Genomic DNA, 56,845 nt, shown 5'->3' on the forward strand with positions numbered 1-56,845 from the left:
GGGTCGGGCGCTGGGCCCCCATGCCCTTGGAGGCGAAATAAAGGAGGAGGGGGCGGCCGCAGGCCGACGCCGGGGGACATTCGCCGGAAAGGGTCTGGGGGCCCAGCGCCCGACCCGCCGACGGCCGCGCCTGGAAAGCGCCAAGGTTCCATCCTGCTTACCCCGCAAATGGGCGAAGAACCAAAAAAAAACGCCCCTGTCTCCAGGGGCGTTTTCCAGTCGCGTCATGACTGCGTCGTGCGATTTACTGCTGTACGAAGCCGATCTTCTTCATCTGAGCGTTCTTCGCGGCGGCCAATACCTTGGCCATCACGTCGTACTCAGAGTCCGGGCTGGCGTCGATGCGCAGTTCCGGCTGGTTCGTCGGGTCCTTCTGGACCTCCTGTTCCATCCGCTGCTGCAACTCGCCGGTAGCCACCGGGCTGTTGTTCCACGAGACCTGGTTGCTGGCGTCGATCTTGAGTTCGATCGGCGGCGGCGGCTCGACCAGCTGCGGCGGTGGGTTGAGCACGCGCTGCGGCAGGTCCACGGCGATCGGGTACGTCATGATCGGCGCGGTGACGATGAAGATGATCAGCAGCACCAGCATCACGTCCACGAGGGGCGTGACGTTGATGTCGGCCATGGGCCCCTTGTTACCACCAGTACTGAACGCCATGGCTTACTGCCCCTTCTCTTTGGTGGCAACGAAGCCAACGTCGAGCATGCCCTGCTCCTGCGCAATCTTGGTCATCTCGTTGATGACACGCATCTTGGTGGTGCGGTCACCACGCAGATTGAGCGGGGGCTGCGGGGTCTGCTGGGCGGCGGTCGACAAGCGCGACTCGAGCGTCTGCTTGTTGATTTCCTCGTCGTTCCAGTAGATCGAGCCGTCTTCCTTGACTGCCAGGGTGATCGGGCCCGAACGCTTCTCAGCGTCTTCCGGGTTCTGCACCAGGTTGGCCTCCGGCAGATCCACCTTGACCTTGTGGGACATCAGGGGCGCCGTGATGATGAAGATGATCAGCAGCACCAGCATCACGTCCACGAGGGGCGTAACGTTGATGTCGGCCATGGGGCCGCCGCTGTTACCACTACTGAAAGCCATAACGGGCTCCGTCTAGATCGTGTTGACTACGTTCTCGCCAGGTAAAGCGCGTCGCAATTAGCGAACGCGCGAACCGGTGGCGAAGAAGTCGTGCAGGTCGTGAGCGAACGTATCGAACTTGCTGATCGTGGCGCTGTTGATCTTGCTGAAGAAGTTGAAGGCGAACACGGCCGGGATAGCCACGAACAGACCGATGGCGGTCATGATCAGTGCTTCACCCACCGGGCCTGCAACGGCGTCGATCGAGGCGGAACCGGTGGCACCGATCTTGATCAGCGCGCCGTAGATGCCCCACACGGTACCCAGCAGACCGACGAACGGAGCGGTTGCACCGACGGTGGCCAGCAGGGTCATGCCCGACTGCAGGTTGTTGCTTTCGCGGGTCACGGCCTGACGCAGGGCGCGGTCGACGAACTCCGAACGGCTCAGGTTCTCACCCAGGCCACCGGTTGCGCCGCCTTCGGCACGCTGGTGGTGGGCAGCTGCCTGGGCAGCGTCCAGCGCGATCTTCGAGAAGGGCTCGGAAGCCGGCTGCTCTTCCATCGCACGGATGGCGTCCTGGGCGTTCGGGGTATCCCAGAACAGGCTCACGACCTTGTCGGCAGCGCTCTTCAGGCGGGTAGCGCGGAAGATGTTGATGACGGTCCAGTACCAGGACATGGCCGACATGATGATCAGGGTCAGCAGCACGACCCAGGAGACGGCGAAGTCACCCGGCTGGGTGGTCATTTCGTGGATCAGATGCTCGAAGCCCATCTGCGAGAGGGCATTCGACGGGTTGCCCCCGGCAGCAGCGGCGATGAAGAGTTCCTGCAGCATGACGCTTACCTTTGTTGTGTGTGGTGATGAATGGTGTAGCTGTAAACGACCGATGGAGCGGTGGCCGGCGGGCCACCAGCGACCATCAGTTCAGCGCAAAGTTGACCGGGACGCGAACGCGACCTGCGACCTTCTTCCCGCCCGACTCCGCAGAACGGAAGCTCCACTTGCGAGCTGCGTCCATTGCGGCGCGGTCGAGGTCACGGTTACGGCTGGACCGTTCGACCGACACATTGGTGACGTTGCCATTGGCGTCGACATCAATGATCAGGATGACTTCACCCTGGATACCTGCACGGAATGCGGCCGGCGGGTAACGCGGGGGGTTCATGTTCTTCGAGGAGATATCGACACTTGCCTCGATCGTGCTCGGCGGCGCGGGCGGCGACGGCGGGCTCGGCGGGGTGACGATGTCGTTGGCGCGCGGTTCCGGCACGTCGACCACGGGAGCCTGCGGCGGTGGCGGCACCGGCGAGGGCTTGGGCGGCGACAGGTTCTTGACCGGCGGCGGCGGAGTGTCCGTCGGCGGCGGCGGCGGCGGCGGCGGTGGGGGCGGCGGCGGAGCGTCGACCAGGGTCACCATGATGTTGCGTTCTTTCTCCGCAGCGGCCTTGGGAGCCACGGCCGGGATCAGAAGCATCATGAAGGCGGCGAGATGCAGTGCGATTACAAAAGCGATACCCACGATTCGCGGCCAGCTTAAGCCGGTGTCATCGCGTTGTTCGTACCTGTGAACGACTAGTTGTTCCGTCATGCGCCAAGAGCTCATTAGTGGGGCCGGGATACCCGGGGACAGGTAGCCCATGATCAGCGGTGCATGACACCGCAGGAACCTCCAAGCTTATACCAATCCTGAGCGCCTGCGCATCACTGTGGCAGGCGTTCAGGCGTTATTCCTACTTACTTCAGGTTGATGATTTTCTTGGCATCGGCCTGATTCTTCACACCCTTGGCCAAGGCCTGCTGGGCAGCCTGCTTGGCTTCGGGGATGCGACCTTCGGCATGCAAAACGCGTGCCAGATTCAAGTAGGTTTCACCGTCCTTGGAGAGCGGAGCGGCCTTCTGCCACGCTTCGATCGCCTTCGGCACCTCGTCGGAATAGTAGTAGGACTGGGCCAGGGCCAGGTAAACCTGGTAATCCGGCTTCAGGATGCCCTTCTGCAACCCCTCGTTGATGACCGCGATGACGTCCTTTTCCTTGTTCTCGGTATTGGCGTAGATCGAGTACAGCTGCTTGTACTCGCGCTCTTCGGTGAGCTGGCCGGCTGCACGCAGCTTGTCCATCACCGCGGCGGCCTTGTCCATCTGATCGGCCTGCATGTACATGCTGGCCAGGTTCAGCTGGGCTTTCTTGTCGTTGGGGTTGCGCGCGACGATGCCTTCGGCCTGCTTGACCGCTTCACCGGTCTGGCCCGCTTCGGCCATGGCCGCCATCAGCAGCTGGTTCCAGCTGTCCTTGGGCTCGGTGGCACCGGCAATGGCCTGCTGCAGCAACGGGATGGCCTCGGCGTAGCGCTGGGTCTGGTACAGGGCCTGGCCCTTGATGACCAGCTCTTCGGGCTTGGCCGACTTGGTTTCGGCGAAGTACTTGTCCAGGGTGGCCAGACCGGCGGCGGTCTCGTCGTCCTGCAGCTGCAGCTGGGCCAGCATCAGCAGCGACTGGTAGTGGCCGTTGTTGTCCAGGCCATTGAACTGCAGCACCTGCTGCAGGTACTTCTTGGCCGCGACGTTGTCTTCGGTCTGGTAGGCCGCCTGCGAGGCCAGCTGCGCGGCCAGGGACTTGTCGTAGTCGTTGGCGGCACTGTTGGCCAGGATTTCATCGGCCAGCGTGCGGGTCTCGGGGAACTTCTGGTCGTTGTAGGTGTCAATCAGCTTCTGCAGCTTGCTGCCAAGCTTGGCCGAGGACTTGCCGTCCGGCTCCTGGCGGGTCGCCTGCGGATACAGCGGCTCGGCCTTGGTGGCCTTGTTCTTGCCACCGCGGCGCTCATTGTTGCGCTCAGCCGAACGCGACTGGGCAAACGCATCGGTGACCATGACGCCACCGATGGCGGTCGCGATGAGGACGGAAAGGACGGCGTGCTTTGAGTTGCTGAAAATCATCTTTCACCTCGATCGAACCGCCGCAGCGGCATCAAAACGGACTGTCAGAAAAATCTGAGCCGCCAAACGTATCAGAAACTCATGGCGTGAGAAATCGTTTCCGATGCTGCAATACAGCATCTTTCGGTCGCATCAGCCGCACTTCGGCCTGCGTCCTGCGGACTGGGCCTGCTGGTATACCCCACTCAGGGCCGGCGCGTCACGCTGCAGTTCGCGGATGCGGTTGGCCGGATCGGGGTGGGTGGACAGCCATTGGGGGGATCGCCCGCCACTGGCGGCCATCATGTTCTGCCACAGGTTGACCGCCTGGCCTGGATCGAAACCGGCCTCGGCCATCAGCCGCTGACCCACGACATCGGCCTCGCTTTCCTGGGTGCGTGACCCGGGCAGCAGGAAGGCCGTCTGCGCGGTCATGCCGCCCAGCTGGTTGACCGTGCCGGCGGCGCCATCGCCATAGGCGGCGCCGGCCAGCGCGCCAAGCACGGCCAGGCCGGTCTGCGCGCCCATCTGCCGCGTCAGGCGCTCTTCGTGGTGCCGCGAGATGACATGGCCGATCTCATGGCCGATCACGGAGGCCAGCTGGTCCTGGTTCTTGGCCACGGTGAAGATGCCGGTATTGACCCCCACCTTGCCGCCGGGCAGGGCAAACGCATTGGGTTCGGCGTCGACGAATACCGCAGTTTCCCACCGTACGCCCCGGTACTGTGGCGGCAGCTGCGCGACCAGCGCATTGACCACGCACTGCACGTAGCCATTCTGGCGACCGTCGCTGCTGACCTTTTCCTTCTGCTTGGTCTCGTTGAATGCCTGCGCACCCAACTGGTCCAGCTCGGCCTGCGACACGCCGCCCACCATTTGCCGGCGGCCGGTGGGTGAGGTGGTGGTCGCACATGCGCTGACCAGCAGCGCCAACGCGACCCCGAACAGCACTGGTTTCATCGAAGCTCCCCCGTGTTCATGTGCCCAGTGTGGAACTGCGCGCCGTAAATTTTCGTCAAGCGAAGCGGTGGATCAGTGAAGACCCAGAAACACCAGCGCCGCCAGGGCGATGGCGTTGTTCAAGCCGTGCGCCACGATCGGCGCCCACAGGGTGCCGGTGCGCTGGTACAGCCATGCAAAGGCCGCGCCCATGCCGCCGTACACCAGCCAGAGCTGCGCGATTTCCAGCGGGCCGTTGGCGCTGGTGCCGGGAATTTCATGCACCAGCGCGAAGGCCAGGCTGCTCAACAGCACGCCCAGCCAGATGCGGCCGGCCTTCCACAAGCGCCCGAACAGCACGCGACGGAACAGCAGTTCTTCGTAGGCGGGGGCGAGCACGATGGCGAACACGGCCAGGAACCACGGGAAACGGCTGAGCGCCTGTTCCATCAAGGCCAGGTTGGTGGGAACCGGTTCAACCCCGGCCTGCTTGGCCAGGTAGGCGATCAGGTTGCTGCCGATCACCACGCCGGTGGCCACCAGCAGGGTCCAGCCCCAGGTTGAGGGACGGCGTGCGGCCTGCATCGAGGCGTGCCGTTCGGCGGCGTCGGCACGACGTCGCAGGAAATACAGCAGAAGGGCGGCGCCGCCGGTGGCGATCAACGCCATCAGGATCTGCGCCAGGGCGCCGGGCTGGCCCAGTTGCTGGGACAGCGCGCCGGTATCGAGGGGAGTGCCGTCGCGTGCCGCCTGCGCACCCACCACGGCACCGCGATATAGGCCCCAGGCCAGTCCACTGATCAGGCTCAGCCCGAACAGCGCGACGACGGCGATGCCCAAGTCGATGAAGAAGCCGGCAACGGGGGAACCGCGCTTGCCGCCGGAGGCCGACGGCGAGGCAGGGGGCAACGGGGGCGTGGCGGTGGACGCCGGTGCGGTAGCAGACATCGGATTCCTGGCAGCAGAAGGCATTGGCCGGCCCGCCTGCAGTGCGCAGGCGGCCGGCCGTGCCCCGATTGTGTCAGATATCCAGGTTGGCGACCTTCAACGCGTTGTCTTCGATGAAGTCACGCCGCGGCTCCACCACATCGCCCATCAAGGTGCTGAAGATCTGGTCGGCCGCAACGGCGTCTTCGATCCGCACCTGCAGCAGGCGGCGGGTGTCCGGGTTGACCGTGGTGTCCCACAGCTGTTCCGGGTTCATTTCGCCCAGGCCCTTGAAGCGCTGGATCTGACGGCCCTTCTTGCCTTCCTCGAGCAGCCACTCGCGTGCCTGCGCGAAGCTCTCGATCTCGGCCGACTTGGCGCCGCGGCTGATCTTCGCACCGGCGCGGACCAGGCCGTGCAGCAGCAGCGAGGACTGGTGCAGGGCACGCAGTTCACCGGTTTCGAAGGCCGACAATGGCAGCACCTGGATCAACGCTTCGCCCATGTGGCGGCGCGTGACCAGCAGTGCGGCCGGACGCTCCTCGGTGGGTTCCTGCAGTTCCAGGCCGAAGCGCGGCGAGCCCAGGCTGCTGCGGTTGAGACGCGTCGCCAGCGCACCCAGGCCCTCATCGGCACCGGCCTTGCGCAGGTGTTCCAGATCCATCGGGGTGAAATCGATCAGGGCCTCGAGCACCTGGCGGTCGTACCGGTGGGCGTTGCGGCTGATCGCTTCCTGCGCCGAGGCGTAGGAGAGCAGCAGCTTTTCCAGGGCCACACCTTCGATGCCCGGTTCGCCATCGGCCGGAATCAGCGACGCGTTTTCCACCGCGCTGCTGGCCAGATAGGCATCCAGCGCCGGGTCGTCCTTCAGGTACAGCTCCTGCTTGCCCTGCTTGATCTTGTACAGCGGGGGCAGGCCGATGTAGATGTGGCCGCGCTCGATCAGCTCCGGCATCTGCCGGTAGAAGAAGGTCAACAGCAGCGTACGGATGTGCGCGCCGTCGACGTCGGCGTCGGTCATGATGATGATGCGGTGGTAGCGCAGTTTGTCCGGGTTGTACTCGTCCCGACCAATGCCGGTACCCAGCGCGGTGATCAGCGTACCGACCTGGTCCGAGGCCAGCATGCGATCGAAGCGGGCACGTTCCACGTTGAGGATCTTGCCGCGCAGGGGCAGCACCGCCTGGTTCTTGCGGTTGCGTCCCTGCTTGGCCGAGCCACCTGCCGAGTCACCCTCGACGATGAACAGTTCGGACAGCGCCGGGTCTTTTTCCTGGCAGTCAGCCAGCTTGCCGGGCAGGCCAGCGATATCCAGCGCGCCCTTGCGGCGGGTCAGATCGCGCGCCTTGCGCGCGGCTTCGCGGGCACGCGCAGCGTCGACGATCTTGCCGGCGATCGCCTTGGCTTCGTTCGGGTTTTCCTGCAGGAATTCTTCCAGGCGCTGGCCAAAGGCACTTTCCACGGCCGGGCGCACGTCCGAGCTGACCAGCTTTTCCTTGGTCTGGCTGGAGAAGCTCGGGTCCGGCACCTTGACCGACAGCACGGCGATCATGCCTTCGCGCATGTCATCGCCGGTCAGGTTGATCTTGGCCTGCTTGGCGATGCCGTTCTGCTCGATGTAGTTGTTGAGCACGCGGGTCAGCGCACCGCGGAAGCCGGCGAGGTGGGTACCACCGTCCTTCTGCGGAATGTTGTTGGTGAAGCAGTACATCGTTTCCTGGTAGGAATCGGTCCACTGCAGCGCCACGTCCACGGTGATGCCGTTGGACTCGCCGGTTACCGAGATCACGTTCGGGTGCAGCGGCGTCTTCAACTGCGCCAGATGCTCCACGAAGCTGCGGATGCCGCCTTCGTAATGGAAGTCGTCGCGGCGGCCATCGCCACGCTCGTCCGCCAGCACGATCTTGACGCCGGAATTGAGGAAGGACAGCTCACGCAGGCGACGGGCCAGGATGTCGTAGTGGAATTCCACGTTGTCGTGGAACGCCTTCAGCGATGGCCAGAAGCGCAGGGTGGTGCCGCGCTTGGTGCTGGCGGCCACCTGCTTCAACGGGTGCAGTGCCGCACCGTCGGCGTATTCCTGCTGGTAGTGGAAGCCGCCCTGGTAGATGTCCAGGACCAGCTTCTGCGACAGCGCGTTGACCACGCTGACGCCCACGCCGTGCAGGCCGCCGGACACCTTGTAGCTGTTGTCGTCGAACTTGCCGCCTGCGTGCAGCACGGTCATGACCACTTCGGCAGCAGACACGTCGCGGTCGAGCTTCTTGCTCATCTGCTCGTGCTTGCCGGTCGGGATACCGCGACCGTTGTCGGAGACGGAGACCGAGCCATCGGCGTGAATCATCACAGACACGTGGTCGGCGTGGCCGGCCAAGGCTTCATCGATGGAGTTGTCGACGACCTCGAACACCATGTGGTGCAGACCGGTGCCGTCATGGACGTCGCCGATGTACATACCAGGACGCTTGCGGACAGCTTCCAGCCCTTCCAGGGCGGTGATGCTGTTGGCGTCGTAGTTGCCGCTGTTTGCCGGGGTGTTCTGTTCTTCAGTCATTGCGCTTGCCGTAGGCTCCGCAGGTCGGGCCGCCGCTTGACGCGGGGCACCGTGGGTAAGGGGTTGCAACAGCAATTATACCAGTCGGGCGCATGCGCCCTCCCGACCACTATGGCACAGGCTGGACCTGCCCATGTTCCACGTGGAACCGGGTGATATCGGTGGCGTCGTGTAGCGCCGCGGGGGTCTCGGTGGCGGTGATGAATATCTGCGCGGGCCCGGACTTCAGGCGGTCCAGCACCCGGGCCTGGTGGTTGCGATCCAGCTCGGAAGACAGATCGTCCAGCGCGATCACCGGCCATTCGCCGCGCTGCTCGGCGTAGTCCTCGGCCTGTGCCAGCAGGCAGGTCAGCGCCGTGAGCTTGGCCTGGCCCCGGGACAAGGCGTCGCGGCCTGGAATGCTGGCAAAGCCCACGCTCCAGTCCGCGCGGTGCGGGCCGACGGAGGTGTAGCCGGCCATGCGGTCGCGTTCCCGCGCCAGCAACAGGGCATCGGACAGGGACACATCCTGTTTGCGCCAGCCTGGGCTCAGCGTCATCGACTGTATGCCCAGGTTGGGCGCCAGCACCTGGGCCAACGCGGTGGCCCGGTCCTGCAGCCGCTCCAGGTAGTGCTGGCGGCGCGTGGTCAGCGGCTCGCCGGCCTCGGCAAGCTCGTGGTCCCACGCATCCAGCGCATGGGCGTTGCCCCCTTGCTTCAGCAGGGCATTGCGCTGCTTCAACGCCCGCGAGTAGCGCCGCCACAGCGCAAGAAAGTCTGGTTCCACGTGGAACAAACCCCAATCGAGGAAGCGACGGCGCGGTTCGCCACCGCCGCTGACCAGGGCGTGGCTGCCGGGCTCGAAGGTCACCACGGCCAGCGCTGCGCAAAGGTTTCCCAGCTGCGCGACGTCTTCGCCATCGAGCCGGCCCTTCCATTCCTGCCCGCTGTGCCGCAGCCCGGCCTTGCGCCGCGTGGAACTTGACGCGCCTTCGCGGCATTCGTCCCACTCCACGAAGACTTCCAGCGCGTCCTGTCCTTCGCGCACCAGGCCGTCGCGCACCCGTCCGCGGAAACTGCGCCCGTACGCCATCACATGCAGGGCCTCCAGCACGCTGGTCTTGCCGGCACCGTTGTCACCGGTAATCAGGTTGATGCCCGGCTCGGGGGCCAGTTCCACGTGGTCAAAGCGGCGAACCTGGTGCAGGGACAAGCGGCGGATGTGCATGCAGTCGATCACGGCCGCACAGGGCGGCAGTCGGGTTGGGGTAATCGATCAGCTTACTGCATCGGGTGTGTTTCACGTGGGCCGCGGGGTGAACGCGCTTCCTGCGCGCCCGATCCACTGCGATGCACCAGCTCAGGGCACTTAGCCGCCCGCCACATGGCCGCGCAGCACCGTGAATTTCTTGAAATCTGGCGGCCGGGCAGGGCGGAAGCCCTGCAGATTTCAAGAAATTGGGTGGGTTTTTGCCCGGCACTTCTCGGGGTTCGATTCCTGCAGCGGGCGAATTCTTTGAAATCTGCTGCAGTGGACCCGGCATGCCTATTCAGATCTGGCCAAATACGGCGCGGCTGCATTTCGCTGTCCACAGAGGCTCTGTATGACTTATGCACAACTCATGTACGAGCTGTGGATAAAAGCAGGCCCAAAACCCGCCTTGAAAGATATCCACAGGATCACCCCCAGCCTCAGGGGGCCTTATGTAGGGGGTTTCAGGCCTAACATTCCCTTGTATTTCAATAGGATAAGGTACTTTTCAACCAAATCTGGCCCTACCACCACCACCTAGCTTTAGATTTATATACAGTTTTTAAAGCATAGAGCAGTGATCCAGGCACGCAAACGAGCCGTCGCCCTGGAACGCCAAACCAACACATGGCAGCAGTGGAACTTCAGCCCAACTCGGTGTATCTGCCGACGTCGAACGCTGCGGCGATCAACCCTGTCGCGAGTCGTTGATCAACGCATCGTCAGCAGCCGCCAACCAGGATCCAAACCGTAGCGCGTTAGCTCCAAACCGCAATGCTCCACGTGGAACAAAAAAAAGCCCGGCACTTGGCCGGGCTTCTTCAACACATCGGTTCCACGTGGAACCACGCGTCAGGTCACAGACGCAGCGGCATCACCACATGACGCGACTTCTCGCTGCTGGCCTCACGAACCAGGGCAGAGGAGTTCGAATCACGCAGCTGGATGACCACGTGCTCATCGCGCAGTGCAGACAACGCGTCCAGCAGATAGTTCACGTTGAAGCCGATGGCCAGGTCGCTCACCGTGGTGTCGGCTTCGATCTCTTCCTGGGCTTCTTCCTGCTCCGGGTTGTGCGCGCTGATCTTCAGGTTGCCCGGCGAGACTTCCACGCGGATGCCGCGGTACTTCTCGTTGGACAGGATCGCGGCGCGCTGCAACGAGGCACGCAGTGCTTCGCGGTCGACCTTCACTTCGCGGTCGGCACCGATCGGGATCACTGCCTCGTAATCCGGGAAGCGGCCGTCGATCAGCTTCGAGGTGAAGGTCACATCGTCGCGCTTGACCCGCACGTGGCTGCGGCCGACTTCCAGCTCGATCTCGCGATCGCCGCTTTCCAGCAGACGCTGCAGTTCGGTCACGCCCTTACGCGGCACGATGATCTGACGCTTGGCGCCGCTGGCTTTTTCCAGTTCGGTTTCGCACAGCGCCAGGCGGTGTCCGTCGGTGGCGACGGTCCGCAGGGCATCGCCGCGCAGATCGAACAGCAGGCCGTTGAGGTAATAGCGCACGTCCTGCTGGGCCATCGCGAACGCGGTGCGTTCGATCAGTTCCTTCAGGGTGGCTTCGCCGATGGCCACACGCTCGGTGGCTTCCACTTCGTCCACCGACGGGAAGTCGTTGGCCGGCAGGGTTGCCAGAGTGAAGCGGCTGCGGCCGGCCTGCACGGTGATCTTGTCACCGGTCTGCGAGACGGTGATCCGGCTGCCATCGGGCAGGGCGCGGATGATCTCGAACAGCTTGCGGGCGGGGATGGTGGTCTCGCCGTCCTGGGCATCTTCCACCGCGATCCGCGACACCATTTCCACTTCCAGGTCCGTACCGGTCAGCGACAGCTGCCCGTTCTGCACCTGGACCAGGAAATTTGCCAGAACCGGCAGGGTCTGGCGGCGTTCGACCACGTTGACGACTTGTGCCAACGGCTTGAGAAAGGCTTCGCGCTGCAGTGTGAAACGCATGTGGTTCCGTGCCCCTATGCTTTAAAAAAATATGGAATAAATCAAAAGCTTGGTGGTGATGGTAGGAACAGAATCGCTGGAAAACACAGCTAAGTCTTTGTAAACAAAGAGGTTTCAGACGATGAAACCCTCTGCACTACTAACCCTCGGGGGGAGGGTGAAGCTGTGGATAAATCACCCGGGAAATTTACCCGATTTCTTATCCACACCCTGTCCCCTGCTTGCTACCGGATTCTGCACCGTTTTATGCGATGACGCCTGTGCGGCGTGCATGCATCATTCGCTCAACTTCCGGATCAGCTTGTCCCAGTCTTCCCGCAACTTGCCGTCGGCTTCCATCAACGTCCGGATCTGACGGCAGGCATGCAGCACCGTGGTGTGGTCCCGGCCGGCAAAGGCATCGCCGATTTCCGGCAGGCTGTGCTCGGTCAGTTCCTTGGTCAGCGCCATGGCTACCTGGCGCGGACGGGCCAGCGACCGGGTCCGACGCTTGGACAGCAGATCCTTGATCTGCAGCCCGTAGTAGTCGGCCACGGTTTTCTGGATGTTGGGAATGCTGATCGCCTGCTGCTGGGCGCGCAGCAGGTCGCGCAGGGTTTCCTGCGCAAAATCAGTGGTGATCGCACGGCCGGTGAAGTTGGCGCGTGCGGCCAGGGTATTCAGCGCACCCTCGAGGTCGCGGACATTGGAGCGCATCTTCTTGGCAATCAGAAACGCCACATCGTCGGGAATCTCGGTGCCACGCTCACGTGCCTTGGCCAGCACGATCGCGGCCCGGGTCTCGAAGTCCGGCGGTTCGATGGCCACCGACAGGCCCCAGGCCAGGCGCGACTTGAGCCGTGCTTCCAGGCCCTCGACTTCGCGCGGGTACCGGTCGCAGGTCAGGATGATCTGCTGCTTGCCGTCGAACAGGGCGTTGAACGTGTGGAAGAACTCTTCCTGGGTTCGGTCCTTGCCGGCGAAGAACTGGATGTCATCGATCAGCAGCGCGTCCACCTGCTGGAACTGGCGCTTGAACTGATCCATGGTTTTTTCCTGCAACGCCCGGATCATCGCGCTGAAGAACTGTTCCGAGCGCAGGTACAGGACCTTGGCAGCCGGGTTGGCCTGGCGCATCGCATTGCCGGCCGCGAACATCAGGTGGGTCTTGCCCAGGCCGGTGCCGCCGTACAGCAGCAGCGGGTTGTGCGCCCGGTCACCCGGTTTCTGCGCCGCCTGGAACGCCGCGGCCAGGCCCAGCTGGTTGCTGCGGCCCTCCACGAAGTTGGCGAAGGTGTAGTGCGAATCCAGGTTGCCGGCGAACGGCACCAGCGGTTCGGCCGACACGGCCGGGGCGCCGAAGCCCGGATTCGGCGCAATCTGCGCCTCCACGGCCCGCGGACGCGAGCCGATTTCAAGAAAAACGTCGCCAAAACCGGCGAAGTGCGCCAGCAGTTCCTTGATGCGCGGCAGGTACAGCTCGCGCACCTGGTCGACAATGAAGGCGTTTGGCGCATAAAGCACCAGGCTGTCCACGCGCAGATCGGCCTGCAGTGGCTTCAACCAGGTGTGAACATCCTCGGGCGGGAACTCCGCTTCGAGGCGTTCGAGACAACGGGACCAGGCATCCATCGGCAATAATCGTCTGGGGCCAGCGTACAGGCGTAGGAAACCGCCGCACCGCAGGCCGGAAGGAGGGAAGAATGGATGGCGCAGACTACCACCGACGAGGGGGGCCGGGAATGGTTGTCCCAAAGTTATTCACAAAATGATCCACAGCTATTGCACAGCCCGATGAAATCCCGTAGTGCCAGACACTTGACGGCACCTTGGTCAGGTCTATAGAATTTCCGGTTCTTTCCGTCCCCTTCATATAGAGGCCCGCATGGCCACCAAGCGCACTTTCCAACCCAGCAACCTCAAGCGTAAGCGCGACCATGGCTTCCGTGCCCGTATGAAGACCGCTGACGGCCGCAAGATCCTGTCGCGTCGCCGCGCCAAGGGCCGTAAAGTCCTGAGCGCTTGATTGCAATGCCGCTTCCTGCGGCAGACGCAATCCTGACTGTGAGCAGTTCCGACCCGCGCAAGCGATTTCCTCGCTCTGCGCGGGTTCGTACGCGTGCCGAATATACAACGGTCTTCAACGGCGCCCGCCGTGTGTCCGATCCGCTGATGACCCTGCACTGGCTGAAGAGCGATACGCCAGCCAGGTTGGGTCTCGCCGTGTCGCGCAAAGTCGATCCCCGAGCCGTGGGTCGCAACCGAGTGAAGCGTGTGCTGCGCGATGCCACACGCCACCTACGGCCGTGGATGAGTGCCGGCGATTTTGTCGTCGTTGCCCGTAGCGCCGCCCGTACCGCCAGCAATGCAGACATCCGTCAGGCCTTTGAACGCCTGCTGCGCCGCCTTGGCGCATTGCCCATGCCGGGCGCGGACGGCACAATGCCGCCGCCCCTGGGCGTTGCACCCCTTTCCCAGTCCGAGCCGGCCTCACCTGCCGGCCCCGTCGAGCCTGCCCGCTGATGAACCAGACCCGCGTTTTCCTGATTTTTGCCTGGCTGATGGTGGCCGTGTTGCTGTGGATGGAGTGGGGCCGCGACAAGGCCGCGCCGGCCACCCCGACCGTGGCTGCCCAGACCCAGGCGACCGTGCCGGGGGCCGCCGGGTCGGTCCCGGGCGCGACGGTGCCGCAGGCCCCGGGCAGCGCCCCGGCCAACCAGCCGGCCGCCCCGGCCCAGGCCGGCGCCGCCCGCGTCACCGTCACCACCGACGTCCTGCGCCTGGTGCTGGACGGTGGCACGGTGCTGGACGCCGAACTGCTGCAGTTCCCGCAGACCAAGGCCGACGGCAGCCCGCCGGTGCGCCTGCTGACTGAAGAGAGCACGCACCCGTATCGCGCGGTGAGCGGCTGGACCAGTCAGGACAAGAGCATGCCGGTGCCGGAAGCCAATGGCTTCAAGCTGGTCGGCGACAGCCGCGACTTCGTGCTGGGCAAGGACCAGAAGGAACTGCAGATCCCGTTCGTGTGGAACGGTCCCAACGGTGTGACCATCCGCCGTACCTACACCCTGGGCCGCAACGAGTACGCGATCAAGGTGAAGGACGAAGTGGTCAACGGCAGCACCGCGCCGTGGAACGGCTACGTGTACCGCACCCTGGACCGCACCCCGACCATCCTGTCGCGCAGCATGACCAACCCGGACTCGTTCAGCTTCAACGGCGCGACCTGGTTCAGCCCGCAGGAAGGCTACGAGCGTCGCGCATTCAAGGATTACCTGGACGACGGCAACCTCAACCGCACCATCACCGGCGGTTGGCTGGCGATGCTGCAGCACCACTTCTTCACCGCGTGGATCCCGCAGCCGGACCAGGCCGCCAACTACGTGCTGTCCCAGCATGATGGTCGCGACCAGATCCAAGCCACCGGCCCGGCCTTCACCGTGGCCGCCGGCCAGCAGGCCAGCACCGAGGCACGCCTGTGGGTGGGCCCGAAGCTGGTGAACCTGCTTGCCAAGGAAGACGTGAAGGGCCTGGACCGCGTGGTCGACTACAGCCGCTTCTCGCTGATGGCCATCATCGGCCAGGGCCTGTTCTGGGTGTTGAACCAGGTCCACAAGGTGGTCAACAACTGGGGCTGGGCCATCGTTGGCCTGGTGGTGCTGCTGAAGCTGGTGCTGTATCCGCTGTCGGCGGTGCAGTACAAGAGCGGCGCCAAGATGCGTCGCTTCCAGCCGCGCATCGCGCAGCTCAAGGAACGCTATGGCGATGACCGCCAGAAGTTCCAGACCGCGATGATGGAGCTGTACAAGAAGGAAAAGATCAACCCGATGGGCGGCTGCCTGCCGATCCTGATCCAGATGCCGATCTTCTTCGCCCTGTACTGGGTGCTGGTGGAATCGGTGGAACTGCGCCAGGCGCCGTGGCTGGGCTGGATCCAGGATCTGACCGCACGCGACCCGTACTTCATCCTGCCGGTGATCAACGTGGCGGTGATGTGGGCCACGCAGAAGCTGACCCCGGCGCCGGGCATGGACCCGATGCAGGCCAAGATGATGCAGATGATGCCGCTGGTGTTCGGCGTCATGATGGCCTTCATGCCGTCCGGCCTGGTGCTGTACTGGGTGGTCAACGGTGGCCTGGGCCTGCTGCAGCAGTGGTGGATGACCAAGCGCCACGGCAGCGACCCGGTGCCGGCCACCACTGCGCCGATCAAGAAGAAATAAAACCGACCCCTGGTTGGTTGCCCTTGAAAAACCCGCCGCCCGGCGGGTTTTTCTTTGGCGGCGATACAATCCCCGCCACCGTTGCCGCGTTTCCCCGAGTCCCCCCATGCCCCCTGCGTCGTCGCTGTTCCGTCTGCCCGTGCCCGTGCTGCTGCTCACCCTGGCGATGGCCGGCTGTGGCCGGCAGGACGCGACCGACCCCCAGACGGCGGCCACCCCGGGCGCGCAGGCCGCCGCCGCCGCGGATCCGGCGGCCGCGCCGCTGTTGGCCGCGTTGCAGAAACAGCTCGACGGCCACCGCCGCATCATCGTGCTGCTGGCCGACGAGGCGCAGCAGTCGCCGGCCGATCGCGCCACCTCCAGCCGCATCGGCCAGCAGCTGTTCCACGATGGCCTGGCCCAACGCGCCGCCATCGCCGCGCAGTTCGACACGCTGCTGCGCAGCCCGAGCCCGCAACGCTTCGCCTCCCTGGGCACGGTGCTGGACTACATCGAATCGGCGCCGGACCTGTTCGATGCCGATCGCCTGGCCTTCCGCGAAGTGCTGCGCGACCTGCACGAGCGCGTGGGCAAGGATTCGTCGCTGCCGGCGGTGAAGCTGCACCAGCGGATCGGCGAAGACCTGGAGGCGCTGGATGAGATCGAGCGCACCTACAACCAGGAAATCACCCGCATCTTCAGCCGCTTCGACCGCACCCGGGCAATCGCGCTGAAGCGCGAGAAGTGGGACGACTACATCGCCCACCTGCACGCGCAGTACCGCCGCGCCGACATCCTGCGCGACTACGGCGTGATCGAGCCGTACCCGATGTCGATGAAGGACAGCGACCGCGAGATCTTCGGCCGCGACCTGCCGCCCAAGACCGTGGTGCTCACCTTCGACGATGGCCCGCACAAGGCCTACACCGACGAAGTAGTGGCCATCCTGCAGCGCTACGACGTCCCCGGCGTGTTCTTCGAAGTGGGCCGCAACCTCGGTCAAGTGCAGCCCGATGGCAAGGTCAAGCTGGGCCCGCTGGCCGGCATCAGTCGCAACCTGATGGAACAGGGCTACGCGGTGGGCAACCACAGCCTGACCCACGCGCAGCTGTCGCGCACCACCGGCGATGCGCTGCGCGAGCAGGTGCTGTCCACCGACACGCTGCTCAAGGACGTGGATGACAAGCGCGCGCCGCTGTTCCGCTTCCCGTATGGCGCGCGCAACGCTGAAGGCCTGCAGCTGCTCAACGAGGCCGGGCTGAAGTCGATCATGTGGAACATCGACTCGATGGACTGGGCCGACCCGGTGCCCGAGTCGATCGTGCAGCGCGTGGTCGACCAGGTGCAGAAGGAACAACGCGGCATCATCCTGTTCCACGACATCCATGACCGCGCGGTCAAGGCGCTGCCGCAGATCCTGGACCGGCTGATCGCCGACGGTTACCAGTTCGCCGGCTGGAACGGCCGCGACTTCAGCGTGGCCCGCCCGCGCAAGGGCGCCAGCAGCACGGCCACCGTCACCACCGGCTACCAGAAGTCGTGGGCGATCGTGATCGGCATCGATGACTACGCGAAGTGGCCGAAGCTGGAGTACGCCAGCCACGATGCACAGGCCATCGCCGACACCCTGACCGGGCAGTTCGGCTTCCCGTCGTCGCAGGTGATCGTACTGAAGAACCAGCAGGCCACCCGCAACAACATCCTGGCCGCCTTCCACGACCGGCTGGCCGATGACCGCACCGGGCGCGACGACCGGGTGTTCGTGTTCTTCGCCGGGCATGGCGCCACCCGCCGGTTGGCCTCGGGCCGCGACCTGGGCTACATCATCCCGGTGGATTCCAACCCGGATGAGTTCGCCACCGATGCCATCGCGATGACCGACATCCAGAACATCGCCGAGAGCATGCAGGCCAAGCACGTGATGTTTGTGATGGACGCCTGCTACAGCGGCCTCGGCCTGACCCGCGGCGGGCCCTCGTCGTCGGCCTTCCTGCGCGAGAACGCACGCCGCAGCGCGCGCCAGATGCTCACCGCCGGTGGCGCCGACCAGCAGGTGGCCGATGCCGGCCCGAACGGCCATTCGGTGTTCACCTGGGTGTTGCTGCAGGCCTTGGCCGGCAAGGGCGACCTCAACGGCGACGGGCTGATAACCGGCACCGAGCTGGCCGCGTACGTGGCCCCGGCCGTGTCGGCGGTGTCGCAGCAGACGCCCGCCTTTGGCAGCCTGCCGGGGTCGCAGGGCGGCGAGTTCGTGTTCCAGGTGCCCGACAGCCAGGAATACCTCACCGCCGATACCCGCCAGTTGTCGGCCGACGCCATCGCGTTGAACAACAAGGTCGACGCGGCGCAGGACGCCAAGGGCAAGGACGAAGCGCCGGTGACCGTGGCCGACCTGCAGGGCGGCAAGAGCACGCTGGTGGTGCCCGCCGCTGCGCCGACGTCCGACCGCCAGCGCGCGCAGCAGGCCAACGACCGTGGCCTGCAGTTGTACCGCGAGAAGCGCTACGACGAGGCGGTGGCCCAGTTCACCGAAGCGCTGAAGCTGCGTCCGGACTTCGCCCAGGCCGCCAACAACCTGGGCTTCGTGTACTACCGGCAGCAGCGCTATGCCGAAGCGGCACGCTGGCTGGAGAACACCTTGAAGATCGATCCCTCGCGGGCGGTGGCCCACTTCAACCTAGGCGACGCCTACTTCCATGCCGGCGACAAGGCCAAGGCCAAGCAGGCCTACAGCACCTACCTTGCCCTGCAACCGCAGGGCAGCGCCGCGGCCCAGGCCCGTGCCCAGCTGGAGAAGCTCTGAGCGATGACCACCCCGTCCAACATCGACACCGTCGTTGCCATCGCCACCGCGCCCGGTGCCGGCGGCGTCGGCATGCTGCGCCTGAGCGGTCCGCGTGCGCGTGGCATCGCCGATGCCATCGGCGTGCGCACGATGCAGCCGCGACAGGCGCATTACGCCCGCTTCCGCGATGCGCAGGGCGAGGTGATCGACGATGGCATCGCGCTGTGGTTCCCGGCCCCCCACAGCTTCACCGGCGAAGACGTGGTGGAACTGCAGGGCCATGGCAGCCCGGTGGTGTTGCAGCAGCTGGTCGCGCGCTGCATCGCGCTGGGCGCGCGGCAGGCCCGCCCCGGTGAATTCAGCGAACGCGCCTTCCTCAACGGCAAGCTCGACCTGGCCCAGGCAGAAGCCATCGCCGACCTGATCGCGGCCAGCGACACCCGCGCAGCGCGCGCTGCACGGCGGTCGCTGGACGGGGTGTTCTCGCGCCGCGTGGACGAGGTGGCAGAACAGCTTGTTCTGCTGCGCATCCATGTTGAAGCGGCGATCGACTTCGCCGACGAGCCATTGGATACGCTCGGCGGCGAGCAGGTGCGGGCCGGATTGGGCCAGGCGCTGCGCGCGCTGGAGCGGCTGCGCGACGATGCCGAGCGCGGCCGCAAGCTGCGCGATGGCCTGCATGCGGTGCTGGTGGGCCCGCCGAACGCCGGCAAGAGCTCGCTGCTCAACGCACTGGCCGGCAGCGAGCGCGCCATCGTCACCGACATTGCCGGCACCACCCGCGACACCCTGCGTGAAACCATCCGCATCGACGGCCTCGAACTGACCCTGGTCGACACCGCCGGCCTGCGCGACGGCGGCGACGCGATCGAGCGCGAAGGCATGCGCCGCGCGCACGTGGAGATGCAGCGCACCGACCTGGCCATCATCGTGCTGGACGCCCGCGACCCGCAGGCCGGACATGCCGCGGTGGCCGACGCCCTGGCCGGCGTGCCGCAGCAGCTGTGGATCCACAACAAGAGCGACCTGCTGGAGCACCGTCCCGCCGACAGCGAGGCGAACGTCGTCCACGTCTCCGCCGCCACCGGCCAGGGCCTGGACCGCCTGCATGCCCGCCTGCGCGAACTGGCCAGCGGAAGTGCCGGCGACAGCGTGGACGGCGAGTTCTCCGCGCGCGCCCGCCATGTTGACGCCATCGTGCTGGCCATCGGCCACGCCGAGCGCGCCGAAGCCGAGCTGGTACACGAACACCTGGAGCTGGCCGCCGAGGAACTGCGCCTGGCCCATGAGGCACTGGGCGAGATCACCGGGCGGATGAGCGCCGATGATCTGCTGGGGCGGATCTTCTCCAGCTTCTGCATTGGGAAGTAGGGGCTATCATCGTCAGCGCCGAAAGTGCGTCATCAGACACACCTTCCCGGCATTAAACCGACCAGACTCCACGGAGTACACCCCAGTCGCGTGACAGCCCCTTTGAGGATCCGGTGATGGGCACGACAACATTGATCCGCAACAGCACTGTCGAGTTCCTGATCTTCACCAGCCAGACGGGCGATCAGAGCATCGAGGCCCGTTACGAGGACGATTCGATCTGGCTGTCGCAGAAGCGGATGGCTGCGTTGTTCGGCGTGGACGTTCGGACGGTCAATGAACATCTGAAGAACATCTTTGACAGCGAAGAGCTGACCCCAGCGGCAACCCTCCGGAAATTCCGGATAGTTCAGCAGGAAGGCAGCCGCACGGTGTCCCGAGGCGTGGACCACTACAACCTCGATGCCATCATCTCGGTCGGCTATCGGATCAACTCGATGCGTGCCACGCAGTTCCGCCAATGGGCCACTGCCGTCCTGCGCGAGTTCGCGGTCAAAGGATACGTGCTGGATCGCCAGCGCATGGAGAACGGCAGCTACCTGGGCGAGGACTACTTCGAACACCTGTTGGCGGAAATCCGCGAGATCCGCCTCAGCGAACGACGCTTCTATCAGAAGATCACCGATATCTACGCTACCAGCGTCGACTACAACAGGGATGCGCCTACCACCCAGAGCTTCTTCGCCAAGGTCCAGAACAAGCTTCACTTTGCCATCCACGGGCACACGGCCGCAGAGCTCGTGCGGGGAAGGGCGGACGCCACGCGACCCAATATGGGGCTCACTACGTGGGCTGCCGCACCCGAGGGCAGGATTCTCAAGACCGACGTCGTGGTGGCCAAGAACTATCTGGACAAGGAGGAGCTCGATTCGCTCGGACGCATCGTCAGTGCCTATCTGGAACTGGCCGAGGACCGCGCCCGCCGCAGGATCCCGATGTCCATGGAAGACTGGGCCAAGCGCCTGGATGCATTCCTTGTCTTCGATGAGCGTGAAGTGCTTCAGAACGCCGGCACTGTGTCGGCCAAGGACGCGCAGTTGCATGCCGAAAGTGAGTTTGAGATGTACCGGAACGTCCAGGAGCGATTGTTCGAAAGTGATTTCGACAAGGTGATAAAGGCGGTGGAAGCGGTTGGTAGCGCATCAGGGCAGCCCGGCGAGGATTCCTGAAGCCGGTTCTGCCACGGCCATCGGCCCTTCCGCGTGCCGTTTCTTCCCCCTGTCACACCGCACCACCACAATGCGCCGGTCCATCCACGCCCGGCCGCGTTGGCGCGGGCCGCATCAAACAGGGGTTTTGCAGTGTCGAAGTTGTCGTGGGGTTGTGCCTTGCTGTTGTCGCTGACCGTGGCACCATCGGTGGCCATGAGCGCTGAATCTTCCCCTCCCGCGCCGCGCAAGGCGGCGGTGTACGGCCATCGCGGCGCCAGTGCGCTGCTGCCCGAGCACACCCTGGCCGCCTACGCCCAGGCCATCGCCGACGGCGCCGACTACATTGAACCGGACCTGGTGATGACCAAGGACGGCGTGCTGGTCTCCCGCCACGAGAACGAGATCGGCGGCACCACCGACGTGGCCGCGCACCCGGAGTTCGCCAGCCGCAAGACGGTCAAGACCATCGACGGCGAACGCATGGAGGGTTGGTTCACCGAAGACTTCACCCTGGCCGAGCTCAAGACGCTGTACGCCCGCGAGCGCCTTCCGCAGTTGCGCAGCACCGCTTTCGACGGCCAGTTCCGCATCGCCACCCTGGACGAGATCATCGCCTTCCTGGTCCAGCAGGCCGGGCGCGCCAACCGCGGCATCGGGCTGGTGCCGGAGATCAAGCACGGCACCTACTTCAAGGGCATCGGCCTGCCGATGGAAGACAAGGTGCTGGCCACGCTGCAGGGCAACGCCTATACCCGCGTGGCACCGGTGACGATCCAGTCGTTCGAGGTGGGCAACCTGCGTTACCTGCGCAGCAAGCTGGCACGCGATTCCAACATCCGCCTGCTGCAGTTGATCGGCGACCCGAAGCAGCAGCCCGGCGACGTGCTGGCCGCCAAGGGCAGCCAGCGCTATGCCGACATGATCACCCCGGCCGGGCTGGAGCAGGTGGCCGCCTATGCAGATGGGATCGGCCCGAGTCTGCGTCTGGTCATTCCGCTGGACGCCGCCGGCAAGCTGGGTACGCCCACTTCGCTGGTGCGCGATGCGCACGCGGCCGGATTGATGGTGGTCCCGTATACCTTCCGGCCGGAAAACTACTTCCAGGCCGCAGAGTTCCGCAGTGGCGAGCCGAATGCCCGCAACGCGGAAGGTTCGGTCGCCGAGATGCGGGCTTACCTGGCCACTGGCATCGATGCGTTCTTCACCGATGACCCCGCGCTGGGCCGGCGTGCGGTGGATGGGGATGGCACGGCGGTAACCCGGTAGGTACCGACCGTTGGTCGGTGCTGCCCGCATCGACCAACGGTCGATGCCTACCGGGGCATGCCCCAACCGTGCTTGCCGACCGCGCGCTGCGCACGTTACCGTGCCCGGCAGACAAGGAGGTCGCATGCTGATCGGGCATCGCTACGAACACACGCCGGACGGCGATCTACGCATTCGCTCGTACAACTGGGCACAAACAGGTCTTGCCCTGTTTATCGGGCCCTGTGCCCTGATCATTCCGCTGCTGTTCGTGGGCGATGCCATTGCCAGACAGCAACAGCCGTTTCCGTCGCTGGGCCCACTGCCGCTGCTGGTGATCTTCCTGGGCTTCCTGCTGCTCATGACACTCGGGCTGGGTCTGCTGCTGTATACCGAAATCCGCGAAACGTTGCTGCTGTCCACCCGCAACGGCATCGCCAGACATAGCACGACGGACATGCTTGGACTGCGCGAAGAGCTGCGTGGCGAGTTCGCCCTGCAGGCACCGAAGGAGCTTGTATTACGCCGCCGCCTGTACCGGACGTCTGCGGATACGACCTTGTGGTTGGTGATGGACGATGACAGCGAACACCCGCTGAGTCCGGTCAATGTGCCGGTCGTGCCCGGCAGCCGGCAAACCGATCGGTGGGTGGACGCATTGGCTGGCTATCTACACGTGCCGGTTCGCACTGTGCAGCTCGATCCCGAGCCGCCCGCGGCAGTGCTGGCACCAGCAATGCCCGCCCTCCCGCCGCGCAAACGCTTCATCTCCCGGAAGCGCAGGAAAAAAGCAGCGCGCCAAGCCCGCTTGGGAACACCGATCAATGACGCCGGTACTAAACCGGCGCCGCGCACGGTGCCAGCCAACATCCGCGTCTTCTTTGCCCTGCTGGGTGCGTTCCTGGCCGCGCTGGAACTCAATCACCTGATCAGCCTGGTGAATGCGCTGACCACCGGCAGCATCCGGGTGGCCGGTTACCACAGCGGCGCCAGTACCTATTACTGGAGCGAGCAGCCCTATTCCTTCGCATTCCTGGTGCTGTTCGGCATCGTCATGGTTCCGCTGGTCGGCGCATTCGCGTACCAGTGCCTGCGGCTGGCGGTGACCGGGCACATGAAACCGACGGCGTGACCCCTACTCGCGCGGCGCACCCGGATCGCGCGGACGGAACGGGAGGACCACGAAGTCCTGCCCTTCGCGCGGCTGCCACAGCACCGGCACGCGGTGCGGGGAGGGCGGTTCAAGGTCGTTGTCACGCTGCAGCTGCAGGTCGTCCTCGTCGTCTTCCTCTTCCCAGCTGTAACGCTTGCGCGGGGCCATCGGGTCGGACAGGCGGAACAGCAGCGCGCTGATGATGCCGGCGAAGGCACCGCCCATATGCGACTGCCAGGACACCCCCGGCTCGTGCGGCAGGATGGTGATGAGCATGCTGCCGTAGAACAGGAAGGCGATCAGGCCGGCGGCAATGGCCGGTCGGTCGCGGCGCAGCAGGCCCAGCACGAAGACCAGGAACATCAGGCCGTGGGTGATGCCGCTGGCACCGAGATGGCGGCTGCCCAGGTCACCCAGCAGCCAGGCGCCCAGCCCGGAGCCGACCCACAGCAGGGGCAGCGCGCGCAGGGTGGCTTTGGGATAGACGCTGCCGGCAAGGGTGCCGAGGATCAGCAGGGCAAACGCATTGGCCCCCAGGTGCTGCACCGAGCCATGCAGCAGCGGTGCACCGAGGATGCCGAGCAGGCCGGCCTTGTCCAGCGGGGCCACTGCCCACGGGCGCCAGTCGAAATGACCCTGCGCGGTGTAGATGGCCACCAGCACCAGCACGAAGGCCAGGCTCAGGTTGAACGCCCGCAGCACGCGACCGCGGTCGTTGCGGGGAGAGGTCGGCGGCTCGCCGGCGGGCAGGGGCAGGTTGGCGTTCATACCCTTAGGGATTGCGTCGCCCGGGCTGAACACAAGGGCAACGCGACGGGAGAGAGTAGTGCCACCGGCGGGACAATCCCGCCGGTGGCACGTTGGTTACGCGTCGCCGGTCTTCGGCGGGTTCTTCAGGCTCAGCACCACAGTGGCGGCGATGATCACGGCCACCACGCCCAGCGAGATCGGGGTGGGGATCTTGAAGATGTCGATCAGCATCATCTTGATGCCGATGAAGGCCAGCACCAGGGCCAGGCCATACGGCAGCAGGTGGAAGCGATCGGCCATGCCGGCCAGCAGGAAGAACATCGCCCGCAGGCCCAGCACCGCGAACACGTTGGAGGTGAGCACGATGAACGGGTCGGTGGTGATGGCGAAGATGGCCGGGATGGAGTCCACCGCGAAGATCACGTCGGTGACCGCAATCAGGATCAGCACCACGAACAGCGGAGTGAACCAGCGCTTGCCATCGCGCATGACGCTCATGGCGTTGCCGGCGTAGTCGGGCAGCAGGCGCAGGTGCTTGCGCATCCAGCGCAGGGCAGGGTTGCTCTCAAGATCCGGCTCGCTACCGGCCGAGAACCACATCTTCCAGCCGGTGAACAGCAGGAACGCACCGAACACGTAGAGCAGCCAGTGGAACTTGGTGAGCAGCACGCTGCCGGCGAAGATCATGATCGTACGCAGCACGATCGCGCCCAGAATGCCGATGATGAGCACCTTCTGGCGCTGTTCTTCGGGCACCGCGAAGTAGCCCATGATCATCAGGAACACGAAGATGTTGTCCACGGCCAAGGCTTTCTCGACCAGATAACCGGTAAGGAACTCCAGGCCGACCTTGTTGGCCACCACCTGGCCGGCGGTCTCGTTCAGGTAGTACCAAAGGCCGCCGTTGAAGGCCAGGGCCAGGGCGACCCAGCCGATCGACCACCACAGGGCCTCCTTGAAGGTGACCTTGTGCGGCCCGCCATGTCGCATCAATACGAGGTCGACCAGCAGCGCGATGATCACCACCGCGCCGAAGCCGCCCCACAACCACACATTACCGATCGTCTGCATTGGGTTTATCCGTTGGAAAAATAGATTGCCTCAAGCCGGACGGCGAGGATCTGCAACGGAGGATCGGGGGGATCCAGGGACAGAGCTTCGCCATACGGCGAAGGTCTCGCTCGCAGTCCCGATGGGTGGGACTGCCGTTGCACCGGAGCCTGCGGGCTCGAATTGACGGCGACAACGTCTGGGAGCTACTCCCCTTCTGGGGCCGATTCTGCGGGGTGCCGGGGCCGGCGTCAAATGGTTTCCATGCCCCGGTGCGGCTGAACGAAACGCCCCAACCGGTAGTGACGGCCGCTGGCCGTCAACCCCGTAGCGGCCGGGTTTACCGCGCTGACGGCCAGCGGCAGTCACTACCAGAGCGCCGGCGGTGTCGCTCCCAGCGCCGAGGGCTGCAGGCTTCCCGTTTACAATACGCCCATGAATACCCCTGCCCCCGTTGTCCGCCTCAAGAACGCCTGGCGCTCCAGCCACCCGTGGATCTTCCAGAAACTGGTCGAAAAGCCGGCCGTCCGTCCCAAACCCGGTGCCATCGTCGACGTTATCGGCGTGGACGGGGAGTGGATCGGCCGGGGCTTCTACAACGGCCATTCGCGCATCGCCGTGCGCATCCTGGAAACCGACCAGGCCGTGCCGGTGGACGCGGGCTGGTTCTCGCGCAAGATCGCCCAGGCCGTCTCGCTGCGCCGTGATGTGCTGAAGCTGGACGCGGTGTCCGACGCCTGGCGCGTGGTGCACAGCGAAGGCGACGGTCTGTCCGGCCTGGTGGTGGACCGCTACAACGACCTGGTGGTGGTGGAGTTCTTCGCCGCCGGCATGTTCCGCCACCGCGAGTGGATCTACGAAGCGCTGCGTGAGCAGTTCCCGGGCTGCCGTTTCCACAGCTTCGCCGATGAACACGTGCAGAAGCAGGAAAGCTTCGACTTCCACGGCAACACCACCACCGAAGCGTCGGTGATCACCGAGTACGGCGTGAAGTTCCGCGCCGACCCGGCCGGTGCGCACAAGACCGGCTTCTTCGCCGACCAGCGCGAGAACCGCCAGTGGCTGAGCGAGCAGGTGGACGGCAAGAGCGTGCTCGACCTGTGCTGCAACACCGGCGGCTTTGCGGTGTACGCCGCCGCGCGCGGTGCGTCGGAAGTGGTCGGCATCGATATCGATGAAGACGTGATCGCCATTGCCAAGGCCAACTCGCGCCTCAACAACGTGCGCCCGAAGTTCATCCAGTCCGACGTGTTCCCGTGGCTGCGCGATGCGGCCAACCGCGGTGAGCAGTTCGACGTGGTGATCCTGGACCCGGCCAAGATGACCCGCGACCGCGACCAGGTCATCACCGCGCTGAAGAAGTACCTGGACATGAACAAGCTGGCGCTGGGCGTGGTCAAGCCCGGTGGTCTGTTTGCCACGTTCTCTTGCACCGGCCTGGTGGCCGAGGATCAGTTCCTGGACATGCTGCGCCGTGCGGCGTTCTATTCCGGGCGCACCATCCAGATCCTGAAGGTGGCCGGCGCCGGTCCGGACCACCCGTTCATGGCCCACGTGCAGGAATCGCGCTACCTCAAGGCGGTGTTCTGCCGCGTGCTGGACTGAGCCTGGGGTACCGACCAACGGTCGGTATCTACCCGTGTCGGTATCGACCAACGGTCGATACCTACCCATGACGGTGCCGACCAACGGTCGATACCTACCCATGACGGTGCCGACCAACGGTCGGCACCTACCCAGCCGGGCGCCACAGCGCTATGGTCTGACGCTTCCCATCCAAGGTGAGGCGTCATGACGTTGCGCAGTCTGTCATTGCTGGTGTCGCTGGCGTTGTGCACGCCGCTGGCCGCCCACGCGGTCGAGTTCACCCCGCAGGAACTGGCCCGGGCCTCGGCCCTGCAGAAGACGCTGCTCGCGTTGGACAGCCACCTGGATACACCGGCCAACTTCCACCGCGCCGGCTTTGACATCCAGCAGCGGCACGACCACAACGCGCTGTCGCAGGTGGATTACCCGCGCATGGTGGAAGGGGCGCTGGATGGCGGCTTCTGGGCGATCTACACCGATCAGGGCGACCGTAGCGAAGTGGCGCATGTGCACGATCGCGACGCGGGGCTGCTGCGGCTGATGGACATCCGCGAGATGCTCGCCGCGCACCCGGACACCTTCCAGCTGGCGCTCACCGCCGCCGATGCGGCCCGGATCAAGGCCGCCGGCAAGCGCGTGGTCTACATCAGCATGGAGAACGCCAGCCCGCTGGTGGACGATCCCTCGCTGCTGAGCTTCTACCACCTGGCGGGCCTGCGCCTGCTGAGCACGGTGCATTTCGCCAACAACGAGTTCGCCGATTCGGCCACCGACAAGAAGGGCGCCGAATGGAAGGGCCTCAGCCCGGCCGGCAAGGCGCTGGTGGACGAAGCGGTGCGGCTGGGCATCGTGATCGACCAGTCACATGCCTCCGACGCGGTGTTCGACGACCTGCTCGAGCGCATGCCGGTGCCGTTCGTGCTGTCGCACAGTTCGGCCAAGGCGATCTACAACCATCCGCGCAACCTCGACGATGCACGCCTGAAGCAGCTGGCCAAGGCCGGCGGGGTGATCCAGGTCAACGCCTATGGCGGTTACCTGATCGACACCGGCAAGACCGAGGCACGCGCGCAGGCCGAGGATGCGTTGATGAAGCAGCTCGGCGGCGACTACGACGGGATGACCATCGCCCAAGGCGTGGCACTGAAGCAGGGGCTGGACGCACTCGATCAGCGCTACCCGCTGCGCAAGGCCACGCTGGACGATTTCTTCGCCCACTTCGAGCACATCCTCAAGGTGGTCGGCCCCGAGCATGCCGGGATCGGTCTGGACTGGGACGGCGGTGGCGGCCTGGCCGACCTGCCCGATGTGAGCCAGCTGCCGAAGATCACCGCGTGGCTGCTGCGCAAGGGCTACAGCGAGAAGCAGATCGCGGGCATCTGGGGCGGCAACCTGCTGCGCGTGATGGCCCAGGCGCAGGCGCATGCGGACAAGCTGGCGACGCCGAAGAAGTGACGAGACGCGAGGGGGCCGCACAGGCACGGGCCAACAGCAGCCGGGCAGAGCCCGGCTCTACGGGAGCGTGGCCGACAGCGCGTAGAGCCGGGCTCTGCCCGGCTCCCCACCGCCGCCGCGTGCCACGCCCGGTAGGTGCCGACCGTTGGTCGGCACGCCCCCGGATCAGGCCTTGTTGATCACCGCGTTACGCCGCCCATAGGCGAAGTAGGCGATCAGGCCGACCACGTTCCACGCCAGGAAATACAGCTGGGTCTTGCTGGGCAGGCTGAAGAACAGGTACACGCAGCCGATCACCGCCAGCGGGCCGACGATGAAGGCCAGCGGGGTGCGGAACTTGCGCACGCGGCCCGGTTCGCGCACGCGCAGCACTACCAGGCACAGGCCCACCGCGGTGAACGCGGCCAGCGTGCCGGCATTGGCCAGCGCGGCGATTTCATCCAGGCGGGCCACACCGGCCAGCGCGGCGACCAGCACCGCGGTGAACAACGTGGTGGCAATGGGCGTGCCGGTACGCGCGCTGACCTTGGACAGCCCACGCGGCAGCAGGCCATCGCGCGACATGACGAAGAAGATGCGGCTCTGCCCGTACAGGAAGGCCAGCAGCACGGTCGGCAGGGCGATCACCGCAGCCGCACCAATCCACTTGGCCGCGCCCGGGCTGCCCAGCTCGCGCAGGATCAGCGCCAGCGGCTCGGCGCTCTGGCCGAAGATGGTGTAGCTCATCGCGCCCACGGCGGCCAGCGCCACCAGCACGTAGATGATGGTGCAGCCCACCATCGACCCGATGATGCCGATGGCCAGGTCACGGTCGGGCTTCTTGGTTTCCTCGGCCGCGGTGGAGATCGCATCGAAGCCGTAGAAGGCGAAGAAAATGATCGCCGCCGCCGCCATCACGCCCTGCTCGACACCGCCGACACCCACCGACTTGGCGAAGCCGAACGGCATGAACGGGTCCATGTGCGCGGTATCGAAGTGCGGCAGCGCGATGGCCACGAACAGGGTCAGCGCGATGATCTTGACCACCACCAGGATGGCGTTGAGCGTGGCGCTTTCCTTGGTGCCGGCCATCAGCATGCCGGCCACCACGAAGGTGATCAGCACCGCGGGCAGGTTGATGAAGCCACCGGCCACGTGCGGGCCGGCGGTGAGCGCCAGCGGCAGGTCGATGCCCCAGCCATGCAGGAAGCCCACGGCATAGCCGGACCACCCGACCGCCACCGTACTCACCACCAGGGAGTACTCCAGGATCAGACTCCAGCCCACCACCCAGGCGATCATCTCGCCCAGCGCGGCGTAGCTGTAGGTGTAGGCACTGCCGGCGGCCGGCATCATCGTGGCCAGTTCGGCGTAGGACAGCGCCGCGCAGGCGCAGACCGCACCGGCGATGGCAAAGGAGATCAGCACGGCCGGGCCGGCCAGGTTGGCGCCCACGCCGATCAGGGTGTAGATGCCGGTGCCGACGATGGCGCCGATGCCCAGTGCGATCAGGTGCGGCCAGCTCAGGGTCGGGACCAGTCGCCTGCCGGCTTCATGGACGGTGACTTGGTCTAGGGACTTGCGCCGGAGCAACGATGACATGGGACCTCGCGGTAAATGACGGCTACTGACTAGTCTGCGAGTTTTACCCAATGCGGTGCAGCATTACTACTGCCGGGCGTCACAGGAAGGCGTAAGTAAATCCTGAGTGCCGGTGACTGACGAAAACAGCACAAAAGCGCCGGCGTCAGTCCCAGCGGCAGCCGGTATCGGTCAGGGCGCCGATGTCCTCGCTGAAGGCGGTCTGCCGCCCGGTGCGGGCGTTGGTGTAGTCGAACCCGTAGATGCGCGCGCCCTGGGTGGAGATCGCGTAGCGGCCGATCACCTTGCCGTCCAGGTGCTCCTCCCACACCGTATCGAACTGCCACGGGCGGCCCTCGGCCATCTCGGTGCTGTCCTGGCCCAGCAGGGTCAGGCGCAGCCAGGCGGTCTTGCCGGCATACCGGACGAAGCTGGTGCGGTGTCCCTCGGCCGGCAGTTTCCAGGACAGGTGGATCTGTCCCTGGCTGCCGCCGCTCAGGCAGCGGATCTCATCGGCGTGGGCCACGGCTGGGGCGAACAGCACCAGCAGGGGAAGCAGGGCAGACCAGCGCATCGGCGTTCCTAGATGTCGGGTGCAGGGGACAGGCGGCGGCCCCGCCCGCGGGGCCGCCGTTGGATCAGGCCGGCGGCTGCAGCGGAATGCTGCCGCGGCGCGCGTCCACCACCGGTGCGGCGTGGTGGGCCTGGAGCTGTTCAACCACGGTCTCGAAGTCGTGCTGCTGGCCGAAGGCATGTTCGTCCAGGGTCAGTGGGAGCATCTGCAGAAAGCGGAACTGCCCGCTGACCAGGCTCTGGATGTCGCCCAGGTGCTCGGCCGCAACGAACACCAGCGCCTGCAGCTGGCTGTCGGCGTTGTCGATCGGGGCGCCGATGCGCATACGGTCCCACAGGTCCAGCGGCGCGTGGTTGCCCATGCGGCCGGCGGCCAGCAGCAGCTGGTAGGCGCAGAACCGCTGCACCAGGGTCAGTGCCCACGGCGCGCGTTCGGTGGTCTGCAGCAGGAATTCCATGCCCAGGCCGGACACGCTGTCCGGGTCGGCCTCGGTGTCATCCCAGGGATTGGACAGCCCGGAGCTCACATAGGCCCAACCGGGCCGGTCCGGCGTGGGCGGGCACTCGAACACGCCGATGGTGAGCCAGCGCGGGTCCACGCTGTCCTGGCCGAACACGGTGGAGAACACCGCCGCGTCGAGCGGGTACAGGCCGGGGCCCAGGGCGCCCAGCAGGCGGGGATACAGGGATTCTTCGCGCTCTGCCCAGGCACGGGCCAGCAGGTCATCGGGGTGGGACATCCGTTTACTCACAGGCGATGGCCCACCATTGTGGCCCATCGCCTGTTCGTACCGACCAACGGTCGGTACCTACCGGCGGGGATCCGCACCCGGCTTGTTCGTACCGACCGGGGTAGGGCGGAACCCGGTAGGTCACGACCGTTGGTCGTGACCGCTCCCTCACCGGTCCAGCGTGGCCATCGCCGCATCGGCGTAGCGCTGCCCCGCCACGGCATCGGCCGGGAAGATCGCGTCGATGCGGGCCAGCTCGTCCGGGCTCAGCTGCACCTGCAGCGCGCCCAGGTTCTCTTCCAGAAAGGCGAGGCGCTTGGTGCCGGGGATCGGCACCAGGTCGTCGCCCTGTGCCAGCACCCAGGCCAGCGCCAGTTGTCCGGGCGTGATGCCCTTGGCCTGGGCCATCGCAGTGACCGCATCGACCAGAGCCAGGTTGCGGGCGAAGTTGTCGCCCTGGAAGCGCGGCGACTGCCGGCGGTAGTCATCGGCGTCGAAGTCGTCCGGGCGGCGGATGGCGCCGGTCAGGAAGCCGCGGCCGAGCGGCGAGTAGGGCACGAAGCCGATGCCCAGATCGCGCACGGTGTCGAGCACGCCATTGGACTGCGGGTCGCGCGACCACAGCGAGAACTCGGTCTGCACGGCGGTGATCGGGTGCACCGCGTGCGCGCGCCGGATGGTGGCCGCCGACGCTTCGGACAGGCCCAGGAAGCGCACCTTGCCCTGTTCGACCAGACGCGCCATCGCGCCCACCGTGTCTTCGATCGGCACGCGGGTATCCACGCGGTGCTGGTAGTACAGGTCGATGTGGTCCACGCCGAGCCGCTGCAGGCTGGCCTCGCAGGCGGCGATCACGTACTCCGGGCGGCCGTCCACGCTGCGTGCGGCGCTGTCGCTGGGCTCCTGTTTGATCCCGAACTTGGTGGCCAGGAACACCTGGTCGCGGCGGTCGGCGATGGCCTTGCCGACCAGCACTTCATTGGTGTGCGGGCCGTACATGTCGGCGGTATCGAGCAGGGTGACACCCAGCGCCAGCGCGCGATGGATGACGGCGGTGGCCTCGGCATCGCTGCCGCGACCGCCGTAGAAGGCGCTCATGCCCATGCAGCCCAGGCCGAGCGCGGAAACGGTGGGGCCGTGGTGGCCAAGGGTACGGGTCTGCATGGAAGGCTCCGGAAGCGGGGAAGGGGCGGCGCGGTCGAGCGCCGGTGCCCACAGCATCCTCCGCTGCACCATGTGGATAAACTGGCGTTCGCCACATCGACCTTGAAGGCAGGCTTCACAATGCAGTCCCAGCCCCCGTTGTCTGCCGTGGTCGCCTTCGCCCGCGTGGCCGAGCGCGCCAGCTTCACCCGCGCCGCCGATGATCTGGGCGTCTCGCCGTCGGCGCTGTCACAGACCGTACGCGCGCTGGAGGCCAGCCTCGGCGTGCGCCTGCTGCACCGGACCACGCGCCGCGTAGGCCTGACCGAACACGGCGCGCGCTTCCTGTCGCGTGTGAGCGAAGGCCTGGCCCAGATCGAGGCCGCGTTCGTGGACCTGGACAGCGTGCGTGCGGTACCGGCCGGCAAACTGCGCATCAACGTGCCGCGCGTGGCCGCCGAGCTGCTGGTGCTGCCGCACCTGCCCAGCTTCCTGGGGCGGTATCCCCAGGTGGAGGTGGAACTGTTCGTGGAGCCGGGGCTGGCCGATCTGGTCGCCGGTGGCTTCGACGCCGGCATCCGGCTGGGCGAATCGCTGGCGCGCGACATGATCGCCGTGCCGATCGGCCCGCTGGAGCGGCAGGTGGTGGTGGCCACGCCCGCCTACTTCGCGCGCCACGGCGAACCGCAGACGCCGGCCGCGTTGGTCGACCACGCGTGCATCGTGCACCGGCTCAGCACCGGCCGGTTGATGCCGTGGGAGTTCAGCCGCGACGGCCGTGATTTCGACGTGGCGGTGAGCGGGCCGCTGGTGTTCAACGACACCGGCCTGATCCACGCGGCGGTGCGCGCCGGGTTGGGCATGGGCCAGGCCTTCGAGGCCGTGGTGGCCCCCGACGTCGCCGCCGGGCGCCTGCGCTGCGTGCTGCAGGACTGGCAGCAGCCGTTCGCCGGGTTTCACCTGTACTACCCGGCGCGCGAGCAGATGGCGCCTAAGCTGCGGGTGTTCATCGACCACCTGCGGGAGGCGTTGGACGCGCGCTGAGGCGGTGCGCGTCAGCCGGCGAGAAGGTCGGGCCGGTCGTCCACCAGCGTGCGTAGCCACAGCGCATCGCCCGGCAACCCGTGGGGAAACACCACCCGGTCGTCGCAGGGGAAGCGCTTGCAGCGCAACACGCCGTGCGCGTCGAATACCCGCCAGCCCTGCGCGGCCTCTTCGGCCTCGCGGATGCGCCGACGCAATGCCAGGTCCAGGCTGGCCTGGCAGTCGAACCGACACGCGCGCAGGTCGATGCGATCCAGCGGCTGCAGCCCGGCGACGATGCGGCTGACGGCCGGGTGGGCCAGGTCGACACGGCCGGTGGCCATGCCGAGCAGGCGCTCGCGGTGACCGGCAAGGTGGTGGACGAAATACACGGGCGGCATCGGTTCCTCGCGTGGGGCGCGCGGTCGCGGTGGACGGCGACCGTTGGGCGATGGGGCCGATTGGACACCGCACGGGCGTCGCGGGGAATCTCAAGTTGCTTATCGAAAGCACGCGTTCCGATGCCGTTGTCTATTTGCCGCGCGGCACCAATGCCCGCCCGATCGCCGCATCGGCCCGCAGGGCGGGGCGTCAGCCGCTGACGCCGAGCCGCACGCCAAATCCGATCAGGAAAACACCCGCTACGCGCTTCAGTAGAAGTCCTACACGAGGATGCTGAAGAATCCTACGCCGCAACAGGTTGCCCACCCCGATCAGCACCGAGCAATACGCCAACCCCATGACGAAGATGATCACCGCCATGGTCGCGAACGTGACCACGCCCTGGTGGCGGGCCGGATCGATGAACAACGGCAGGAAGGCCATGTAGAAGATGATCGCCTTCGGGTTGAGCAGGTTGATCAGCACCGCCTGGCGGAAGTAGTGGCCGGGCTGCAGGCGGATGCCGCCTTCTTCGCCCCCGCCGCGCGGCCGCCGCAGCAGGCTGATGCCAACCCACACCAGATACGCCGCGCCCAGGTACTGCACGGCGTGGAACACCAGCGGGTTGGCCTTGAGCAGCGCGGCCACGCCGGCCACCGCCAGCCACATCAGGATCTGGTCGCCCAGCAGCAGCCCGAACAGCGCCGTGTAGCCGCCGCGTACGCCGCCGCGGCCGGTGGCGGTAAGCAGGGTGAACGTGCCCGGGCCGGGCAGGGCCAGGAACACCAGCACGGCGGCAACGAAGGTCCACAGGTCCTGGATGCCCATCCACGGCATGGCGGCGACTCGACTACGGGGGAGCGCCATTGTCCGGCACCGCCCCGCATCCCGATAGCGTCAGCCGGCCGCGTGTGGCAGATCCTTCAGCAGCGGTTGCAGGCGCTGCTCGAACATCGCGTGCAGCTGGCGGATGGCCGGGGAGAACTGCTTGCGGTGCGGGCACACCAGGTTCAACGGCAGGCTGTCGCCGGCCCCGCCCAGCAGCACCTGCAGGCGCCCGGCCTGCACGTCGGCGCACACATCCAGCCATGACTTGAACACGATGCCTTCGCCGGCCACGGCCCAGCGCCGCACCACGTCGGCATCGTCGCAGACCATGTTGCCGCGTACCGGCACCACCACCCGGCGCCCGTCCACCTCGAAGTTCCAGCGGTCGTAGGCGCGCCCGGCCAGCTGGTACAGCAGGCAGTGGTGGTCCTTGAGCGCCTCCAGGCTGTCGGGCGTGCCATGCCGGGCCAGGTAGTCCGGCGCCGCCGCCAGCACGCGGCGGTTGCCCGGCAGCAGCGGCAGCGCGACATAGCTGGCGTTGTCGAACCGGCCCAGGCGGAAGGCGATGTCGACCGGATCGCGGAACACGTCGGCCACCTGGTCGGACAGGTGCAGGCGCAGCTGCAGCTTCGGGTGCGCGCGGCGGAACTCGCTCAGCCACGGCAGTAGCACGTTGCGGCCCAGGTCCGACGGCGCGGCCACCTGCAGCACCCCGCGCAGTTCGGCGTCCTCGCCGCGTACCCGCGCCTGGCCCTCGCTCAGGGCGGCCAGCACTTCCTGTGCGTAGGGCAGGTACAGCGCGCCTTCGGCGGTCAGGCGCAGGCTGCGGGTGGAGCGCACGAACAGGCGCAGGTCCAGCTCGCGCTCCAGCCGGGCCACCGCCGCGGCCACCTGCCCGGGCAGCAGGTCGGCTTCGCGCGCGGCATTGGAAAAGCTGCCCAGCGCGGCGGTACGCACGAACAGGCCGAGATCGTCGACGCGGACCATTTTCATTCTCACAGTGAAAGTGCTGCCCGATTCTGCGCCTTTCCGGCGCGCGGCGCGAAGCGCAGGCTGTGCGTCTTCCCGAACGGATCTGCCCCGATGAAAGCTGTTGCCTATACCGAACATGGCCTGCCGATCAGCGACCCGCGCGCGCTGCAGGACGTCACCCTGCCGATCCCGCAGCCCGGCCCGCGCGACCTGCGCGTGGCGGTCCGTGCGATCTCGGTCAACCCGGTGGACACCAAGGTGCGCAACGGCGTGGCCGTGACCGAGCCGCGGGTGCTGGGCTGGGATGCGGTGGGTATCGTCGATGCCGTGGGTGATGAGGTGACCCTGTTCCAGCCGGGCGACGCGGTCTTCTATGCCGGCGCCATCGGTCGCCCGGGTAGCAACGCCGAGTACCAGCTGGTGGACGAGCGCATCGTCGGGCACAAGCCCGCCAGCCTGGATGACGCCGCTGCGGCCGCCCTGCCGCTGACCGCGATCACCGCCTGGGAACTGCTGTTCGACCGCCTGCGCATCGCCGAGGGCGGCGGTGAGGGCCAGACCCTGCTGGTGGTGGGCGCGGCCGGTGGCGTGGGCTCGATCCTGGTCCAGCTGGCCCGCCAGCTGACCCGACTGACGGTGATCGGCACCGCCTCGCGCCCGGACACCCAGGACTGGGTGTATGGCCTGGGCGCGCACCATGTGATCGACCATTCGCAGCCGCTCACCGACGGCCTGCAGCGGCTGGGCATCGCCGAGGTCAGCCACGTGGCCAGCCTGACCCACACCGACCAGCACTACGACCAGATCGTGGCCGCGCTCGCTCCGCAGGGCCACCTGGCCCTGATCGACGACCCTGGCCAGCTCGACGTGATGGCGCTCAAGCGCAAGAGCCTGTCGCTGCACTGGGAGTCGATGTTCACCCGCTCCAGCTTCAACACGCCGGACCTGCAGCGCCAGCACGACCTGCTGCAACGGGTCGCCGCGCTGGTCGACGCCGGCGTGCTGCGCACCACCCTGGGCGAGCACTACGGCCGCATCAACGCCGCCAATCTGCGCCAGGCACACGCCCTGATCGAGAGCCACCGCGCGCGCGGCAAGCTGGTCCTCGAAGGCTTCTGAACTCTCTACTGACCCTGCAATGGACGCTGTTCCCATGACCCTCGCACCGGTGGCCCTGCGCCGCCACACCACCAAGGCCTACGACCCCACCCGCACCCTGCCGCCGGCCGTGCTGGAGGACCTGCTCAACGTGCTGCACAACGCCCCGTCGTCGGTGAACTCGCAGCCATGGCACTTCCTGGTGGCCGGCACTCCCGAGGCACGGGCGCGCATCGCCCGCGCCACGCAGCCCCACCAGCCCTACAACACGGCCAAGATCACCGACGCCTCGCATGTGATCGTGTTCGCCACCCGCACCGGTATCGATGACGCGTACCTGGCCCAGGTGATCGACCAGGAAACCGCCGACGGCCGCTATCCCACCCCCGAAGCGCGCGAGGGCCAGCGCGGCGCGCTGCACCACTACGTGGACCTGCACCGCCACACCCTGGGCGACGTGCAGCACTGGATGCAGAAGCAGACCTACCTGGCCGTGGGCACGCTGCTGCTGGCGGCGGGCGTGCACGGCATCGACGCCACCCCCATGGAAGGCTTCGACGCCGAGGTACTGGACGCCGAACTGGGCCTGCGCGCACGCGGCTTCACCAGCGTGGTGCTGGTGGCGCTGGGCTACGGCAGCGCGGCCAACTTCAATGCCGGCCTGCCCAAGTCGCGGCTGCCCCGCGAGCAGGTGTTCACCCAGCTGTAGTCGACGCACCCTGGCGTTCGCGCGCTGACCGCACGCAACGGTCAGCGCCGAACGCGCGCAGGCGCAGCCAATGAGACCGGCTCAGCCTACACTTGCGCGCATGCAAACCGAATTCCTGATCCTTGGCGGCCTTGTCTGCGTCGTCCTCGTCCTGCAGCTGCTGGTCCTGCTGCGGCGTTCCCAGCACGGCGGGCTTGAACAGGCCCTGCGCGACGAAGCGCGGGTGGGCCGCGGCGAACTGCGTGAGCAACTCGAAGGGCTCGGCCGGCAGCAGGACGCGCGGCTGGAATCCTTCGCGCGCGCGCTGACCGACCTGTCCACCCGCACCGACCAGCGCCTGGATCTGCTGCGCGATGCGCTGGGCGAAGATGCGCGCAAGGCGCGCGAAGAGAGCGCGCTGGCCCAGCAGCGCACCGGCGAACTGCTGGCCCAGCGCCTGCACGACATGCGCGCGCAGCTGGACGTGTTCGGCCAGCAGCAGCAGGCCCGCATCGAGGCCTTCGGCCAGCAGCTGCTGGAACTGACCACGCGCACCGACAGCCATATGGTCGCGCTGCGCCAGGCCCTGGGCGAGGACGCCCGCAAGGGTCGCGAGGAAACCGCGCAGTCGCAGCAGCGCCTCGCCGAATCGCTGGGCCTGCGCCTGCAGGAGATGACCCAGCGCAACGAAGCCCGCATCGGCGAGATGCGCGCCACGCTGGAGCAGCAGCTCAAGAGCCTGCAGACCGACAACGCCGAAAAGCTCGACCAGATGCGCGTCACCGTGGACGAGAAGCTGCAGACCACGCTGGAAGCGCGCCTGGGCGCCTCGTTCCAGCTGGTCTCCGACCGCCTGGAGCAGGTCCAGCGCGGGCTCGGCGAAATGCAGCAGCTGGCCACCGGCGTGGGCGACCTCAAGCGCGTACTGACCAACGTCAAGAACCGCGGCAGCTGGGGCGAAGTGCAGCTGGACAACATCCTGGAGCAGACCCTGACCCAGGAGCAGTACGCACGCGGGGTGAAGGTGCGTCCGGACAGTGGGGAAATGGTCGACATCGCCGTGCGTCTGCCGGGCCGTGGCCACGAGGACACGCCGGTGTGGCTGCCGATCGATTCCAAGTTCCCGCGCGAAGATTACGAGCGCCTGCTCGATGCGCAGGAACAGGGCGACGCCGACGGCGTGCGCGTGCAGGGCGCGCAGCTGGAGCGCGCCATCCGCATCCAGGCCAAGTCGATCTGCGACAAGTACATCGTGCCGCCGCACACCACCGATTTCGCGGTGATGTTCCTGCCCACCGAGGGCCTGTACGCCGAAGTGATCCGCCGCCCCGGCCTGGTCGACCTGCTGCAGCGCGAGCATCGCGTGGTGGTGGCCGGGCCGACCACCGTCACCGCGTTGCTCAACAGCCTGCAGATGGGCTTCCGCACGCTGGCCATCGAGCAGCGTTCCAGCGAGGTGTGGAGCCTGCTGGGCGCGGTCAAGAGCGAGTTCGGCAAGTTCGCCGGCATCCTGGAAAAGGCCGAGAAGCAGATCAGCACGGTCGGCCGCAGCCTGGGCGAGGCCAGCCGCAAGACCCGCACCATCGAGCGCCGCCTGCGCGGCGTGGAGTCGCTCACCGCCGAGCAAAGCCAGGACCTGCTGGAAGACACCACCGGCGAAGACGACGACAGCGGCATGGACGAGAGCAGCGGCGCGCAGGACTGACACCTGGCGTACATGCACTGCATGCACGTGATCGCGCATGCTGTGCACCTGTCGATCGTTCAAGGAATATCCGCATGCGCCTGACCGTGTTGTTGTCCCTGCTGCTGGCCGTGGCCGGTTGCGCCAGTACCACCCCGCCGGGTGCCCCCGTACCTGCCGACGGCGCCACTGCCGCCACTCCGGCAACCCTGGACGCGGCCGCGTGCCGGCAGGCCGGTGGCGCGCTCACGCCGCTGGGCCGACTGCAACGCGTGCAGTGCGTGGTGCCCTACGCCGATGCCGGCAAGGCCTGCAGCGCCAAGGCCGACTGCACCGGCCAGTGCCTGGCGCAGGGCGAGGTGGCCCCGGGTGCCAAGGCCCAAGGCCTCTGTCAGGTCGACATCAGCCAGAACTTCGGCTGCCGCCAGCGCATCGACGGTGGCGTGGCATTGGGCACGATCTGCGTTGATTGATGCTTTCCCGCCATGGGCCCGCCCGTGGCGTCCCTGTCCCAACCCAAGGAACTGTAGTGAGCCAGACTGTCTACGACATCCCCGTCACCACCATCGAAGGCCAGCCGTCGTCGCTGGCCGACTACCGCGGCAAGGTGCTGCTGGTGGTCAATGTGGCCTCCAAGTGTGGGCTGACCACGCAGTACGAAGGCCTGCAGCAGCTGTATGCGGCCAAGCACGAGGCCGGCCTGGAAGTGCTGGGTTTCCCGGCCAACAACTTCCTGGGCCAGGAGCCGGGCAGCGAGTCGGAGATCCAGCAGTTCTGCCAGCTGGAGTACAACGTGGCCTTCCCGCTGTTCGCGAAGATCAGCGTGGCCGGCGACGACGTGCACCCGCTGTACCGCGCGCTGACCGATGCACAGCCGGCCGCCACCGGTGAAGGCCCGATGCGCGAGAAGCTGGAAGGCCTGGTCACCAAGTATCCCGATCTGGTGGTCAACCCGGCGCCGGGCGTGCTGTGGAACTTCGAGAAGTTCCTGATCGGTCGCGATGGCCAGGTCATCGCGCGCTTCGCACCGGACGTGGCCGTCGACGACGCCCGCCTGGTGGCCGCGATCGACGCCGCACTGGCCGTCTGAGCCACGGCGGGGCGCTTGCCCAAGAAAAAACCCCGCCTTGGCGGGGTTTTTTTTGTCCGGTCAGTTGCCCCAGTTGGGCATCGGCATCGCATCGACCGGGATCGGGGCGGTGTCGTCGGCGTCCTTGCCACGGGCATGCTTGCCGCGCAGGTCGTTCTCGATCTGGTAGTTGCGGCGCTGCAGCCACGCATCGCGCACCAGGGTGTATTCGTCCACGGCGTTGGCACGCATGTCGTCGATGGCCAGCAGCTGCGAACGCATGTCCACCAGCTGCAGGCCCTGCAGGCCGATGCGCACCTTGTCTTCCTCGATGGTGCGGATCGGCGAGAGCGGCATGTCGCCGGCCAGGCCGAACACGTCGCGCACGGTACGCGGGCCGAAGAACGGCAGTTCCACGTAGCGCGAACGGCGCCAGCCCCAGGCACCCAGGGTCTGGCCGAAATCTTCCTTGCGGCTGGGCACCAGCGCCTTGCTGGCCGGGTCGAACAGCCCACCTATGCCCAGCGTGGAGTTCATCAGGAACCGGCCCAGGCTGTCCCAGGCATCGTCCGGACGGCCCTGCAGCAGCTGGTTGGTGATGGTCACCGGGGCGCGCAGGTTGTTGAAGAAGTTGCTGACGCCGGTCCGCGCGAAGCGCGGCACCACGTGGGTGTAGGCGGTGGCCAGCGGCCGTGCGATGGCGCGGTCGACCACGTTGTTGAAGCTGTGCACGCGGCGGTTGAACGGTTCCCACGGGTCGTAGATGGCCCGCTCCGGTTCCACCCCGTCCGCCGTGGGTGCCGGGCCGCCGTACAACGCGGCGAAGTCGTCTTCGGCATTGGTCGGCGCAGCGTCACCGCTGGCCGGCGGCGTGCCGGCATCGGTGGGCGCCGCGACCTCGGCAACGGGGGCCGGGACGTCGGTGCTGGCGCTGTCGGTTGCGGCAACCGCGGTGTCGGTCGTGGCCGCAGCAGGGCTGCTGTCCACGGCAACACTGGCCGGTGCACTGTCGCGTGCGGGCTTGCCGGCACAGGCGGTCAGCGCCAGTGCCAACACGAGAAGGGGGAGGGTGCGTATGACGTTCATGTCAGCTCGCCGCAGAAAGGGCATGGAAATCCAGGGTCGGTGCGAGCCGGTAGGCGGCACTGAGTTCGTTGTAACCGGTGGGGCTGCCGATGATCTCCGCGGTGCCGCCGGCCGCGCGCGCACGCGCCGCCAGTTCGGCCAGCAGCGCCAGGCCGGCGCTGTCCACCCGCGTCACCGCCGTGAGGTCGAGCTGGCGCACGCCCTCGGGCGATGACAGCGACGGCCACAGGGCGGTCGCCGCCGCGCGGTCGAGCACGCCGCTGAAGACCAGCGCCGTGCCGTTGCGCTGCACGCTGGCCGTGTTACTTGCCACGGGGCGCCTGACCGGCCTGCATGGTGCCGTTGCGCAGTTCGGTGGCCACCTGCTGGATCGACTTCTGGCGCAGCGGCGCATCGAACTGGGTCTTGAAGGTCTGCACGTAGGAGATGCCTTCGATCATCACGTCGAAGATCTTCCACTGGCCGTTGACGTTGCGCATCAGGTAGTCGACCGGGGTCGGCTCGTTGCCGGCGCGCATCAGTTCGGTGGACACGCGCACGCCGCGGTTGCCCGGCAGCGGCGACTGGCCCTTCAGGCGGAAGGTCGGCTTGCCCTGGATTTCCAGCAGCGCCGCACCGTAGCGCTGCATCAGGTTGTCGGCCATGGCATCGGCGAACAGCTTGACGTCGGCGTCGGAGGCGCCACGGCCGTGCACGCCCAGCACCAAGCGGGCGGCGTAGTCACGGTCGAAGGTCTTGTTGAGCTCGCTGTTGATGAAGCTGCGCAGCACCGTCGGGTTGGCGCGGAACTCGCTGCGACGCTGCTGCAGCGTGGACAGGATGCGCGTGCTGGCGTCGAGCACGGCCTGGCCGGCCTCGTTCTGCCCGGCGGCGGCGGGCGCCGGGGCGGCCTGGGCGAAGCTGAGCGACGGGGTGCTGGCGAGCAGGACCGAGGTGAGCAGGGCGGGGATCAGTTTGAAGGTCATTTCTGCGGTTCCGTTGCAGGCGCTTCAGCGCCGTGGGCGTCCTGGGACTCAGTGCCACCGGCGTTGGCCGGGCCACTGAACATGTATTTGCCAACCAACTGCAGCAGGTCTACCGCCGGCTGGGTGAAGGCGATCTCATCGCCGGACTTGAGCACGTCCGGATCACCGCCCGGCTGCAGTCCGATATAGCTCTCGCCGAGCAAACCGCTGGTGAATATGCCCGCCGAGGTGTCGGCCGGCAGATCCTTGAACTTCGGGTCCAGCTTCAGGGTGACGATGGAGTCGAACTTGAGCGGGTCCAGCTCGATGGCGCCGACCTGGCCGACGGTCACGCCGCCAATCTTGACCGGGGCCTGCTTGCGCAGCTGCCCGATCTGGGTGAAGCGCGCCTTCAGTTCGTAGCCGTCGCTGCCGAAGCCCCAGCGTTGGTTGGTGGAGGCGACGGCCAGCACCAGCAGCGAGGCCAGCGCCAGCAGCAGGAATGCGCCGACGGAAAATTCGAGTCTGGGACCGCGGATGGCCATGGTTGTCTCACTGTTCGTTTGTCAGGTGCCCAGGCGTACCCGGGCGGGTTTCATGGATCGGTGTTCAGCGGAACATCATTGCCGACAGCACGAAGTTGAACATCAGTACCAGCAGCGAGGCGTTGACCACCGCGCGGGTAGTCGCCACCGAGGTGCCTTCGATGGTGGGTTCGGCGTGGAAACCCACGTAGGACGCCACCAGCGCGGCGGTACCGCCGAAGATCGCCGACTTCAGCATTGCCACGCCGAAGTCGTCCCAGAAGTCCACGCTGTTGCTCAGCGCCGACCAGAACACCCCGTTGTCCAGGCCCAGTACGTGGACCGCTTCGAAGTAGCTGGCGCTGATGGCCAGCGAGCAGAAGATGCCGGTGAGCAGGGGCACGGTGAGCACCGCCGCCCAGAAGCGCGGGGCCACCACCTTGGCGATCGGGTCGATGGCCATCAGCTCCAGCGCCTTGATCTGGTCGGTGGCGCGCATCAGGCCCAGTTCGGCGGCGATCGAGCTGCCGGCGCGGCCGATGAACAGCAGCGCGGTCAGCACCGGCGCCAGCTCGCGGTACAGCGACAGCCCCAGCAGCGTGGACAGCGCATCGGCGGCGCCGAAGGTGGTCAGCGTGCGGTAGCCCTGCAGGGTCAGCACCAGGCCGACGAAGGCACCGCCCACGGCGATGATCGGCAGCGAGCGGGCGCCTACCTTGTAGATCTCGCGGGTGAGCTCGGCCAGGAAGTCGGCGGTGGGCAGCGAGCCGCGCAGCACCGTCAGCGAGAACAGGCCGGCGCGGCCCAGCGAGCGGGTGGCGTCAACAAACGGCATCAGGCAACCCTCGCGCGCGGCGCGGCATCGAACGGAATCGGGCCATCCGGCTGGCCGTGCAGGAACTGGCGCAGCAGCGGGTCCTGGCTGGCGTCCAGGTCGGCCGGGCTGCCCTGGAACACCACGCCGCCATTGGCGATCGCGATCACCTGGTCGCAGATCGGCAGGGTCTCGTGCACATGGTGGCTGACGATGATGCTGGTCAGGCCCAGGCTGTGGTTGAGGCGCTGGATCAGGCTCATGATCACGCCCGAGGCGATCGGGTCCAGCCCGGTCAGCGGCTCGTCGTAGATCATCAGCGGCGGGTCCAGGGCCAGCGCGCGGGCCAGCGCCACGCGCCGGGCCATGCCGCCGGACAGCTCGCGCGGCCAGGCATCGGCGGCGGCCAGCAGGCCCACCGCGTGCAGCTTCATGTCCACCAGGCGGCGCAGCACCGGGGCCGGCAGGCGGGTGTGGGTGCGCAGCGGCAGGGCGACGTTCTCGGCGACGGTCAGGTCGGTGAGCAGGCCATTGCCCTGCAGCAGCACGCCCACGCTGCGGCGCATCTCGCGCAGCGCACTGCTGCGCTCGGGGATCGGCTGGCCGAACAGGGTGATCGTGCCGGCCACCGGGCGCAGTTCGCCGGTCAGCGCCGCCAGCAGGGTGGACTTGCCGCTGCCCGACGGGCCCAGCACGGCGGTGATGCTGCCGCGCGGCACCTGCAGCGAAACGTCGCGCAGGATGCTGCGACCGCCGCGATCGATACGCACGTTGGACAACTGCACCAGTGGGTCTTCGGAAGCCGTCATGGACGCCATTAACAAAATTCCAACGTTGTAAGATCGTGGTGAACGGCTGAACATAACCGAACTGGACCGTGCAGTATTGTCGCACGACCCTGCCGCCCGGCCTGCGACACGGCTCGCAACACACCGTGCCGGTACGCGGCACGGCGGGTTTTTCATGCGGATCCGACCCCGGCCACCCTCGTGATCGCGCGGCCGCTGCGGCACACTGGCGCGATGACTGATGCTGCGTCCGATTTCCGTCTGTACCACTCCAACTCACTCGACGTGCTGGCTGCGCTGCTGGCCACGGCCGTGCGTGAGCCGGTGCCGGGCCAGTCCGTGCTGGTGCCGGAGGTGGTGCTGATCCCGCAGGTGGCGATGCGGCGCTGGCTGCAGTCCACCCTGGCGGTCGAGTATGGCATTGCCGCCAACCTGGAATTCCTCACCCCGGGCGAGTTCGTCGCCCGTGCGCTCAACGCCAACGTGCCGGGCGAGCATGACGACCTCACCGCGGCGGCGCTGCGCTGGAAACTGTATGCCGCGCTGACCGACCCGGCGGTGCTGGCGCAGGCCCCGATGCAGGCGCTGCAGGCCTACCTGTCGGCGGCCGACCCGCTCAAGCCGTGGGCGTTGGCCGGCGAGCTGGCGGCGGTGTACGAGAAGTACCAGGCCTGGCGTCGCGACTGGCTGCTGCGCTGGGAGGCCGGGGCCGACGCGCAGGACCCGCAGGCCATCCTGTGGCGGCACATCGCCAGTGGCCACCAGTACCGGGCGCGCCGCATCGATGCCTACCTGTCGCGCTTCGAAGGCCCGGGCCGGCCATTGCCGCAGGGCCTGCCGGCGCGGGTGTTCGCCTTCGCCACGCTCAACATCTCCCCCGACGTGCTGCGGGTGATGGCCACCCAGGCCCGGGTGGGCACGATGCACTTCTACCTGCCCACGCCCACCCAGGCCTACTGGGGCGACCTGCAGACGCTCGGCGAGAAGCTGCGCAGCGGCGCGCCGGACCCGTTCGGCGACGCGGCCGGCGAGAACCGCCTGCTGCAGGCCTGGGGCGCGGCCGGCCGCGACTTCATGGCGGTGCTGGGCAGTTATGAAGTGGTGCACCCGTCGGGCGAGATCGCCGCGTACGACGATCCCGAAGACGACGCGCGCCCGGACATGGACGCCGGCGGACTGTCCGACAGCCTGCTGCACCGGCTGCAGCGCGACCTGTTCCATCGTCGCGGCCAGCCGGCCGGCGCGCGCCGCGAGGGGCTGCGCCACGACGACCCCAGCCTGCAGGTGCACGCCTGCCACACCCGCCTGCGCGAGTTGCAGGTGCTGCACGACCAGCTGCGCGCGCTGTTGCAGGACCCCCGCTTCGATCCGCCGCTGCAGGCCCGCGACATCGCGGTGCTGGCCCCGGACATCGATCCCTACGTGCCTTACCTGGAAGCGGTGTTCGGCGGGCGCAGCGGCGGCGAGGACCATATTCCCTACGCGCTGGCCGACACCAGCCCGCTGGCCGGCGAACCGCTGGCCGACGTGTTCGTGCACCTGCTGGGCCTGCCGGTGTCGCGCTTCGGCTTGAACGAAGTGCTGGACCTGCTGGCCAGCGCGCCGCTGGCCGAGGCGGCCGGGCTGGATGCGGCCGCCTTTGATCGCCTGCACGACTGGCTGCAGGCCGCCGGCGCGCGCTGGGGCCTGGATGCCCAGCACCGCCACCAGCACCAGGCCCCGCGCGACGATGCCTTTACCTGGCAGTTCGCGCTGGACCGGCTGCTGCTGGGTCATGCCAGTGGCAGCGACGGCGATATCGCCGGGGTGGCGCCCTGGCCGGAACTGGAAGGCAGCGCGCTCGACGCGCTGGATCGCCTGCTGGGCCTGCTGCGGGTGCTGGCCCGCTACCAGCGCGTGCTGGGCGAGGCGATGCCGCCGGCGCACTGGCGCCAGCGCCTGCTGGCGTTGCTCGACGCGCTGCTGCCGGTTCCCCCGCAGGCAGCCAGCAGCCAGCGTGCGCTGGAGCGCCTGCGCAAGCTGATCAACGAATTCGCCCGCGACGCCCATCAGGCCCAGTTCCAGGGCGAGGTGGCCCCGGAAGTGGTGCGCGCGCATTTCGCCGGCGTACTGGCCGAAGCGGACACCCGCGCGCCGCTGCTCACCGGCGGGATCAGTTTCGGCCGCATGGTGCCGATGCGCCTGCTGCCGTTCCGGGTGATCTGCGTGCTGGGCCTCAACGACGGCGATTTCCCGCGCCGCGATCCGGCCGCCGGGCTCAACCAGCTCACCGCCGAACTGGGTACCGACAAGCGCCGCTACGGCGACCGCTCGCTGCGCGAGGATGACCGCTTCCTGTTCCTGCAGCTGTTCGCCTCGGCGCAGGACGTGTTCTACCTGAGCTACCTGGGCGCCGATCCGCGCGATGGCAGCGTGCGCGAGCCCTCGGTGCTGGTCAGTGAACTGATCGACGCGGCGGCCGAGTACCACCAGGTACCGGCCACCGCTGCCCGCCAGCTCACCGTGCGCCACGCGCTGCAGCCGTTCGCGCCGGCCGCGTTCGGCGGCGGCGACGAGCCGCGCCGCTTCAGCTATCGCCAGCAGTGGCATCCGGCCGCGGGATCGCTGGGCGGGCGGCGACGTCCGCTGGGCGCGTGGTTCGACCAGCCGTTGCCGCCAGCCGACACGCTGCCGGGCGAGACCGAACTCAGCCTGGATGCGCTGCGCCGCTTCCTGACCGATCCGGCCAGCCAGTTCCTGTCGCAACGGCTGGGCCTGCGCCTGCCCGACGACCTGGCCGACGCCGACGACGTGGAGCCACTGGTGATGGCCGCGCGCGGCACCGACACCCTGCGGCTGCAACAGGCAGTGATCGACGCCACCCTGGGCCAGGACGAGGCGCCGCTGTATCCGCGGCTGCGCGCACGTGCGCTGCTGCCGTCCGGTGCGTTGGGCGAGCGCCAGTTCGAGGCGCTGCAGGGACAGACCCGCCCCTACGCGCAGGCGTTGGCGCAGTGGCAGGCCGGCAGCGTGGCCGACAGCCGCCGGCATGAGGTGGATATCGATGGCGTGCGCCTGCACGGGCGCATCAACGACGTGCATGCGCAGGGGATCGTGCGCCTGCGCCCGGGGCCGCTCAACGGCCGCGCCGCGATCCGCAACGGCCTGGACTGGCTGCTGGCCAACGCTGCCGGCGACACGCTGCCGCTGGTGCAGTTCCACGACAGTGGCGAGGATGGCCTGGGCCCGCATGTGCTGCCGCCGCTGCCGCCCGAACAGGCGCAGCAGGTGCTGCGCCGGCTGCTGCAGCTGCGCAACGAGGGGCTGCGCGCGCCGCTGTTGTATGCGCCGTCCACCGGTTGGGCGCTGTATACCGCCCTGCCTGCCAAGCGCGAGGCCGAGGGTCGTGCGCGGTGGTATGGCAGTGACCGCAGCTGGGCTGAATCCAGTGGTGCGGGCTACCAGCTTGCGCTGCGCGGCCACGATCCCTTCGCCAGCGCCGACAGTTACCGGCAGCTGCTGCACAACAGCTTCGTGGTGTTCACCGCGGTGCGCGAAGGCCGGGTGTTTGCCGGCTTCGACGAACAAGGCGCCGCACGATGACCGCCCCCGACCTGCTTCATGACCCCTACCTCGCGCTGCCGCTGGACGGCGTGCGCCTGATCGAGGCCAGTGCCGGTACCGGCAAGACCTTCACCCTGGCCACGCTGTTCACCCGGCTGGTGGTGGAAAAAGGCTGGCGCATCGGCCAGATCCTGGCGGTGACCTTCACCGATGCGGCCACCCAGGAACTGCGCAAGCGCATCCGCGAACGCCTGGCCCTGGCCGCGCAGCTGGTGGAACGCGCGCCGAGCGAGGATGACAGCCCCGAGGTGGTGCTGACCCGGTGGATCCTGCAGCGCCAGCTGGCGCTGGGCGAGGAAACCCCTGCCGCGCTGGCGCGCCGGCTGCAGACCGCCGCCGATGAAATCGACCTGGCCTCCATCTTCACCATCCATGGCTTCTGCACCCGGGTGCTGCGCGAGCATGCGCTGGAAAGTGGCCACACCTTCGACCCGCCCGCACTGCTGCCCAGCGAACGCGCGCTGCACGACGAACTGGCCGCCGACCTGTGGCGGGTCCACGCCAACGATGCGACCACCGTCGATGCGCTGACCCGCCTGTGGTCGTCGCCGGAGGCGCTGGCGGGCGACCTGGCCACGCTGATCAAGCCGTTGCCGTTGTTGCCGCCGGTGCCCGCTGTGGAGAACGAGGATCCGCGCCCGGCGCATGCGCTGGCCGCGCGCCAGTTCGCCGAGGCCTACCGCCAGCACGGCGACGCCTTCCTGGGCGAGGTCTGTGCCGCGGTCGAGACCAAGGTGCTCAATGGCACCAGCTACAAGCTGGCCTGGCTGGAGCCGCTGAGCGTGCAGCTGCACCGCTGGGCCGGGGCGGGCGATCCGGGCGCGCCGCTGGACGCCGACCCGGAGCGGCTACGCCGGCTTACCCCCGAAGAACTCAGCGCGCGCACCAACAAGGCGCACGCCGGCAAGGCGCCGCACTCGCCGCTGCAGCACGCGCTGGCGCTGTACCTGGCTGCCACCGATGCGCTGGCGCAGTGGCAGCGCGGCCAGGCCATCGCCTTCCTGCACGCCCTGCGAGACCAGGCCCGGGCACGCCTGGCCGAGCTCAAGCGGATCGGCCGGGTACAGACCTATGACGACCTGATCGATGGCGTTGCCGACGCGCTCGACGGGCCGCATCGCGCCGTGCTCGTGCAACAGCTGCGCGCGCAGTACGCGATCGCGCTGGTGGACGAATTCCAGGACACCGATGACCGCCAGTGGAGCATCTTCCAGCGCGTGTTCGGCGATTCGGAGGAAACCCGCGCGGCGGGCCTGGCCCCGGCCCTGTTCCTGATCGGCGACCCGAAGCAGGCGATTTACGGGTTCCGCGGCGGCGACATCCACACCTACCTCAAGGCCAAGCACCAGGCTGATCCCGCGCCGCCGCTGGACCGCAACTTCCGCTCGCGGCCGGCCGTGCTGCAGGCCATCCAGGCGCTGTATGCCAACGCCGGCGACACCGCCTTCCTGGAAGCAGACATCCGCTTCGAGCCGGTGCATCCGGGCAGCACCCGGCTGGATACCGACTTCCTGCGCGACGGCATGCCGGCGCCCGGCCTGACCCTGCGCCTGCTGGACAACCCCGAGGGTGGCGCGCTCAAGGCCGATGCCTCGCGGCAACAGGCCAGCGATGCCTGCGTGGCCGCCATCCACCAGTTGCTCAGCGAGGCCCGCCAAGGCCGCGCGCTGCTGCGCGGGCAGCCGCTGCAGCCCGGTGACATCGCCGTGCTGGTGCGCTCGCACAAGGAAGCCACGCGCATCCAGCAGGCGTTGAGCGCGGTGGGCATTCCGGCTGTCGCCGCCGGCAAGCAGAGCCTGTATGCCACGGCCGAGGCGCAGGACCTGCGCGTGCTGTTGCTGGCCCTGCTGCAGCCAGCCGACGAAGGCCGCCTGCGCGCGGCGTTGTCCACCGTGCTGCTGGGCGAAGATGCCGCCGCCATCGATGCGCTGGAGCGCGAGGGCGACGCACAGCGCAGCTTCCAGGTCCGCCTGCTGCTGTGGCGCGAACGCTGGCAGCGCGGTGGTCCGTTCGCGGTGATTGCCGACCTGTGCGCCGAGCACGCCGAGCGCCTGCTCGGCCTGATCGACGGCGAACGCCGCCTCACCAACTACCTGCAGCTGGGCGAACTGCTGCAGCAGGCCGCTGCGCAGACGCTGGGCATGCACGGCTTGCTGGACTGGCTGCAGGTGCAGATGGCCCACGCCGACCAGAACGACGAGGCGCAGCTGCTGCGGCTGGAGTCGGACGCGCGCCGGGTGCAGATCATCACCCTGCACAAGAGCAAAGGCCTGGAGTACCCGCTGGTGTTCCTGCCGTTCGTGGGCATCGGCGGCAGCGCGCCCAATACCGACACCCATTGCACCGTGCACGCCAACGCGCGCCGCGAGCTGCACTGGAAACTGGACAAGGACGAGGCCTGGAGCGCGGCCAGCACCCGCAGCGCGCAGGAACAGGAGGCCGAAGACGCGCGCCTGTTGTACGTGGGCCTGACCCGCGCCGAGCACGCGCTGTGGATCGCCGCGGGCGACCTGGCCGGCGCCGCGAAAACCCGGCTGGCCCCGATGCTGTCCGACTTGGAGGCGCTGCGCGCGCATCCGGACATCGCCGTGATCCAGGCCCCGCTGGAACCGCGCCCGGCGCAGCTGGCCAGCGAACGCGACGGCGACCTGCCAGCGGTGCGCGCGCTGACCCGGCGCATCCCGCACGACTGGTGGGTATACAGCTTCACCCAGCTGGCGCATGCCGATGCCGGCCACGACACCGATGCGGCCGCCACCGAAGTGCCGGCCCCCGCCGCCGACGAACCCAGCGGCGAGGATCTCACCCTGGACACCACGCAGGCCGTGCCGCTCCGCGACGACGAGGTCGACCCCCGCTTCATGGGCAGCCGCTTCGGCAACGTGCTGCACGACGCGCTGGAGAACACCGACTTCGCGCGCTGGGCGCACTGGCAGGCCGGGCAACCGGCGCCGGATGACGAGGCGGACGTGCTGCGTACCTCGCTGGGTGAGGAAGGCTATGCCGACGAAGACCTCGACGATGGCGTGGCGGTGCTGACCGCCCTGGTCGGCCAGACCCTGACCGCGCCACTGCCCGAAGGCGGCGCGCTGCACGACCTGCCGGCCACCGACCGGCGGGCGGAGATCGAGTTCCACTTCGCCATGCAGCCCACCGCCGTGCCGTTGCTGCTCGACCTGCTGCACGCGCATGGGCTGGTCCGCGAACGGCGCGGCTTCGGCACGCGGCGCAAGCTGGAGGGCCTGATGACCGGCAAGATCGATCTCACCTACGTGCGCGGCGATCGCTGGTACGTGCTCGACTACAAATCCAACCGGTTGCCCGGCTACGACCCGGTGCGGCTGCAGGGCGCCATGCAGCACAGCGAATACGACCTGCAGGCGTTGATCTACACCGTGGCGCTGCACCGCTGGCTGCGCTTCCGCCTGGGCGCACGGTACGACTACGCGCGCGACATGGGCGGCATCCGCTACCTGTTCTGCCGTGGCCTGGATGCCTCGCGCGCCGATAGCCCCGGCGTGTATGCGCACCGCTTCGACCCGGTCCTGGTGGATGCACTGGATGCCTTGTTCGCCGGTGGCGAGCACGCCCAGGCGCGCATGGCGGCCCGCGCGCGGGGTGAAGCATGAGCCTGCTGGCGGCACTGAAGAACAGCGGCGCGCTGCGCACCCTCGACCACGCGCTGGCGCAGAGCCTGCGCCGGTTACGCCCGGACACGCCCGATACGGTGCTGGCCGCGGCCGCACTGGCCTCGCTGGCCGTGTCGCAGGGGCATGCCGGGCTGGACCTGCATCAGCCGCAGCGGTTGGTCGAGATGGACACCCCCTGGCCCGACGCCGACACCTGGCGCGAGCAGCTGCAGGCCTCGCCGTGGGTGGACGTGCCCGACACCGACGGCGCCCCGGCGACCGACGTCCCGCTGGTACTGGAAAACGGCCTGCTCTACCTGCGCCGCTACCGCGAGTACGAGCGCCGCCTGGCCGATGGCCTGCAGCGCATCGCCACGCATGCATCGGGGCAGGCCGATCCGGCCGCGCTGGCAACGCTGTTCGCGCAGCTGTTCCCGCAGGCGCGCGAAGGCATCGACCACCAGGCGCGCGCGGCGGGCGTGGCACTGCGCCATCCGCTGGTGCTGGTCACCGGCGGGCCGGGCACCGGCAAGACCACCACCATCGCGCGGCTGTTGGTGCTGCTGGCGGCCCAGGCCGTGCAGGCCGACCAGCCGTTGCCGCGGGTGGCGCTGGCCGCGCCTACCGGCCGCGCCGCCGAACGCATGGCCGAAAGCCTGCGCCTGGCTGTGCAGCGGCTGCGCCTGCTCGGCATCGCCCCGGCACTGTGCGACGCCATGCCCAGCACCGGGACCACCCTGCACCGGCTGCTCGGGGTGATCCCCGATTCGCCGCGCTTCCGTCACCACGGCGACAACCCGTTGCCGTTCGACGTGGTGGTGGTGGACGAAGCGTCGATGATCGACCTGCCGCTGATGACCAAGCTGGTGGAAGCGATCGCCGCCGGCACCCGGCTGGTGTTGCTGGGCGACCCGGACCAGTTGCCGTCGGTGGAAGCGGGCGATGTGCTCAGTGCGATCCTGCGTGCCAGCGGCGATGGCCTGGGCACCCAGGCCGACGATCACGCCGCGCTGCACACGTTGCTGGCCCCGGCCGCGTTGCAGCCGCTGGCGGCGTCCACGCGGTTCGGTGGTCGAAGGGTGCAGTTGCAGCGCGGCTATCGCCAGACCGATGCGTTGGACCTGGCACCGCTGGCGCATGCCGTGCGCGAAGGCGACCCTGCCACCGCACTGGCCCTGCTGCGGGGCGGCCAGCTGGCCGGCGTGCACTTCCACGAAGACCAGGTCGATCCGTTCCAGCAGCACCGCGATCACCTGCTGTCGCACTGGCGCGGACTCGGCGATGCCGTCGACCCGGGCCAGGCATTGGCCAACGCCGGTCGCATCCGCCTGCTCACCGCCGTGCGCGAAGGTCCGCAAGGCGCGCGCGGGCTCAACGCGCGCATCGAAGCGCTGCTGGCCGGCGTGCCACGCGCGGGCATGGCGCCGGGCTACTTCCACGGACGGTTGCTGCTGGTCACCGAGAACAGCTACCGCCACCGCCTGTTCAACGGCGATATCGGCATCTGCCTGGCCGACCGCCACGGTGCGGTCACCGCCTGGTTCCCCGGCGACACGCCCGATCAACCCCGCGGCTTCCATCCGGGCGCGTTGCCCGCGCACGAAAGCGCGTTCGCGATGACCGTGCACAAGGCGCAGGGGTCCGAATTCGATGAGGTCTGGTTGCAGCTACCGTGGCGCGACAACCGGGTGCTGTCGCGCGAGCTGCTCTATACCGGCATGACCCGCGCACGCCAGTCACTGCATGTGCTGGGCAGCGCGCCGGTACTGGAGGCCGCATTGAAGCGGCATGCCAGCCGCGTGTCCGGGCTGGCGATGCGGCTGGCGGGCAACACGGCTGCATCCGGTGATGCAGCCGTGGCCGAACCTGCGGTGCAGGCGCCGACGCCGGCCCAGGGCCAGCTGTTCTAGCGCCGCGCCGGGCTTACTCGGGAACTACCACGGTGCCGTCGGGGAACACGATGGCGCCGTCGCCGCTGACATCGAAGAAGCCGAGCTGGTGCTTGTTGGCCAGCACCTGCACCAGGCCATGCGCGGTCTCGGCCACCGAATGGGCGAACGAGGCATAGATCACGTGCTTGCCGACGCTGTAGTCGGTCACTTCGGGACGGTCGTCTTCGTCATCGGCCAGCGGGCCGTTCATCGGCGGGAAGTGCTCCACCATCTCGGCGAACCACGCCTGCAGCGCCGGCACCGACACGGCCGGATCGTTGTAGTCGTGTTCCTCGCTCCACTCGGTCTGCGCGTCGTACCACTCCAGGAAGGCCGCCGCATCGCGCGGGGCCACGGCCGGGTCGAACACCATCAGGTCGTAACTCATCCAGGATCACCTTGTTCCATGCAGAAATGCAGGGGTCAGGATAGCGTTGATCGGCGCGGGCTGGCGTGCCCGCACCCGGCCGGTTCAGCGCGGCGCGGGCAGGCCGGGCTGTGCGGCAGCGGGGCTGTCCACCACCGGCGCGTCCGGGAACAGCGCGAAACGCAGCCCCATCACGCCCATCAGCGCTTCATCGCGGGCCTTGCCGGCGTCCACGGTCTGCACCCGCCGCAGCGAGGCCTCCAGCTTGGCCTGCAACCCGGCCGGGGCCGGCAGCGGCCGGCGCTGGGCCACCTGCGCGCGGTAGTGCGCGGCCACTTCGTCCAGGATCGCCTCGATCGCCTCCACGCTGGTCGGCGGCAGCCCATGCCGGGCGCGCCGCAACTGCAGGATGTTCAGCCCGATGCGCGCTTCGGTGAGCATGTCCACCGAGGCGATGTCGCTGCCTTCGGGGGTGGCCGCCAGCCGCGGCGCCAGCAGGCCCAGCAGGTCCAGCATGCGCGCGGCGAACTGCTGGCGGTCCTGCTGGCCACGGCCCTGCGCGGCGTCGGCCAGCGTGGTCCAGCCCTGGCGGACCAGCCGGCGCGCGGTCCATTCGGCGCCCACCGAGCGGAACAGCCGGGTCATCACCACCGCAAAGCCGATCCCGATGAACATCGCCACCGAGGAATTGATGAAGCTCTGGATGTTGGCGTTGTAGGTGTTCTGCACGTTCAGCAGCGCCACCAGGTTGACCATCAGCGGCAGCCCGATCAACGCGTTCTTCGGCGTGTGCAGCAGCAGCCCCACCGGCAGGAACACCACCGCCAGCACCAGCGCCAGGCTGCCGAAGTCGTGCACGGCGGGGAACACGCCGAACAGGTACACGCCGGCCACCACGCTGGCCACGATGGCCCACAGCAGGAAGGACAGCATGCTCGGCGCCGGATCGTCCTGCGCGGCGAAGAACGCGGCGGCCACCGCGGCCATCATCGCGCCGTTGCCACCGCCTTCCCAGCCGAGCGTGATCCACAGCGCGCAGTAGGTCATCAACGCCACCCCGGCGCTGGCCGCCGAGAACAGCGCCATGCCGTAATCCACGTGGCGGGCATCGGCGCTGCGCGTGGTGCGGATCCGGTAGTGGGCGGTATCGCGCGGCGCGTCGCCGTCCTCGATCGCCGCCTGCAGGGTGGTGCAGTCCTGCCACAGGTCCACCAGCTCTTCCAACCGCAGCAGCAGCGTCACCAGCAGCAGGTGGTCCAGCTCGCCATCCACGGTCGGCTTCAGCGCCAGGATGCGCGCGCGCAGCGCAGCGTACTCAGTGGCCGTGGAGCGGCCGGGCGTGTCCAGCCACGCGGCAATGTCGGCCACCAGTGGTTCCAGCCCGGGCGGCAGCGCGCGTCCGCCCGCGCGCAGGGCGCCCAGCCGGTCGGCAATGGACGACAGCACCGGCAGCATCAGCAGCATGCGTTCGCGCAGCCGCTGCATCGACACCGCCGCACCGGCATGGCGCGGGTCGTCGCGGCGCAGGAACTCGATCAGTGCCTCGAACTGCACCAGGTCGGCCGCCAGCCGGTTGCGCGGGGCGTGCGCCTGGCCACGCAGCAGGATCTGCCGGCACCACTGCGCCGCATCGCCCATCCAGTTGCCGATCCGCGCGCGCAGCATCGGCTGCACCGAGGTCGGGAAGAACAGCGAGGCGAACAGCACCGCCACCACCGTGCCCAGGATGATCTCCTCGCTGCGTGCCACCACCGTGTCGAAGATGGTGTCCGGCGAGGTCACCGCCGGGAAGCCGATGAACGCGGTGGTGTAACCGGCCAGCAGGAACGCGTAGCCGCGCGGGCCGCGGTTGAGCAGGGCGATGAACAGGCAGGCCGACAACCACAGCGACATCGCCGCGCTGAGCAGGAACGGGGTTTCCACCAGGTGCGGCAGCATCCACAGCGTGGCCGCCCCGGCGATGATCGTGCCCAGGATGCGGTACACGCCCTTGGCGCGGGTGGGGCCGAGCATCGGCTGGGTCACGATGTACACGGTGGCCATCGCCCAGTACGGGCGCGACAGGTTGCCGGCCAGGCCGATGTACAGCGCGGCCAGCGCGGCCAGGAAGGTCTTGACCGAAAACAGCCACGCCTGGCGGTCCAGCAGCAGCATGGGGTTACCTCGTGGCCGTGCGCGGGGCCACGGCGTCGGCATTCCAGCCGCCGCCGAGCGCCAGGAACAGCTGGATCTGGTCGCGCGATACCTGCGCCTGCGCGTCGGCCAGGGTGGCATCGGCCGACACCAGCGTGCGGTCGGCATCCAGGCTGGACAGGTACGGGGTGCGCCCGCCCTGGTACAGGCGGCGGTTCTGGCTGGCCGCCAGCGCGGCCTGCTGCTGGGCCAGCTGCAGCGACTGCAAGCGCTGCAGGTCCTGCGCATAGCGGCTCAGCGCGGTCTGGGTTTCGCGCAGCGCCTGCAGCACGCTGTGGTCGAACTCGGCCAGCGCCGCGTCGGCCCCGGCCTCGGTGGCGTGGATGCGTGCATGCGTGCCTGAGGACGGCAGCGTCCAGGAGATCAGCGGGCCGAGCGACCACTGCTGGGTCAGCGGCTGGCCGAAATCCTCGAGCAGGCCGGCCGCGCCGACCGACGCCCCCAGGCGGATGTCCGGGTACAGCTCGGCGGTGGCCACGCCGATGCGCGCGGTGGCGGCGGCCAGCCGGCGTTCGGCCTGGCGCACGTCCGGGCGGCGCGCCAGCAGCGCACGGCCATCACCCACCGGCAGCGGCTGGGCCAGGGTCGGGGCCTGGCTGCAGTCGGCCACGCCGTCGGGCAGTTGCCCCGGCGTGCGGCCGAGCAGGGCGGCCAGCTGGTATTCGGCGGCCTGGCGGTGCGCGTGCAGCGGCGGCAGCGCGGCCTGCAGCATCGCCACCTGGGCGTTGGCGCGGGCCAGCTCCGGCGGAGTGCCACGGCCGGCGTTGATCAGCCGCTGGGTCACCTCGCGGCTGCGCTGCTGCAGCTGCAGCGAGTGCTCGGCCACGTGCAGCTCATGGTTGGCGTGGCAGATCTCCACGTAGCTGCCGGCCACCTGGGCCACCAGCGACACGC

General features: G+C 67.7%; 47 protein-coding genes and 1 pseudogene (1 of these 48 cut by a window edge). 19 read left to right on the forward strand and 29 right to left on the reverse strand.

Going from position 1 to position 56,845, the window contains the following annotated elements; translation table 11 throughout:
- Window positions 1–244: 244 nt before the first annotated feature.
- The 11 genes from AC1DCJ_RS16630 to dnaA form a co-directional block, all read right to left on the reverse strand.
- Complete coding sequence (locus AC1DCJ_RS16630; protein WP_038691524.1) at window positions 245–658, reverse strand: ExbD/TolR family protein; 414 nt, start codon at window positions 656–658, stop codon at window positions 245–247.
- Window positions 659–661: 3 nt separating this feature from the next.
- Entirely contained in the window at window positions 662–1,087 is a 426-nt protein-coding gene (locus AC1DCJ_RS16635) for an ExbD/TolR family protein (RefSeq protein WP_038691526.1), read from the reverse strand.
- A gap of 57 nt (window positions 1,088–1,144) precedes the next feature.
- Window positions 1,145–1,906 (reverse strand): TonB-system energizer ExbB, encoded by a 762-nt coding sequence (gene exbB, locus AC1DCJ_RS16640; RefSeq protein WP_137191471.1) that lies wholly within the window; start codon window positions 1,904–1,906, stop codon window positions 1,145–1,147.
- A gap of 85 nt (window positions 1,907–1,991) precedes the next feature.
- Window positions 1,992–2,660, reverse strand: a complete 669-nt coding sequence (locus tag AC1DCJ_RS16645; protein ID WP_038691530.1) for an energy transducer TonB — start codon at window positions 2,658–2,660, stop codon at window positions 1,992–1,994.
- A gap of 146 nt (window positions 2,661–2,806) precedes the next feature.
- Window positions 2,807–4,006: a tetratricopeptide repeat protein gene (locus AC1DCJ_RS16650; protein ID WP_137191472.1), complete on the reverse strand. Its 1,200-nt coding sequence runs from the start codon at window positions 4,004–4,006 to the stop codon at window positions 2,807–2,809.
- Window positions 4,007–4,138: 132 nt separating this feature from the next.
- Entirely contained in the window at window positions 4,139–4,945 is an 807-nt protein-coding gene (locus tag AC1DCJ_RS16655) for a M48 family metallopeptidase (protein WP_478071430.1), read from the reverse strand.
- Between the two features lie 72 nt (window positions 4,946–5,017).
- Window positions 5,018–5,872: a CPBP family intramembrane glutamic endopeptidase gene (locus tag AC1DCJ_RS16660; RefSeq protein WP_137191474.1), complete on the reverse strand. Its 855-nt coding sequence runs from the start codon at window positions 5,870–5,872 to the stop codon at window positions 5,018–5,020.
- Window positions 5,873–5,945: 73 nt separating this feature from the next.
- On the reverse strand, window positions 5,946–8,405 hold the full coding sequence (gene gyrB, locus AC1DCJ_RS16665) for a DNA topoisomerase (ATP-hydrolyzing) subunit B (RefSeq protein ID WP_478071431.1): 2,460 nt from the start codon (window positions 8,403–8,405) through the stop codon (window positions 5,946–5,948).
- A 109-nt stretch (window positions 8,406–8,514) separates the two neighbouring features.
- Window positions 8,515–9,612 (reverse strand): DNA replication/repair protein RecF, encoded by a 1,098-nt coding sequence (gene recF / locus AC1DCJ_RS16670; protein ID WP_478071432.1) that lies wholly within the window; start codon window positions 9,610–9,612, stop codon window positions 8,515–8,517.
- Between the two features lie 881 nt (window positions 9,613–10,493).
- On the reverse strand, window positions 10,494–11,594 hold the full coding sequence (gene dnaN, locus AC1DCJ_RS16675; protein WP_019184048.1) for a DNA polymerase III subunit beta: 1,101 nt from the start codon (window positions 11,592–11,594) through the stop codon (window positions 10,494–10,496).
- Window positions 11,595–11,870: 276 nt separating this feature from the next.
- Entirely contained in the window at window positions 11,871–13,205 is a 1,335-nt protein-coding gene (dnaA, locus tag AC1DCJ_RS16680; RefSeq protein WP_478071433.1) for a chromosomal replication initiator protein DnaA, read from the reverse strand.
- Between the two features lie 253 nt (window positions 13,206–13,458).
- Here dnaA and rpmH point away from each other — a divergent pair, with 253 nt between their 5' ends.
- The 8 genes from rpmH to AC1DCJ_RS16720 all read left to right on the forward strand — a co-directional run bounded on the left by rpmH (window position 13,459) and on the right by AC1DCJ_RS16720 (window position 23,459).
- Window positions 13,459–13,599: a 50S ribosomal protein L34 gene (rpmH, locus tag AC1DCJ_RS16685; RefSeq protein ID WP_006404565.1), complete on the forward strand. Its 141-nt coding sequence runs from the start codon at window positions 13,459–13,461 to the stop codon at window positions 13,597–13,599.
- A 5-nt stretch (window positions 13,600–13,604) separates the two neighbouring features.
- The gene (gene rnpA, locus AC1DCJ_RS16690) at window positions 13,605–14,096 is read left to right on the forward strand and encodes a ribonuclease P protein component (RefSeq protein WP_081797298.1); all 492 of its coding nucleotides are present in this window, start codon (window positions 13,605–13,607) and stop codon (window positions 14,094–14,096) included.
- Window positions 14,096–15,796: a membrane protein insertase YidC gene (yidC, locus tag AC1DCJ_RS16695; protein ID WP_478071434.1), complete on the forward strand. Its 1,701-nt coding sequence runs from the start codon at window positions 14,096–14,098 to the stop codon at window positions 15,794–15,796. The genes rnpA and yidC overlap by 1 nt, the downstream gene beginning before the upstream one ends.
- 106 nt (window positions 15,797–15,902) lie before the next feature.
- Window positions 15,903–18,578, forward strand: coding sequence for a polysaccharide deacetylase family protein (locus AC1DCJ_RS16700; protein WP_478071435.1), 2,676 nt, complete (start codon window positions 15,903–15,905; stop codon window positions 18,576–18,578).
- Window positions 18,579–18,581: 3 nt separating this feature from the next.
- Complete coding sequence (mnmE, locus tag AC1DCJ_RS16705; protein ID WP_478071436.1) at window positions 18,582–19,931, forward strand: tRNA uridine-5-carboxymethylaminomethyl(34) synthesis GTPase MnmE; 1,350 nt, start codon at window positions 18,582–18,584, stop codon at window positions 19,929–19,931.
- 116 nt (window positions 19,932–20,047) lie between these two features.
- Window positions 20,048–21,100, forward strand: a complete 1,053-nt coding sequence (locus AC1DCJ_RS16710; protein ID WP_478071437.1) for a virulence RhuM family protein — start codon at window positions 20,048–20,050, stop codon at window positions 21,098–21,100.
- Window positions 21,101–21,295: 195 nt separating this feature from the next.
- The gene (locus tag AC1DCJ_RS16715; protein WP_313244777.1) at window positions 21,296–22,348 is read left to right on the forward strand and encodes a glycerophosphodiester phosphodiesterase; all 1,053 of its coding nucleotides are present in this window, start codon (window positions 21,296–21,298) and stop codon (window positions 22,346–22,348) included.
- Window positions 22,349–22,472: 124 nt separating this feature from the next.
- On the forward strand, window positions 22,473–23,459 hold the full coding sequence (locus AC1DCJ_RS16720) for a hypothetical protein (RefSeq protein ID WP_478071438.1): 987 nt from the start codon (window positions 22,473–22,475) through the stop codon (window positions 23,457–23,459).
- Window positions 23,460–23,462: 3 nt separating this feature from the next.
- Here AC1DCJ_RS16720 and AC1DCJ_RS16725 read toward each other — a convergent pair whose 3' ends face one another.
- Window positions 23,463–24,248: a rhomboid family intramembrane serine protease gene (locus tag AC1DCJ_RS16725; protein WP_313244774.1), complete on the reverse strand. Its 786-nt coding sequence runs from the start codon at window positions 24,246–24,248 to the stop codon at window positions 23,463–23,465.
- 96 nt (window positions 24,249–24,344) lie between these two features.
- Window positions 24,345–25,301 carry a TerC family protein gene (locus AC1DCJ_RS16730; protein WP_137191484.1) on the reverse strand — a complete coding sequence of 319 codons (957 nt, stop codon included), beginning with the start codon at window positions 25,299–25,301 and terminating at the stop codon, window positions 24,345–24,347.
- Window positions 25,302–25,715: 414 nt separating this feature from the next.
- Between AC1DCJ_RS16730 and AC1DCJ_RS16735 the strand changes: the two genes are divergently transcribed.
- Window positions 25,716–26,885, forward strand: coding sequence for a class I SAM-dependent rRNA methyltransferase (locus AC1DCJ_RS16735; protein ID WP_038691557.1), 1,170 nt, complete (start codon window positions 25,716–25,718; stop codon window positions 26,883–26,885).
- Between the two features lie 186 nt (window positions 26,886–27,071).
- Window positions 27,072–28,322 carry a dipeptidase gene (locus tag AC1DCJ_RS16740; RefSeq protein ID WP_478071439.1) on the forward strand — a complete coding sequence of 417 codons (1,251 nt, stop codon included), beginning with the start codon at window positions 27,072–27,074 and terminating at the stop codon, window positions 28,320–28,322.
- A 165-nt stretch (window positions 28,323–28,487) separates the two neighbouring features.
- Here the strand turns inward: AC1DCJ_RS16740 and AC1DCJ_RS16745 are convergent, their stop codons facing one another.
- From AC1DCJ_RS16745 to AC1DCJ_RS16760, 4 genes are all read right to left on the reverse strand, one after another.
- Window positions 28,488–29,903: an amino acid permease gene (locus AC1DCJ_RS16745; RefSeq protein ID WP_038691561.1), complete on the reverse strand. Its 1,416-nt coding sequence runs from the start codon at window positions 29,901–29,903 to the stop codon at window positions 28,488–28,490.
- A gap of 145 nt (window positions 29,904–30,048) precedes the next feature.
- Window positions 30,049–30,456, reverse strand: a complete 408-nt coding sequence (locus AC1DCJ_RS16750) for a hypothetical protein (protein ID WP_478071440.1) — start codon at window positions 30,454–30,456, stop codon at window positions 30,049–30,051.
- Window positions 30,457–30,520: 64 nt separating this feature from the next.
- Window positions 30,521–31,195: a suppressor of fused domain protein gene (locus tag AC1DCJ_RS16755; RefSeq protein WP_478071441.1), complete on the reverse strand. Its 675-nt coding sequence runs from the start codon at window positions 31,193–31,195 to the stop codon at window positions 30,521–30,523.
- A gap of 159 nt (window positions 31,196–31,354) precedes the next feature.
- The gene (locus tag AC1DCJ_RS16760; RefSeq protein WP_478071442.1) at window positions 31,355–32,350 is read right to left on the reverse strand and encodes an aldo/keto reductase; all 996 of its coding nucleotides are present in this window, start codon (window positions 32,348–32,350) and stop codon (window positions 31,355–31,357) included.
- 120 nt (window positions 32,351–32,470) lie between these two features.
- Here AC1DCJ_RS16760 and AC1DCJ_RS16765 point away from each other — a divergent pair, with 120 nt between their 5' ends.
- Window positions 32,471–33,373: a LysR family transcriptional regulator gene (locus tag AC1DCJ_RS16765; protein WP_478071443.1), complete on the forward strand. Its 903-nt coding sequence runs from the start codon at window positions 32,471–32,473 to the stop codon at window positions 33,371–33,373.
- A gap of 11 nt (window positions 33,374–33,384) precedes the next feature.
- On the opposite strand, the gene AC1DCJ_RS16770 is transcribed toward AC1DCJ_RS16765, so the two are convergent.
- The 3 genes and pseudogenes from AC1DCJ_RS16770 to AC1DCJ_RS16780 form a co-directional block, all read right to left on the reverse strand.
- Complete coding sequence (locus AC1DCJ_RS16770; RefSeq protein WP_241659031.1) at window positions 33,385–33,753, reverse strand: hypothetical protein; 369 nt, start codon at window positions 33,751–33,753, stop codon at window positions 33,385–33,387.
- 190 nt (window positions 33,754–33,943) lie between these two features.
- A complete protein-coding gene (gene leuE / locus AC1DCJ_RS16775; RefSeq protein ID WP_038691574.1) occupies window positions 33,944–34,570 on the reverse strand; it encodes a leucine efflux protein LeuE in 627 nt (208 codons plus the stop codon).
- 13 nt (window positions 34,571–34,583) lie between these two features.
- A pseudogene (locus AC1DCJ_RS16780) lies at window positions 34,584–35,554 on the reverse strand (LysR family transcriptional regulator).
- A gap of 90 nt (window positions 35,555–35,644) precedes the next feature.
- Here AC1DCJ_RS16780 and AC1DCJ_RS16785 point away from each other — a divergent pair.
- The 5 genes from AC1DCJ_RS16785 to AC1DCJ_RS16805 all read left to right on the forward strand — a co-directional run bounded on the left by AC1DCJ_RS16785 (window position 35,645) and on the right by AC1DCJ_RS16805 (window position 40,093).
- Complete coding sequence (locus AC1DCJ_RS16785) at window positions 35,645–36,652, forward strand: zinc-binding alcohol dehydrogenase family protein (RefSeq protein ID WP_478071444.1); 1,008 nt, start codon at window positions 35,645–35,647, stop codon at window positions 36,650–36,652.
- 19 nt (window positions 36,653–36,671) lie between these two features.
- Entirely contained in the window at window positions 36,672–37,340 is a 669-nt protein-coding gene (gene nfsB / locus AC1DCJ_RS16790; RefSeq protein ID WP_478071445.1) for an oxygen-insensitive NAD(P)H nitroreductase, read from the forward strand.
- Window positions 37,341–37,440: 100 nt separating this feature from the next.
- On the forward strand, window positions 37,441–39,024 hold the full coding sequence (locus tag AC1DCJ_RS16795; protein ID WP_478071446.1) for a DNA recombination protein RmuC: 1,584 nt from the start codon (window positions 37,441–37,443) through the stop codon (window positions 39,022–39,024).
- A 74-nt stretch (window positions 39,025–39,098) separates the two neighbouring features.
- Window positions 39,099–39,476: a hypothetical protein gene (locus AC1DCJ_RS16800; protein WP_038691585.1), complete on the forward strand. Its 378-nt coding sequence runs from the start codon at window positions 39,099–39,101 to the stop codon at window positions 39,474–39,476.
- A gap of 56 nt (window positions 39,477–39,532) precedes the next feature.
- Window positions 39,533–40,093, forward strand: coding sequence for a glutathione peroxidase (locus AC1DCJ_RS16805; RefSeq protein ID WP_137191496.1), 561 nt, complete (start codon window positions 39,533–39,535; stop codon window positions 40,091–40,093).
- A gap of 60 nt (window positions 40,094–40,153) precedes the next feature.
- Here AC1DCJ_RS16805 and AC1DCJ_RS16810 read toward each other — a convergent pair whose 3' ends face one another.
- From AC1DCJ_RS16810 to AC1DCJ_RS16835, 6 genes are all read right to left on the reverse strand, one after another.
- Window positions 40,154–41,158, reverse strand: a complete 1,005-nt coding sequence (locus AC1DCJ_RS16810) for an MlaA family lipoprotein (protein WP_478071447.1) — start codon at window positions 41,156–41,158, stop codon at window positions 40,154–40,156.
- Window position 41,159: 1 nt separating this feature from the next.
- On the reverse strand, window positions 41,160–41,471 hold the full coding sequence (locus tag AC1DCJ_RS16815; RefSeq protein ID WP_038691590.1) for an STAS domain-containing protein: 312 nt from the start codon (window positions 41,469–41,471) through the stop codon (window positions 41,160–41,162).
- Window positions 41,461–42,123 carry an MlaC/ttg2D family ABC transporter substrate-binding protein gene (locus AC1DCJ_RS16820; RefSeq protein WP_137191499.1) on the reverse strand — a complete coding sequence of 221 codons (663 nt, stop codon included), beginning with the start codon at window positions 42,121–42,123 and terminating at the stop codon, window positions 41,461–41,463. Before AC1DCJ_RS16820 ends, AC1DCJ_RS16815 begins: the two co-directional genes overlap by 11 nt.
- Window positions 42,120–42,647, reverse strand: coding sequence for an outer membrane lipid asymmetry maintenance protein MlaD (mlaD, locus tag AC1DCJ_RS16825; RefSeq protein WP_038691593.1), 528 nt, complete (start codon window positions 42,645–42,647; stop codon window positions 42,120–42,122). The genes AC1DCJ_RS16820 and mlaD overlap by 4 nt, the downstream gene beginning before the upstream one ends.
- A 64-nt stretch (window positions 42,648–42,711) precedes the next feature.
- Entirely contained in the window at window positions 42,712–43,461 is a 750-nt protein-coding gene (locus AC1DCJ_RS16830) for an MlaE family lipid ABC transporter permease subunit (RefSeq protein ID WP_128095231.1), read from the reverse strand.
- On the reverse strand, window positions 43,461–44,249 hold the full coding sequence (locus tag AC1DCJ_RS16835; protein WP_137191500.1) for an ABC transporter ATP-binding protein: 789 nt from the start codon (window positions 44,247–44,249) through the stop codon (window positions 43,461–43,463). Before AC1DCJ_RS16835 ends, AC1DCJ_RS16830 begins: the two co-directional genes overlap by 1 nt.
- Window positions 44,250–44,462: 213 nt before the next feature.
- On the opposite strand from AC1DCJ_RS16835, the gene recC reads away from it, so the two are divergent.
- The 3 genes from recC to recD are packed head-to-tail and all read left to right on the forward strand — an operon-like array spanning window position 44,463 to window position 53,370.
- Window positions 44,463–47,810, forward strand: coding sequence for an exodeoxyribonuclease V subunit gamma (recC, locus tag AC1DCJ_RS16840; RefSeq protein WP_478071448.1), 3,348 nt, complete (start codon window positions 44,463–44,465; stop codon window positions 47,808–47,810).
- On the forward strand, window positions 47,807–51,460 hold the full coding sequence (gene recB, locus AC1DCJ_RS16845) for an exodeoxyribonuclease V subunit beta (RefSeq protein WP_478071449.1): 3,654 nt from the start codon (window positions 47,807–47,809) through the stop codon (window positions 51,458–51,460). The genes recC and recB overlap by 4 nt, the downstream gene beginning before the upstream one ends.
- The gene (gene recD / locus AC1DCJ_RS16850; RefSeq protein WP_478071450.1) at window positions 51,457–53,370 is read left to right on the forward strand and encodes an exodeoxyribonuclease V subunit alpha; all 1,914 of its coding nucleotides are present in this window, start codon (window positions 51,457–51,459) and stop codon (window positions 53,368–53,370) included. The genes recB and recD overlap by 4 nt, the downstream gene beginning before the upstream one ends.
- Before the next feature lie 13 nt (window positions 53,371–53,383).
- Here the strand turns inward: recD and AC1DCJ_RS16855 are convergent, their stop codons facing one another.
- The 3 genes from AC1DCJ_RS16855 to AC1DCJ_RS16865 form a co-directional block, all read right to left on the reverse strand.
- Window positions 53,384–53,779, reverse strand: a complete 396-nt coding sequence (locus AC1DCJ_RS16855) for a hypothetical protein (RefSeq protein WP_478071451.1) — start codon at window positions 53,777–53,779, stop codon at window positions 53,384–53,386.
- Between the two features lie 84 nt (window positions 53,780–53,863).
- A complete protein-coding gene (locus AC1DCJ_RS16860) occupies window positions 53,864–55,912 on the reverse strand; it encodes an FUSC family protein (RefSeq protein WP_478071452.1) in 2,049 nt (682 codons plus the stop codon).
- 4 nt (window positions 55,913–55,916) lie between these two features.
- On the reverse strand, window positions 55,917–56,845 hold the 3' portion of the coding sequence (locus tag AC1DCJ_RS16865; RefSeq protein WP_478071453.1) for an efflux transporter outer membrane subunit. It continues 529 nt past the right edge of the window; 929 of the gene's 1,458 nt are visible here — the last part of the coding sequence; its start codon lies beyond the right edge, outside the window — the gene reads right to left on this strand; its stop codon occupies window positions 55,917–55,919.

The sequence above is a fragment of the Stenotrophomonas sp. 10N36 genome, assembly GCF_056395005.1.

What these genes read in the sequence shown, in the direction of transcription:
- AC1DCJ_RS16630 (WP_038691524.1), bottom strand. Translation starts at nt 658, where the DNA reads ATGGCGTTCAGTACTGGTGGTAACAAGGGGCCCATGGCCGACATCAAC.
- AC1DCJ_RS16635 (WP_038691526.1), bottom strand. Translation starts at nt 1,087, where the DNA reads ATGGCTTTCAGTAGTGGTAACAGCGGCGGCCCCATGGCCGACATCAAC.
- exbB (WP_137191471.1), bottom strand. Translation starts at nt 1,906, where the DNA reads ATGCTGCAGGAACTCTTCATCGCCGCTGCTGCCGGGGGCAACCCGTCG.
- AC1DCJ_RS16645 (WP_038691530.1), bottom strand. Translation starts at nt 2,660, where the DNA reads ATGACGGAACAACTAGTCGTTCACAGGTACGAACAACGCGATGACACC.
- AC1DCJ_RS16650 (WP_137191472.1), bottom strand. Translation starts at nt 4,006, where the DNA reads ATGATTTTCAGCAACTCAAAGCACGCCGTCCTTTCCGTCCTCATCGCG.
- AC1DCJ_RS16655 (WP_478071430.1), bottom strand. Translation starts at nt 4,945, where the DNA reads ATGAAACCAGTGCTGTTCGGGGTCGCGTTGGCGCTGCTGGTCAGCGCA.
- AC1DCJ_RS16660 (WP_137191474.1), bottom strand. Translation starts at nt 5,872, where the DNA reads ATGTCTGCTACCGCACCGGCGTCCACCGCCACGCCCCCGTTGCCCCCT.
- gyrB (WP_478071431.1), bottom strand. Translation starts at nt 8,405, where the DNA reads ATGACTGAAGAACAGAACACCCCGGCAAACAGCGGCAACTACGACGCC.
- recF (WP_478071432.1), bottom strand. Translation starts at nt 9,612, where the DNA reads ATGCACATCCGCCGCTTGTCCCTGCACCAGGTTCGCCGCTTTGACCAC.
- dnaN (WP_019184048.1), bottom strand. Translation starts at nt 11,594, where the DNA reads ATGCGTTTCACACTGCAGCGCGAAGCCTTTCTCAAGCCGTTGGCACAA.
- dnaA (WP_478071433.1), bottom strand. Translation starts at nt 13,205, where the DNA reads ATGGATGCCTGGTCCCGTTGTCTCGAACGCCTCGAAGCGGAGTTCCCG.
- rpmH (WP_006404565.1), top strand. Translation starts at nt 13,459, where the DNA reads ATGGCCACCAAGCGCACTTTCCAACCCAGCAACCTCAAGCGTAAGCGC.
- rnpA (WP_081797298.1), top strand. Translation starts at nt 13,605, where the DNA reads ATGCCGCTTCCTGCGGCAGACGCAATCCTGACTGTGAGCAGTTCCGAC.
- yidC (WP_478071434.1), top strand. Translation starts at nt 14,096, where the DNA reads ATGAACCAGACCCGCGTTTTCCTGATTTTTGCCTGGCTGATGGTGGCC.
- AC1DCJ_RS16700 (WP_478071435.1), top strand. Translation starts at nt 15,903, where the DNA reads ATGCCCCCTGCGTCGTCGCTGTTCCGTCTGCCCGTGCCCGTGCTGCTG.
- mnmE (WP_478071436.1), top strand. Translation starts at nt 18,582, where the DNA reads ATGACCACCCCGTCCAACATCGACACCGTCGTTGCCATCGCCACCGCG.
- AC1DCJ_RS16710 (WP_478071437.1), top strand. Translation starts at nt 20,048, where the DNA reads ATGGGCACGACAACATTGATCCGCAACAGCACTGTCGAGTTCCTGATC.
- AC1DCJ_RS16715 (WP_313244777.1), top strand. Translation starts at nt 21,296, where the DNA reads ATGAGCGCTGAATCTTCCCCTCCCGCGCCGCGCAAGGCGGCGGTGTAC.
- AC1DCJ_RS16720 (WP_478071438.1), top strand. Translation starts at nt 22,473, where the DNA reads ATGCTGATCGGGCATCGCTACGAACACACGCCGGACGGCGATCTACGC.
- AC1DCJ_RS16725 (WP_313244774.1), bottom strand. Translation starts at nt 24,248, where the DNA reads ATGAACGCCAACCTGCCCCTGCCCGCCGGCGAGCCGCCGACCTCTCCC.
- AC1DCJ_RS16730 (WP_137191484.1), bottom strand. Translation starts at nt 25,301, where the DNA reads ATGCAGACGATCGGTAATGTGTGGTTGTGGGGCGGCTTCGGCGCGGTG.
- AC1DCJ_RS16735 (WP_038691557.1), top strand. Translation starts at nt 25,716, where the DNA reads ATGAATACCCCTGCCCCCGTTGTCCGCCTCAAGAACGCCTGGCGCTCC.
- AC1DCJ_RS16740 (WP_478071439.1), top strand. Translation starts at nt 27,072, where the DNA reads ATGACGTTGCGCAGTCTGTCATTGCTGGTGTCGCTGGCGTTGTGCACG.
- AC1DCJ_RS16745 (WP_038691561.1), bottom strand. Translation starts at nt 29,903, where the DNA reads ATGTCATCGTTGCTCCGGCGCAAGTCCCTAGACCAAGTCACCGTCCAT.
- AC1DCJ_RS16750 (WP_478071440.1), bottom strand. Translation starts at nt 30,456, where the DNA reads ATGCGCTGGTCTGCCCTGCTTCCCCTGCTGGTGCTGTTCGCCCCAGCC.
- AC1DCJ_RS16755 (WP_478071441.1), bottom strand. Translation starts at nt 31,195, where the DNA reads ATGTCCCACCCCGATGACCTGCTGGCCCGTGCCTGGGCAGAGCGCGAA.
- AC1DCJ_RS16760 (WP_478071442.1), bottom strand. Translation starts at nt 32,350, where the DNA reads ATGCAGACCCGTACCCTTGGCCACCACGGCCCCACCGTTTCCGCGCTC.
- AC1DCJ_RS16765 (WP_478071443.1), top strand. Translation starts at nt 32,471, where the DNA reads ATGCAGTCCCAGCCCCCGTTGTCTGCCGTGGTCGCCTTCGCCCGCGTG.
- AC1DCJ_RS16770 (WP_241659031.1), bottom strand. Translation starts at nt 33,753, where the DNA reads ATGCCGCCCGTGTATTTCGTCCACCACCTTGCCGGTCACCGCGAGCGC.
- leuE (WP_038691574.1), bottom strand. Translation starts at nt 34,570, where the DNA reads ATGCCGTGGATGGGCATCCAGGACCTGTGGACCTTCGTTGCCGCCGTG.
- AC1DCJ_RS16785 (WP_478071444.1), top strand. Translation starts at nt 35,645, where the DNA reads ATGAAAGCTGTTGCCTATACCGAACATGGCCTGCCGATCAGCGACCCG.
- nfsB (WP_478071445.1), top strand. Translation starts at nt 36,672, where the DNA reads ATGGACGCTGTTCCCATGACCCTCGCACCGGTGGCCCTGCGCCGCCAC.
- AC1DCJ_RS16795 (WP_478071446.1), top strand. Translation starts at nt 37,441, where the DNA reads ATGCAAACCGAATTCCTGATCCTTGGCGGCCTTGTCTGCGTCGTCCTC.
- AC1DCJ_RS16800 (WP_038691585.1), top strand. Translation starts at nt 39,099, where the DNA reads ATGCGCCTGACCGTGTTGTTGTCCCTGCTGCTGGCCGTGGCCGGTTGC.
- AC1DCJ_RS16810 (WP_478071447.1), bottom strand. Translation starts at nt 41,158, where the DNA reads ATGAACGTCATACGCACCCTCCCCCTTCTCGTGTTGGCACTGGCGCTG.
- AC1DCJ_RS16820 (WP_137191499.1), bottom strand. Translation starts at nt 42,123, where the DNA reads ATGACCTTCAAACTGATCCCCGCCCTGCTCACCTCGGTCCTGCTCGCC.
- mlaD (WP_038691593.1), bottom strand. Translation starts at nt 42,647, where the DNA reads ATGGCCATCCGCGGTCCCAGACTCGAATTTTCCGTCGGCGCATTCCTG.
- AC1DCJ_RS16830 (WP_128095231.1), bottom strand. Translation starts at nt 43,461, where the DNA reads ATGCCGTTTGTTGACGCCACCCGCTCGCTGGGCCGCGCCGGCCTGTTC.
- AC1DCJ_RS16835 (WP_137191500.1), bottom strand. Translation starts at nt 44,249, where the DNA reads ATGACGGCTTCCGAAGACCCACTGGTGCAGTTGTCCAACGTGCGTATC.
- recC (WP_478071448.1), top strand. Translation starts at nt 44,463, where the DNA reads ATGACTGATGCTGCGTCCGATTTCCGTCTGTACCACTCCAACTCACTC.
- recB (WP_478071449.1), top strand. Translation starts at nt 47,807, where the DNA reads ATGACCGCCCCCGACCTGCTTCATGACCCCTACCTCGCGCTGCCGCTG.
- recD (WP_478071450.1), top strand. Translation starts at nt 51,457, where the DNA reads ATGAGCCTGCTGGCGGCACTGAAGAACAGCGGCGCGCTGCGCACCCTC.
- AC1DCJ_RS16855 (WP_478071451.1), bottom strand. Translation starts at nt 53,779, where the DNA reads ATGAGTTACGACCTGATGGTGTTCGACCCGGCCGTGGCCCCGCGCGAT.
- AC1DCJ_RS16860 (WP_478071452.1), bottom strand. Translation starts at nt 55,912, where the DNA reads ATGCTGCTGCTGGACCGCCAGGCGTGGCTGTTTTCGGTCAAGACCTTC.